Here is a 56,592-nt window from a genome sequence, read left to right as displayed (position 1 = left end):
ACCCTGCAGCTTGAGCGCTATGGTTTTTCGGTGCCCAAGGAGCAGGGCCAGACAGCCGAGGGCCTGGTGCTGTTTTCGTCGCGCATCATGGTCGGCCGCCGCTTTGTGCTGCCCGCCCTCATCGAGGCGACAGAGCCCCTGTTGCGCGCCAGCGGCATCCGCCTGCTGTGGGCCAGCTGCGACAAAAAGCACCTGCTGGGCTACCTGCAACTGGGCTTTCGCAGCATCGACAAAGTGCAGTTCAACCAGCAGCCCGAGTTTCTGCTGCAGCGCTCCATCGTGGCTTGATGGGGGCATGGCCTACGGCAGGGGCCGGCGCCACATGGCCGTCACCACCGGGCAGCCCGGCACCGGCACATAAGTTTCAAGGGCCTCAAAACCCAGGCGGCTGTACAGCCCCAGGTTGCGCGGGTGCGTGTTCTCCAGAAACACCGGCAGCCCCTGTGCATCGCACTGCTGCAGCGTGTGGCTGATCAGCTGGTGCCCCAGGCCCTGCCCCTGTTGCCCGGGCAACACCCCTACCGCGAACAGGTACAGGTGCGGCCGCGCCGGTCGCCGGGCCTGCAGCGCCTGGTCTAACTGCCAGGCGCGCCAACTGTGGCGCGGGTGGGCCCGCCCCAGCAGCCTCAAGCCCAGGCCCAGCGTGGCCGCCAGCGGCAGCTGCTTGTGCCCTCCCGGCGGCAACCACAGCGCCGCGGCCTGCCCATCCCCCAACAGCGTGCAATGCCCGCGCGGCAGGTACACCTGGGCGATCAGCGCCGCAAACGTGTCGACCACCAAGGCCGCCGAGCCCATGGCCCACAGCGACACGGGGTCGTCGGCGAAGGCGCTGCCGATGATGTGGGCCAGGGCGGGCCGGTCGTCGGGGGTGGCGGGGCGGATGGGGCAGGGGGGTGGCATGGCCTGTGGCATGGGGGCAGCCGGGCGCGAGGGGAGTGCATTGGGCCCCGGCCGGTGTTTCAGATTCTTGGGGGCCAGGCCGCGCTGGCGCAGGCCCTTGGGGGGCGGTGGCTGGCCGTTGGTCGGGCTGCTAGGCCATGCTGATGCCGTGAGAGCTTGCGTGACCCCGCAAGCCGTTTGGCGCCCTTGGTGCAAAATCCGCGCACATCCAATGCAACCCAGCAGGAGTGGCCATGACCGCGATGTTGATGGTTCTGAAATTTGCCGTGGTCACCGTGCTGGTGGCCTCGCTGCTTGAGGCCGTGGTCTTGTCACTGTGGAAAGGACGGGGCCCCTACGACTGGAAGGCCGCCGGCATCTCGCTGATCGATTTTCTGGTGCGCGAGTACTTTTTGCGCTGGGCCTTGCCGCTCAGCTTCTGGTTTGGCGCCATGCAGTGGATCTGGGCGCACCGGCTCTTCACCCTGCCCATGGACCATTGGACCGGCTGGGCCGCCTGCTTCATCGGCCAAGAGTTTTGCTACTACTGGTACCACCGCTCCGCCCACCGCATCCGCTGGTTCTGGTGCACCCACGCCATTCACCATTCTTCGAACCAGCTCAACCTGTCGGCGGCCTACCGTTTTGGCTGGACAGGCAAACTCACTGGCACCCTGCTGTTCTTCATGCTCGCCCCCTGGCTGGGCATGCCCCCCAGGGTGATCCTGGTGATGCTGTCCTTGAACCTGCTCTACCAGTTCTGGATACACGCCACCTGGATCCCGCGTCTGGGCCCGCTGGAATGGATTCTGAACACCCCCTCGGCCCACCGCGTGCACCACGCTTCCAACCTGATCTACCTTGATGGCAACTATGGTGGCGTTCTGATCGTGTTTGACCGCCTGTTTGGCACCTACATTCCCGAGCAGCAGGGCGTACCGATCCGCTACGGCCTGGTCAAACCCAGCACGGGCTACAACCTGTTCAAGATCGAGTTTGAGCATTGGCTGTCGCTGTGGCGCGATGTGAAAGCCGCCCCTTCGGCCCGTGCCCTGCTGGGCTACCTGCTGCGGCCCCCGGGCTGGAGGCCGGGCGGCGCTGGGGAGACCACGGAAGAGCTTCGTCAGGCAGCCCAGGCCCAAGGCCCTGCGGCCGAACCCGCTGTGCAGGCTGTGGCCTCGCAGACTGGCAAGCCGGCGGCAGCGGCGTGAGCCGAGGCCATGGCCGCCAACTAGCGCGGAAGCCCTTCGCCATCGTTCTGCACGGCCCCACCAGCGCGGGCAAATCGAGCATCGCTGCGGCCCTGCAAGACAGTGCCCTGGTCCCCTCGTTTCATGTGAGCCTGGACGCCTTTGTCACCATGTCAAGGCGCCGCGACATGCGCAGTGCCCAAGAGCAGGCGCTGGCCTACCGCATCCACTGCGAGAACCTGCGCGCCACGCTTCGCCGCCTTGCCGACTCCGAGTTTGAAATCATCCTGGACACCGTGCTGCGCGATGAGGCCGAGCTGCAGGCCTGCCTTGACGTTTTGTCAGCCCGCCCGCTGTGCCTGGTGGGGGTCCAGGCTCCTCTGGCCACGCTGGAGCAGCGCGAGCGACTTCGTGATGACCGCGCGACGGGCATGGCGCGGGAGCAATTCGGGCATCCGGCGTTTGTTCGTGGCTACGATCTGGTGGTGGATACGTCGACGGGGTCGGCTGCGGAGCTTGCTGCCGAGATTCGGCGGCTTTTGGGATGAACCGGGCCGCCCATACAGCGGTCTGTGCGACCCGCCTTTTTAGCGCTTCCAAGAGCGGCCCTCGCGGCTCAAAGTGACGCCTCTCCGCCGCACCGGGTGACGTTCGGCAAATGAGGGCACTGTCTTTTCGGGCCTTTCATCCTCATCCCGTTCTCTCACCCCTCGGCACCCATCGGGGACGGTGGCTTGGCGATGAAGGCCTGCTTTTCATGGCGATCAAAGCCCGCTGACTCATAGAAGCGCAGCGTGGCGGGGTCTTTGCGGCCGGTCATCAGCATGACCTTGTAACAGCCCGCCGACCAGGCCTGTGCGAGCGCATGTCGGAGGATCGCCTGACCGTGACCTTGACCTCGATGTTCGGTATGGGTGACGACGTTCTCGATCACGCCATAGGGTCTGCAGCCCCGGGTGAGGTTGGGAATGAGGGTGAGGTTGCAACTCGCGATCAACTGCTCATTCAGGTAGCCTCCAAAGTACCGATACCGAGGGTGGCTCAGCAACTCGTGCCACACGCTTTGCACGATGTTGGTTTCAGGCAATGGGTCGTCTGTGGTGTGCAGGTGTTTGTACAGTGCCAGCAGGTCGTTCAATTCGCTGGCGTCAATCAGTCGGATCTTCATGTGTTGTGCTCCTGGTGTCTGAAGCCGTCCCGGTTCGGGCCACTTGAGCCGATTTTGTGGGGTCCCCACCCTAGCGCAAGCCGGGCACAAGGCGCCCTTTCAATGGGGCCCAGGCCAGATACCCCCATGTGCTCGCCCCCTGCGATTTCACTTGGCCAATACCCCGCCACCCACCGCCCCAGGCCACCCGGCGCGCGCTGATCCCTGCCAGGCCTCCAGCTCCCGCACCGGCACGGGACGGCTGAACAGGTAGCCCTGAAATTGCTGGCAGCCGTTGTCCACCAGAAAGGCGTGTTGCTCTGGGGTTTCGACGCCTTCGGCGATGACCTGCAGGTTCATGGTGCTGCCCAGGGCCAGCACCATGCGCACGATGGCGGCGCTGTTGGCTTCGGTCAGCACGTCGGCCACAAAGGATTGGTCGATCTTGAGTTTGTTCAGCGGCAGGCGTTTGAGGTAGTTCAGGGACGAGTAGCCGGTGCCAAAGTCGTCCAGCGAAAACGTGACACCGTGGCTGGCCAGGGTGAGCATTTTGGTCTTGATGTCGTCGATGTCTTCGACCAGCATGGTTTCGGTCAGCTCCAGTTCCAGTCGGCTGGGGCTGAAGTGGTGGTGCTGCAGCAGTTCCAGCAGTTTGGGCACAAAGTCGGCCTGGCGAAACTGGCGCTGGCTGATGTTCACGGCCAGGCACCACGCGCTGCGCTCGGGGTGTTCCGACCAGGCCTGCAGTTGGGTGCAGGCGGTCTCCAGCACCCATTGGCCGATGGGCACGATCAGGCCGGTCTGTTCGGCCAGGTCGATGAACTGGCCAGGCATGACCAGGCCGCGCGTGGGGTGGCGCCAGCGCAGCAGGGCCTCGGCGCCCAGCACCCGGCCCGAGGTGTCCAGTTGGGGCTGATAGTGCAGCTCGAACTGGTGCTGCACCAGGGCCTGCACCAGGTCGGCCTCCAGCTCGGATCGCTCGGTGGCGTCGGTCAGCAGCACGTTGACCAGCAGGGTGAGCATGGTGGTGGCGGCCAGGGTCTGCAGCCAGGTGCCGGGCACGCGGATGTCGTCGGGCAGGGCGTAGCCAGGCACGAAGTTGGCGGTGGTGGCGGCCAGCACCACAAAGGTGCTGAGGCAGAGCAGGGCCACGCCGTAGCGCAGGCGCGGGTCGTCGTCGCGAAAAGCCACCAGCGCGGCCACACCCAGGCCCAGCAGGTACAGGTGGGTGGATCGCGGGGCCAGGGCACTGGGTGGGTCCAGCAGCACGGCATTGCCGATGACGATGATCAGCAGGCTGCCAAAGATGACCAGGTTGGCGGCCTGGCGCCGGTTCAGGCAGGTCAGGGTCAGGCTGATCAGCCCGAAGAAGAAGAGCATGGCGTCCATGCCCACCACCAGCCACAGGTTCTTGGAGACGAAGAACGCGCCCCACACCAGGCCCATGGTCATCATCATGACGCTGGTCAGCAGGCGCACGCGCCGCTCTCGCCGGTGGTACAGCAGCCCCAGTTCGGGGGCCACCCACAGGTGACGCAGATTGCGCATGAGACGTGCGGCGGCGTTCGGCATCGTTTCCTTCAACCTCCCTTGTTTATTCTGGCAGCAACCGTGGGGCTTGTCTTGCTCTCAGGCAAGACTGGAATGCTGAGCGGGTCTTGGTCTGGGGCGGCCTGTTAATATTTTTGCCCCCGCTTTGCCTGGGCTTCACCCCAAGGGGGTGGGCTTGGCGTCTACAGTCGGGGCCTCCGGTCGCGGGCCGGAGGCGGTTTGTCTGGGTTGTCGATGCAGAGTGTTCTTTCTCTTTTGGCCTTGTTGCTGTTGGTGGCCTGTTCGGGCGTGATGGCGCGCTTCTGGCCGCGGCTGCCACAGCCGCTGCTGCAGCTGTTGATGGGGGCGATGGCGGCCTGGCCGGCCTCGGGCCTGCGGGTGGAGCTGGACCCCGCCACGTTCATGTTGCTGCTGGTGCCGCCGATGTTGTTTGCCGATGGTTGGCAGATGCCCAAGCGCGAGTTCGGCGCCAACATGTGGCCGATCCTGCTGCTGGCGGTGGGGCTGGTGCTGGTCACGGTGTTGGGGGTGGGGCATGTGATCCACTGGCTGCTGCCGGCCATGCCGCTGTCGGTGGCTTTTGTGCTGGCGGCGGTGTTGTCGCCCACTGATGCCTTGGCCGTGTCGGCGGTGGCGCATCGGCTGCCGATGCCGCCGCGGTTGCAGACCATTCTCGAGGGCGAGTCGCTGATGAACGACGCTTCGGCCCTGGTGGCGGTCAAGTTTGCGGTGGCAGCCACGCTCACCCAGCAGTTCTCGCTGGGGCGTGCCCTGCTCGACATGGTGTGGATGTCGGGCGGCGGGGTGCTGGTGGGGCTGGTGTTCGCGCGGGTGTTTGCCGCCTTGCACGACCGTTTTCTTTTCTGGCGCGAGGGGGCCGAGGCTGCCCCGCCCGTGCTGGTGATTCTGCTGATGCCCTTCGGCCCCTACCTGCTGGCCGAGCATTTCGGCCTGTCGGGGGTACTGGCCGCGGTGGCCGCCGGCATGGCGGCCAGCCAGTTCGATGTGCGCAGCACGCGCTTCAATGCCTTTCATGTGCAGGCCCAGGGCACCTGGGAGGTGATCCGCTTTGCCTTCACCGGCCTGGTGTTCGTGCTGCTGGGCCAGCAATTGCCCGAGCTGCTGCAAAACCTGCAAGAGCCGCTGCAAGACCTGAAAGAGGCAGGTGCCCCGGTGCACCACGGGCATGCGTTGGGGCCGTTGCTGGTGAGCACGGCCGGCATCGCCCTGGCCTTGCTGGCGGTGCGGTTTGTCAGCCTGGCCGTGGGCGCGGCCCTGCCGGCCTGGTTGCCCAGGCGCTGGCGCCGGGGCACGGTGCGACCGGTGCCGCTGAGCTGGGTGGGGGTGGCTTCGCTGGGCGGCATCCGCGGCGGGATCACGCTGGCAGCGGTGCTGGGTTTGCCGGTCTTGCTCTCCGATGGCACGCCGTTTCCGGCGCGCGAGCTGCTGATTTTTCAGGCGACGATGATCATCGTGATCTCGCTGCTGGGGGGCAGCATCGGCTTGCCCTGGCTGTTGCGGCGCCTGGGCACGGCCAGCGGGCCGGGCAGCCTGCGGCGCAACCGCGAGCTGCGCTGGGCGCGCAAGCGTGCCTCGCGGGCCGCTTTGCTGGCCCTGCGCTCACCGGCGGTCGATGCGGAGGTCGACCGCGTGGCCGACGCGGCGCAAGGCCCTGCCCGCGAGGCCGCCGACGAGGTGCGCCAGCGCGTGCAGCACCTGTACCACCACCGCCTCAATGAAGCGGTGGGCGATGAAGAGTCACGCCTGGTGTCGCAAGGTGTGCTGGCCCTCGAAAAGCACCTGCGCCTGATGGCGCTGCAGGTCGAGCGCGAAGAGCTGGCCGGCCTGCGCGAGCGGCACCAGATCAACGACGAGACCTACCGTGTGCTGATGCGCGAGATCGACCTGGTCGAACTGGTGCTGCGCGGCGCCATTCACTGACGCAACGCGGGCTCGGCGGCCAGCAGGGTGTCGAGCGTGATCAGGGCCTGATCGAGGGCGTAGTCGCCCAGTTGCCGATCCATCTGCTCGGCCGCCTGGGGGTGCAGGGTGCGCAGCTCGTCCGCCAGCGCGGCGTAGGCCGTGGTGGCGCGCACGTCGTCGGTGCGCAGCAGCTCGCGCAGGCTCTGCAGGGGCGCAGCCAGGCTGGCCGGATCGATCGCCGGCCGGGGGGCTCCAGGTGTGGTGGCGGGGGCCGCCAGAGCCCGCAGCCAGGGGGCCAGGGTGTTGAGCTGGGTGGCCAGTTGATTGAGTTCTGCCGGCTCGGTGGGGCAGCCCGGCTGCTTGATCCGGTGCTCCAGGGCTTCAGCGGTGTGCTGCACCGCACTCAGGCCCAGGGTGCCGGCCAGGCCCTTGAGGGTATGGGCCGTGCGCTGGGCGCCTTCTGTGTTGCCGGCCTGCAGCAAGGCCTGCACCGATTGGGCATCGGCACCGTGCTCCAGGCCAAAGCGGTGCAGCAATGCCATCAGCCGCTGCGGGCGGCCCAGCACGTTGCGCAGGGCCTGGCTCAGCGACAGGCCGGGCACGGCGAGCAGGGCAGGGGGCAGGTCGGGCGGCAGGGCCTCGGCTGGGTGGGCTTCAGGCGTGGTGGCGGGTGCCGTGCCGACGGGCTCGGCGGTCGACGGCGCAGGGGTGTCCGCGAGCTTGGGGGGCAGCCATTGCAGCAGGGTGCGGTACAGGCCTTCGGGGTCGACCGGTTTGGCGATGTGGTCGTTCATGCCGGCGGCCTGGCAGGCCTGCCGGTCTTCCTCGAACGCATTGGCGGTCATGGCCAGGATGGGCGTGAGGGCATGGCCGGGCAATTGCCGGATGGCACGGGTGGCCTGAAGGCCATCCAGGTGCGGCATCTGCAGGTCCATCAGGATTAGGTCGTAGGCGGTTTCGCGGGCGCGCTCCAGGGCTTCCTGGCCGTCCTGGGCCAAGTCCACCTGCAGGCCGGCATGGCTCAGCAGGTCCAGGGCCACCTCCTGGTTCAGGGCGTTGTCTTCGGCCAGCAGCAGGCGGGCCTGGCGGTACCGGGCCAGGGCCTGTTCCACGTCGCTGCGGCCCGCCGTCAGGGCCGGGGGGCGGGTGGGGGCGGGCGCGCTGGCCTGGGCTGCGGCGGTGCGCCCCGCGGCCTCGCGTGGGCTGGCGTGCTGGGCCTGGCCAAACGGCGCCTCGATCCAGAAGGTGCTGCCCTGGCCCAAAGTGCTGTCCACGCCCACGGTGCCGCCCATCATGTCGGCCAGGCGGCGCGAGATCACCAGGCCCAGGCCGGTGCCGCCAAAGCGACGTGTGGTGGACACGTCGGCCTGTGCAAACGGCTGGAACAGGCGCTGCTGCTGCTCGGGGCTGAGGCCGATGCCGGTGTCGCGCACTTCAAAGCGCACCCACAGGCGCGGGCCTTCCTCGCGCAGCACACGCCCGTGCAGCAGCACGCGGCCCTGCTGGGTGAACTTGATGGCGTTGCTGGTGAAGTTCAGCAGCACCTGGCCCAGTCGCAGGCCATCGCCGTGCAACTGGGCGGGCAGGGTGGCCATGTCGGTCTGCAGGGCCAGGCCTTTGTCGGCGGCGCTGTCGCCCAGCAGGTTGCACAGGTTGCCGATCACATGGGCCACCTCGAAATCGGTCGGGTCCAGCGACATGCGGCCGGCCTCGATCTTCGAGAAGTCCAGGATGTCGTTGATGATGCCCAGCAGGTGGTGGGCGGCGTCGTTCACCTTGTCGAGCCGGCTGCGTTGTTGCGGGCTCACGTTGTCGCGCTGGATCAGGTGGGTGATGCCGATGATGGCGTTCATCGGCGTGCGGATCTCGTGGCTCATGTTGGCCAGGAAGGCGCTCTTGGTCCGGTTGGCGGCTTCGGCGGCCTCTTTGGCTGCGGCCAGTTCGGCGGTGCGCTCGGCCACCATGTCCTGCAACTGGTTCTGGAAGCGCAGCAGGGCGCGCTGGTCTTCCTTCTGGCGGGTGATGTCGGTCCAGATGGCCGAGATGTAGCGCCGGCCCTGGATCTCGATGATGCGCGAGCTGATGGCCAGGTCGAGCAGGCTGCCGTCCTTGCGGCTGCGCTGTACCTCGTCGTGTGCGGCGCCTGCCTCCTGCACGGCGCGCAGGCGCTCCTGCAACTGCCCCCGGCCCTGGGCGGGGGTCACGTCGTAGATCGTCAGGTGGCCGAACTCCTGGCGGGTGTAGCCCAGCAGGGTGCAGGCCGCTTCGTTGAACTCGACGAAGGCCAGGGTCTCCAGTTCGATCAGCACGATGCCGTTGTCCGACTGGCTCATCACGGCTGCGTACATCTGCTCGCGTTGGCGCAGGGCTTCGCCAGCCTGGCGCACCACCGTCATGTCCTGTGCCATGCCGTCGGCCCAGATCACCCGGCCGGAATCGTCCCGGTTCAATTCGGCGCGCTCGCGGATCCAGCGGGTGACGCCCTGCAGCACCACCCGGTGCTCGATGTCGTAACGCTTGCCCTTGAGGGCCGCGTGCCAGGCCTGGCGCACGGCGTCGCGGTCTTCCGGGTGCACCATCTCCATGAAGCTGGCGGCGGTGATGGGGGTGCCTTTGTCCACCCAGAACAACTCGTAGGTTTCGTCAGACCAGCGGATGCTGCCGTCGCGCATGTGCAACGTCCAGCTGCCGATGCGGGCCAACTGCTGGGTGCGGCGCAGCGTGGCCTCGCTGTCGCGCAGCGCGTGTTCGGCCGAGCGCGCGGCGGTGATGTCGCGCGCCACGCCCAGCACGCCCAACAGGGCACCGTCCTGGTCGTACAGCGGGGCCTTGACGGTCTGCACCAGCTCGCGGTGCTGGTCGCTGGCAAAGGTCAGCCATTCTTCGTTGCTCACGGGATGGCCCGCCAGCACGGCCTGCAGGTCGTTCTGGCGGAACAGGTCGGCCAGGTCGCGCGTCACAAAGTCGTAGTCGGTCTTGCCCAGCAGTTCGGCCTCGGGGTGGCCCATCAGGTCTTCGAAGCGCCGGTTGCATTGCAGAAACACGCCCTCGGCGTTCTTCAACCAGACCAGGTCGGGCATGCCGCGCACCAGGCTCTTGAGGCGGTGGCGTTCGGCGTCCAGGGCCAACTGGGTCTGTTGGCGCGCCTCCAGGGTGCGCACAAAGTTGACCACCGCCTGGGCCAGGTCGCGCACCATGCTGTTGCGCGTGCGGGTCAGGGCCTCGACATGCGACAGGGTGCCCAGGTCCAGGGGCATGGCCGCCTCACCCGCGGGCGATGGGGCGGATCGGGCCGCCTGGCTGAGCTGACCCAGTGCCCCGGCCAGCAGATCGAGCGGGCGCGTCAGCCACCACGAGAGCAACAGCCAGAGCAGGCACACCAGCAACAGACTGGCCGCGGCCAGGCTGGCGGCGGTGTAGACAAAGTCGTGCCGCTGGCCGGCCATGGCGGCCAGCCGGCTGTCGACCTCTTCGGTCAGTTGCGCGGTGAGCTGGGTGGCGTGCCCAACGTAGTGCAGGTAGTGGTTCAAGGCCTCGGCCGCGCGGATCTGACCGAGGTGCGGTGAGCCTGACAGCAGCTCGGTGGCCATCATCATGTAGGCCCGGTACTGTTCGTAGGCCTCCAGGGTTTCGGCGCTCAGGGGGCGCAGGCCCTCGCCCAGGCTGTTCAGGGCCTGGGTCATCTGGTCGCGCTGCTGGTCTTGTGTCGCCAGTTCGTCCACCAGTCGCGTGTTGGCCTGGCGGGCTTGTTCCACTGTCAAACGGCCGGTCTGCGCCTGCTCCAGCAATTGGCTCAGTCGTTGGTGCAGGCCCAGCATCTGGTGCCCCAGCAGGGTGCTGTGGGTCATGGCGGTGGTCACGGCCCGCACCTCGACCTGGCGCTGGTCCTGCTGATCCACGAGGCGTTGCAAGGCCATCAGGTTGACGGCCACGGCCACGCAGGCCGCCAGCACCATGGGCACGAAGAACAACAGCAACAGGCTGGCCCGCTTTTTCATCAGCAGGGGGTCAGGCAGGTAGTCAGGCAGGGTGACCATGGCTTGGCGGTGCTTGGCGGTGCTTGGCAGGGCGGAGGGCGTCCGGGCCGGATGGGGCGTGTCAGCCCAGGGCGTGCCGAGGCGGGGTGTCGGCGTAGCGCACGGCCACCTCGACAAAGCGGGGCTGCAGGGACAGGAAGGCATCCACCACTTCGGGGTCGAAGTGCCGCCCGCGGCCTTCGGCGATGATCTGGACCACCTTGTCGATGGGAAAGGGTTCTTTGTAGTGGCGCTTGCAGGTCAGGGCGTCGAACACGTCGGCCAGGGCCATCAGGCGGGCCGACACCGGGATGTTGTCCCCCGCCAGGCCTCTGGGGTAGCCGCTGCCGTCCCATTTCTCGTGGTGGCCCAGGGCGATCTGCTGGGCAATCTGCAGAAACTCGAGTGCCGGGCCAGGGCTGCGTGACAGGTCGGGGCCATGGCCCGCCTGCACGCGCAGGATGGCCTCGTGCAGTGCGTCGGCCCCAATCTGGCTGTGCGTCTTCATCACCTCGAACTCCTCGGGGCTCAGCCGCCCGGGCTTGAGCAGGATGTGGTCCGCGATGCCCACCTTGCCAATGTCGTGCAGCGGCGCGGCTTTGGCGATCAGTCGGTCGTTGGGGGCGCGCAGGGCCTGGGCGAAGCGGGGGTGATCGCGCAGGTGCTCGATCAGCAACTCCACATAGGCCTGGGTGCGGTGCAGGTGGTTGCCGGTTTCGTTGTCGCGCTTTTCGGCCAGCAGGGCCAGCGCGTTGAGGCTCACGTCCTTGATCAGTTCGTTTTCCTCGGTGCGTTGTTGCACCTGCTGTTCCAGGTTCTCGTTTTGCTGGCGCAGGCTGTCGCGGGCCTGCTTGAGTTCGAGGTGGGTGTGCACACGGGCCAGCAGGATGGCGGCGCGGATCGGTTTGGCCACGTAGTCAACGGCACCCTGGCTCAGGCCGCGCTCTTCGTCGTCGTCGCCCGACATGGCAGTGACGAAGATCACCGGGATGTCGCGTGTGGCCGGGTCGGCCTGCAGGCGCTCCAGCACGCTGTAGCCGTCCAGGCCGGGCATCATGATGTCGAGCAGGATCAGGTCGGGGCGAGGAGGGGTGTGCACCGCGGCCAGCGCGCGCTGGCCCGAATTGGCCACGCGAACTCGGTACAAGGGGCTCAGCAACTCGCCCATCACGGCCAGGTTGGCGCTGGTGTCGTCCACCACCAGGATGGTGCTGCGGGCGTCGTCAGCGGTTGCGGTCTGGGCTGGGTCCATGGTGCGGGGCGGGTAACAGGCGCGGCCATCCTGAAGGGCTCAGGCGGGCGTTGCCTCATTTGTGATCATTTTTCGTCGGATCGGGGTGGGCCGATTGATGTACCTCAGGACTTGCGCGCAAATGGGGCCGTGCCGGCCATGCCGCCGGCTGGGGTGTGAATTCGGCCTGGATGAACGCGTGCGACGGTGCCGACTCTGATGTAACCACCTGTTAATTTAACAGACGATCGGGTTTTGGTGATTTTCAGGCCACCAGGGGGTCGGCATCCAGGGCCTCCAACTGGTCGTGCAGCAGGTGGGTCTGGCCATGCCAGTAGTCGCTGCTGCCAAACCACGGAAAGTTGATCGGAAAAGTGGGGTCGTCCCAGCGGCTGGCCAGCCAGGCGCTGTAGTGGATCAGGCGCAGCGTGCGCAGGGGCTCGATCAGGCTGAGCTGGCGGCGGTCGAATTCGCACACCTGCTCGTAGCCGTCGATCAGGCTGCCGAGCTGGCGGTTCTGCTGCGCCCGGTCGCCCGACAGCAGCATCCACAGGTCTTGCACGGCCGGGCCGGTGCGGGCATCGTCCAGGTCCACGAAGTGCGGGCCGCCGCCTTCGGATTCGGTGGGGGTCCAAAGGATGTTGCCGGGGTGGCAGTCGCCGTGCAGGCGGATCAGCTCGATCTGCCGGCCGTCAAAGCGCCCGTCGGGCAGCACCAGGGGGTGGGCCGCGATGCGCGCCAGCGCCTGCTCGCAGGCCTGGCGCCACGGGCCTTCAGCGTCGGCCGGCAACACCCGGCCTTGCAACAGGCCCTCTACTGCGGCGCGGCCAAAGGTGTGCAGATTCAAGGCCGGGCGAAGCTGGAACGGGCGCTGGGCGCCCACCTGGTGCAGCCGGGCCAGAAAGCGGCCGGTCCACTCCAGCACCTCGCCGTCGTCCAGCTCGGGCTGGCGCCCGCCACGCCGGGGCGACACCGAGAACGCAAAGCCCTCGTGCTGGTGCAGGGTGCGGCCCTGCAGGGTCAGCGGCCCCACGGCGGGCACCTCGGCGGCCTGCAGATCGGCCGAGAAGGCGTGCTCTTCGAGGATCTGGCCCTCGCTCCAGCGGCCCGGGCGGTAGAACTTCACCACCACCACGCGATGGCCCTGCACCGGGTCTTCAAGCTGCACCTGGTAGACGCGGTTCTCGTACGAGGACAAGGCCATCAGGCGGCCGTCGCCGTACAGGCCGATGCCGGCCAAGGCGTCCAGCACGGTGTCGGGCATCAGGCGGGCGTAGGGGTGCAGGGCGTTGTCGGCGGCGGGGCTGCGGGGCATGGAGTCTTCAGGCATGGCGCCATTGTCCTCCGCCCTGCGGCTTGTGCGGCCGGGCGATCACCCGAGAGGGCCGGCTTGACGAGGGTCAAGGCGTATGCCTGGCCCTGGCGCACACAATGCAGGCATGGTCACACGCAGGCGTCGTCACGTTCGTTTCATCAGTCGCAGGGGCTTGCTCTATTCGCTGTTGCTGGCGTTTCTGATGATGACCCTGGGGGGCTTGGGCTTCTGGATCGTCGAGCCCGGGGTGCACACCTTCTGGGACGGCCTGTGGCTGGCCTTCACCACCGCGGCCACGGTGGGCTATGGCGACATCGTGCCCACCACCCACTGGTCCAAGGCGTTTGCGGTGGCGGTGGTGCTGCTCGGGTTGGCGGTGCTGTCGCTGGTCACCGCCTCGGTGGCGGCCATGCTGGTCGAGGTGGACGAGCGTGAGATGGATGACGCCGTGCTCAAGGAGATCCGCCACCTGCGCGCCGACCTGCATGCGATGCAGGCCGAACTGAAGGCGCTGCGTCAGGAGACCCGGGCCGACCCGGGCTGATCCCTTTACTCGGGCTCGATGCCCGCCGCCTTGATGATGCGGCCCCACTTCTGTGATTCGACGGCCTGGAACTTGCGCTGCTCCTCAGGTGTGTTCAGGTAGGTCTCGGTGCCGGTGGGCTGGTAGAACGCGGCCTGGGCGCTGCTGTGGGCGGCCTTGTGCAGCAGCTCATTGAGCTTGGCCACCACCGGGGCCGGGGTACCGGCCGGGGCGTAAGCGGCAAACCAGTAAGTGGCCTCGTAGCCCTTCACGCCGGCTTCTTCGATGGTGGGCACCTCGGGCGCCAGGGCACTGCGCTGGCGCGGGGTCACGCCCAGGGCGCGCAGCTTGCCGGCCTTTACCTGGGGCAGGCCGGTGGCCATGTCGGTGAACATCACGTCGATCTGGCCGCCCAGCAGGTCGGTCACGGCCGGTGGGTTGCTGCGGTACGGAATGGCCAGGATGTAGGTGCCGGTGAGTTGCTTGAACATCTCACCCGCAATGCGGCTCGACGAGCTGCCCGCGCCGAACGACAGCTTGCCGGGCTGGGCCTTGGCCAGCTTGATGAACTCGCCCACGCTGCGCGCCGGGTAGTCGGGGCGCACCACCATCAACTGGCCGCCGCGGCCCAGGGCGGTGACGGGCTCGAAGTCTTTCACCGGGTCGTAGGGCAGCTTCTTGTACAGGTGCTCATTGGCGGCGTGGGTGGTGTTGGTGGCGATCAGCACGGTGTAGCCGTCGGGCTTGGCCTTGGCCACCAGTTGCGCGCCGATGAAGGCATTGGCGCCGGGGCGGTTGTCCACGATCACCGGGGTCTTGGTGTCGGCCGTGATGGCGTTGGCCAGGGCGCGGGCCAACTGGTCGGTGGCACTGCCGGCGGTGAAGGGCACCACGAAGGTGATGGCCTTGTCGGGGAACCCATCGGCCAGCACGGGGCCGGCCAGGGTGACGAAGGCGGTGGCCAGCGCGGATTGCAGCAGGGTGCGGCGGGGGATGCTCATCAAAAGTCTCCTTGTCGTTGTGGGGGGCGCTCAGGCCTCGGGGGCTTGTATCGGCAGGGTCAGCAGCAGGCCCGACAGGCTTTTGCCGTGGGCATCCAGATTGAGTGCGTCGTTCACGCCGCCCTCGAGGATGTCATGCAGCACAAAGTTCATGGCCTGCAGTTTGGGCAGCAGGTACCTCGTCACCCGCGTGGGCCGGCGGCTGGCAAACAGCGCGGCCACGCGGGCCTCGGTCACCTGTTCGACCAGCAGCGGCCAGTGCTTCGCCTGGTAGGCGATCACGCTGATGCTGGAGGTGTTGCCTTTGTCGCCGGTGCGCCCATGGGCCAGCCGGGCCAGGGGCACAGTGGCGGTGTGGGGCGTCATGGCGTGGGAGGCTGGGTCGGTTGCAATGGGGGCGGATTGTGTCACAGCAGGCTCCAGTGTTCCTTGATCCAGGCCCGGGGCACGAACCACGACTCGCTGGCCAGGCGAGGCGTGATGGCGCTGCGCACGCCGCCACCGCCGGCAGGGCCGCAGGTGTACAGGGCCAGCACTTCGCGGGTCAGCAGCTCGGCCTCGCCGCGCTGGCTGGCGCGGGCGGCCACGCGCAGACGCATGTCCTGCATCAGGCCCGCGGGGGCCAGCTCGGCCTGGCTGTCTGCCCAGGTGCCGGCGTCGTCGGCAAACAGGCTGGCCACGCCGATCAGGTCGCAGCGCACCGGTTGCAGGCCCGGGGCCAGTTCGGCCAGGCGGCTGCGCACCACCTGGGCGGCCAGCCGGGCGCGGGCCACGGCATTGGGGCCGGCATAGGAGATCTCGCCTTCGGCCAGCCAGCCCCCTTCGAAGCAGGCGGTGGTCTTGAGGGTGGCGGGGCGGGCATGACCGCGCACGCCACTCACTTGCACCCGGTCGGGCCCCAGGGGCTGCAGCGTGACCTCGCTGAGGTCAGCCACCACATCGGGTGTCAGGTAGGCGGCAGGGTCGTGGATCTCGTACAGCAGTTGCTCTTTGACTGTGCGCTCGTCCACGCAGCCCCCGGTGGCGTCGGCCTTGCCCACCACAAAGCGGCCGTCGGCCTGCACCTCCAGGATCGGAAAGCCCACGTGGGCCAGGTCGGGCACATCTTTCAGGCCCGGGTCGGCAAAGTAGCCGCCGCACACCTGGGCGCCGCACTCCAGCAGGTGGCCCGCGATGGTGCCGGCGGCCAGCCGGTCCCAGTCGTCCTCGGCCCAGCCGAAGTGCGCGAGCAGCGGGCCCAGTGCCAGGGCCGGGTCGGCCACGCGGCCGGTCACCACCACCTGGGCGCCGGCGCGCAGGCAGGCCGCGATGCCCTGGGCCCCCAGGTAGGCGTTGGCGCTGACGGGGGCATCGCTGCGCGGCCCACGCACCTGGGCCAGTTGATCGGGGCTCAGTTGGGCCAGCACGTCGTCGCCTTCAACCACCCCCACGCGCAGCGCACCCAGGCCCAGTTCGATCGCCAGCGCCTGCAGGCAGGCCGCCGCCCCGCGCGGGTTGGCCGCGCCGAAGTTGCCCACGATGGGAATGCCGTGCCGCACGCAGTCGGCCAACACGGGCCGAATGAACCGCTCCAGCGTGGGCTCGAAGCCCGCGGTCGGGTTCTGGCGGCGCTGCAACTGGGCCAGGGCCAGGGTGCGTTCGGCCAGGGTTTCGAACATCAGCACCGCGGGGCCGCCGCGGGCAACCAGGGTGCGCACCACGGGCACGGCCGCATCCCAGCGGTCGCCCGAGAAGCCGGCGCCGCAGCCGATCAGCAAAGAGGGTGGGAGAGAGGACATGGCCCGCAGTGTGGTGGGCTCAAGTGCATTTGTAAAATGGATTGATTGAATGGATTGATCCATGAAACCACTGAATCCGATCCGCTGGTCTTCGGCCGACCTGGAGGCCTTTGGCGCCTTGGTGCAGACCCGCCATTTCACGCGGGCAGCCGAGCGTTGCCACCTGTCGCAAAGCGCCTTCAGCCAGAAGATCCGCCGGCTTGAGGCCGCGGTGGGCGCGCGCCTGTTCGAGCGGTCCACCCGCCAGGTCAGCCTGACGCCGGAGGGCGAGCTGCTGGCGCAAGAGGTGCTGCGCCTGGAGCAGGAGCTGCAGCAGGCCTTGGGCCGGCTGCAGGCGCTGGCCGGTCTGCAGGCCGGGCGGGTGGCCGTGGCGGCCCTGCCTTCGATGGCCGCGGTGTGGCTGCCCGGGCTGGTGGCCGAGTGGCGTCAGCGCCACCCTCAGGTGCAGCTCACGGTGCACGACACCCTGGCCCAGGGGGCTACCACGCTGTTGCGCGAGGGGCGGGTGGACTTTGCCCTGACGGCGGGGGGTGACCTGCGCGAGTTCGACATCGAACTGCTGCGCACCGAGCCATATTGGCTGGTCTGCCCGGCGGGGCACCGTCTGGCCGAGCGGGGGGGCATGGGGGCCGGCTGGGACGACCTGGCCGGCGAAGAGTTGATCCACCTGGCCCGCAGCAGCAGCGTGCGCCAGCAGATCGAGCGCCTGAACCTGAGCCCGGGCTGGCGCACCAGCGTGCTGGAGGTGGAGCACCTGGCCACGCTGGCAGCCTTGGTGCGTGCCGGCTTGGGCCTGAGCCTGGTGCCGGAGCTGACGCTGTTTCATTTTCGCGATGCGGGCCTGGTGGCGCTGCCCTTCCAGGAGCCCGCCCTGGCCCGCCCGCTGGTGCTGGCGCGGCGCAAGGGGCAGGCGCTGTCGGTGGCGGCGCAGGCTTTGCGCGGCCTGTTGCTGGCGCGTCTGGCCGGTGACAACCCGGGTCTGGCCTGATCCGGCCCGGGGGCGGCCTCTGCTATCGTCGGGCGCCATGAAGCATCTGGCCTTTCGCTGGCTCACCGTGCGGGCGGGGCTGCAGCGTTTCTTTCGCATTTCCGAGTGGCAATGGATGTTGGGCTGGGCCGTGGTGGCCGGCGTGCTGGGGGCCTTGGCCACCGAGTCCTTCCGCTGGGCCCTGTTGCGCCTGGACCACCACCTGCTGGGGCAGAGCGGCAGCCTGGTCGCGTTGGCGCGCAGTCTGCCGGCCTGGGAGCGGGTGCTGGTGCCCGCGCTGGGCGGCCTGCTGGCCGGGGCCCTGCTGGTGCTGGCGCGCCGCGCCGCCAACCCGCAGGCCCACAGCGACTACATGGAGGCCACGGTCCTGGGGGATGGGCGCATCCCGCTGAAGTCCAGCCTGTTGCGCAGCGCTTCGTCCTTGCTGAGCATTGCCAGTGGGGGCTCGATCGGGCGCGAGGGCTCGATGGTGCAACTGGCGGCACTGAGCGCCTCGCTGCTCGGGCAAGGCCTGCGTTTTCCGGTGCCGCGCCTGCGCCTGCTGGTGGCTTGCGGCGCGGCCGCCGGCATCACCGCCGCCTACAGCGCCCCCATCGCGGGCACATTTTTCGTGGCCGAGATCGTGTTGGGGTCCATGGCCATGGAGAGCCTGGGGCCGATCATGGTGGCGGCTGTGGTGGCCAACATCGTGATGCGCCAGATGCCCGGCTACCAGCCGCCCTATGCCATGCCGCCCTTCCCGGCGGTGGCCGGGGGCGAGGTGCTGTTGTTTGCCCTGATGGGCCTGCTGCTGGGGGCCGGCGCGGCGCTTTTCCTGCGCCTGCTGGGCCAGTCGCGCGCCCTGTTCGGGCGCTTGCCCTTGCCCTTGCCGCTGCGGCTGGCCCTGGGCGGCCTGGTGGTGGGCCTGATCTCGGTGCCTTTGCCCGAGGTGTGGGGCAACGGCTACAGCGTGGTCAATTCGGTGCTGCACTCAGACTGGCCCTGGGCCTTGTTGCTGATGCTGCTGGTGGCCAAGGTGGTGGCCACCTTGTGCACGGTGGGTTCAGGCGCGGTGGGCGGGGTGTTCACGCCGGCCATCTTTTTCGGCTGCATCGTCGGTGCGCTGTTCGGGCAGGGGGCGCAGGCCCTGTGGCCGCAGGCCGCCTCGGCGCCACTGGCCTACGCGATGGTGGGCATGGGCGCATTTCTGGCCGGGGCCACGCAGGCGCCCTTGATGGCCATCCTGATGATCTTTGAGATGACGCTGAGCTACCAGGTAATGCTGCCGTTGATGGTGGCCAGCGTGATCGCTTATTTTGTGGCCCGATCGGCCCATGCCGGCGCCATGTACGACATCACCAGCCGCCGCCAGGTGTGGCAGGCCGAGCAGCAGCGCCTGCGCGCCCTGGGGGTGCGCGAGCTGATCGAGCCGGCGCAGACCGTGGTGGGCCTGGGCGCCGACCTGGACGAGATGAGCCGGCTGTTTCTGCACTATCCGGTGAAGTACCTGTACGTGGTGGACGAGGCGCAGCACTTTCAAGGCGTGGTGCCTTTGAAGCGCCTCAGCCCCGCCGAGCGCCTGCCCGACCTGGAACGCCTGCGGGCCGGTGATCTGATCAGCGCGGAGCTGCTGCCGCTGACCGCCGGCATGGGCCTGTCCGAGGCCTTGCAGCGCTTCATGGACCACCGCGGTGAGCGACTGCCGGTGATCGAGTCCGCTGACGACCCTCGGTTGTTGGGGGTGGTCAACAAGAGCGCGTTGCTGGCCACCTACGCCCGCCTCAGCGGATGAGGCTGGGAGGCCGGGCCAGGCCCGTCGCGACTTATCATGCTGTCACCGATATTTGCTTATTTCTGTAAGGATGGTTGCCATGCATAAGTTCTCGCGCAAAACGCTTCTGGCCGCCCTGGCGACCGCCTTCTGCGGCATCGCGCAGGCAGGGGGCGTGGATGAGGTGGTGAAGGCCGGTGTGCTCAAGGCCTGCACCCCGGGTGACTACAAACCTTTCAGTTTCGCCCTGCCCGATGGCAGCTACGAAGGCTTGGACGTGGATCTGGTGCAATCGCTGGCGGCTTCGCTGGGGGTCAAGGCCCAGTTCGTCAAGACCACCTGGGCCAAGATGATGGATGACTTCACCGGCGGTGCCTGCGACATCGCGGTGGGCGGCATCTCGGTGACGCTGGAGCGCCAGAAGCGGGCCTGGTTCAGCGCGCCCTACATGGTCAACGGCAAGACGCCGCTGGTGCGTTGCGCCGATGTGGCGCGCTTTCAGACCGTGGCGGCCATCGATCAGCCTGGCGTCAAGGTGGTGGCCAACCCGGGCGGCAGCAACGAGCGCTTTGCCCGCGCCAACTTCAAGACCGCCCAGCTCACCATCCACCCCGAGAACCTGACCATCTTCAACGAGGTGCTCAGTGGCCGCGCCGATGTGTTCGTGACCGAGTCGGCCGAAACCCTGGTGCAGCAGAAGCTGCACCCCGGCCTGTGCGCCGTGAACCCCGACAAGCCCCTGCAGTACGGCGAGATGGCCTACCTGTTGCCGCGCGGCGACACGCTCACCAAGGCCTATGTGGACCAATGGCTGCACTTGATCCAGGCTCAGGGCGACTACCAGCGCATGGCGGCCAAGTGGCTGAATTGAGCCCGCAACACGGCAAGGGCTGCGGACCCAGGTAAAACGCCACCGCCGGGCTGACGGACAGCCGGGCGGTGGCGTTTTGCTTCAGTCGGCTGCGGCGGTGCTTCAGACCACGGTCAGGGTCACGTCGATGTTGCCACGGGTGGCGTTCGAGTAGGGGCACACGCCGTGGGCCTTGGCCACCAGGTCTTCGGCCACGGCGCGCTCGATGCCGGGCAAGGTGATGGTCAGGTGCGCTTCGATGCCGAAACCGGCCGGGATCGGGCCGATGCCGACCTTGGCCTGGATGGTGGCGCTGGCCGGGATGGCGATCTTGGCGGCGCCGGCCACGTGCTTGAGGGCGCCCATGAAGCAGGCCGAGTAGCCGGCGGCAAACAGTTGCTCAGGGTTGGTGGCACCGCCGGCACCGCCCAGTTCCTTCGGGGGGCTGAGCTTCACGTTCAGCAGGCCGTCCGAGCTGACGGCGTGGCCGTCGCGGCCACCGGTGGAGGTGACGTCGGCGGTGTACAGAACTTTGTCGAGGTGGGTGGTCATGGTGCTGCTCCTGTGAAATGTCTGCCAGGCAGACGGGTGGGGGTTGGTTGACGAAAACAGAAAAATGAATCGGGACTCAGCCGCCGGCCAGGTGGCCGCGCAGGGTCTTGAGCTGGTCGGTCAGCGCCATCAGTTCGGGCAGGCTGCACTGGCTTTGCTGCAGCACACAGGCCGGAATGCGTTCGGCGGTATCACGCAGGGCGCGGCCAGCCGGTGTCAGGGTGATGCGCACCCGGCGCTCGTCCTGAACATCGCGCAAGCGGCCCAGCAGCCCCGCACCTTCCAGGCGCTTGAGCAGCGGGGTCAGGGTGCCCGAGTCGAGGAAAAGGCGCTCACCCAGGGCCGACACGGTCAGGCCATCCTGCTCCCACAGCACCAGCATCACCAGGTATTGCGGGTAGGTGAGGCCGATCTCGTCGAGCAGGGGCTTGTACAGCTTGGTCATGGCCAGCGAGGCCGAATACAGCGCAAAGCAGACCTGGTTGTCCAGCCGCAGCAGGGCGGGGCTGGGGGTGTCGGGTTGTGCGTTGGTGTCCATGGGTTGAATTATTGCTGGCAATTAAATTGTGCGCAATTTAATTGATTAAAACCCTGCAGGTCGCAGGGAATCCCGGGGTCAGCGACCCGTGAAGCGGGCTGGGCGCTTGTCGATGAAGGACTGCACGCCTTCGCGGGCGTCGTCGCTGCGCGACAGCCGCTGCTGGGTGTCGATGAAGTCGTGCATGGCGACCAGGGGCCCGTGTTCGATGGCCTTGAGCACGTTCTGGCGCGTGGCGACCACGGCCAGGGGGGCCTGCTCGGCGATGGCCTGTGCCAGCGCCAGTGCCGTGGCCAACGCTTGCCCGGCGGGCACCACTTTTTGAACGAAGTTCAGGCGCAGGGCCTCGGCGGCCCCGAACTCGTCACCGGTCAGCAGGTGCAGCAGGGCATTGCCCAGGCCGGCGCGCTCGGCCATGCGCAGGGTGGCGCCGCCGGTGGCCATGATGCCGCGCTTGACTTCGAGCTGGGAGAAGCGGCAGTCGTCGGCTGCCACCACGATGTCGGCGGCCAGCATCAGCTCGATGCCCAGGGTGTAGGTGATGCCTTGCACGGCCACCACCATGGGCTTGGTGCGTCGGCGGTAGCCCGGCATGCCCAGGTCCACCGGGTCGACCAGACCCAGGGGCACGGCTTTTTCGCCGCGTTGCATCAAGGGGGCAATGGTGGGCAGATCCAGCCCGGCGGTGAAGTGGTCGCCAAAGGCGTGCAGCACGCCCACGCGCAGGGCGGGGTCGTCGTCGAGTTGGGTGTAGGCCAGCCCCAGTTCGCGGTACATCTTGGGCGTGAAGCCGTTGCGCTTGTTGGGCCGGTTGATGCCGATCAGCAGCACGCTGCCGCGCACTTCGGTGTCGATGCTGCCTTCGGGGTGAAGGGGCGTGGGGGTGGGGGGATGGTCGTGGGGCTGGAAAGGGGTGTTCATGCCCCCATGCTAGGGGGCCGGGTGTGGCGCCGGCGTTCACCGGCGCGACACTCCAACCCTGGGGAGAACCCGGGGTTGGCGTTGGCTCAGCGCGGTGTTCAGTAGGTGTAAACGCCGCGGCCGGTCTTGCGGCCCAGGTGGCCGGCGGCGACCATTTCCTTGAGCAGCGGGCAAGCACGGTACTTGCTGTCGCCAAACTCTTCGAGGTAGACCTGCATCACGGCCAGGCACACGTCCAGGCCGATCATGTCGGCCAGGGCCAGCGGGCCGATGGGCTGGTTGCAGCCCAGCTTCATGCCGGCGTCGATGTCTTCGGGGGTGGCGATGCCTTCGGCCAGCACGAAGAAGGCCTCGTTGATCATGGGGACCAGGATGCGGTTGACCACAAAGCCGGGAGAGTTCTTGACCGTGATCGGGCTCTTGCCCAGGGCTTCGGACAAGGCCTTCACGGCATCGTGGGTGGCGTCGCTGGTCTGCAGGCCACGGATGATTTCGACCAGGGCCATCATGGGCACCGGGTTGAAGAAATGCATGCCGATGAAGCGGTCGGGCCGGCTGGTGGCGGCGGCCAGCTGGGTGATGGAGATGGACGAGGTGTTGGAGGCCAGGATCACCTCGGGCGCCACCAGGGCATCGATCTGCTTGAGGATCTTGACCTTGAGCTCGTGGTTCTCGGTGGCGGCTTCGATCACGATCTGGGCCTTTTTCAGGTCTTCGTACGAGGTGCTGCCCTGGATGCGGGCCAGGGCGGCCTCCTTGTCGGCCGCGCTGATCTTTTCTTTCTTGATCAGGCGGTCCAGCGAACTGGCCACGGTGGCGATGCCTTTTTGCACGGCGGCGTCCGAGATGTCCACCATCACCACTTGCAGGCCCGACACGGCGCAAGCCTGCGCAATGCCGTTGCCCATGGTGCCCGCGCCAATGATGCCGACAGTTTGAATGCTCATAGTGAATGTTCCTTCAAGTAAAAACGGTTGCCAAGATGGTATCCAGATTCGATCACCCACCTTGGTAAGGCGCGTGACAGTTGTGCGGCCGCCCTGTGCCAGCCTTGATCTGGCGCAGAAATCCGGGGCCCTGCTGCCAAAAGGTCCCGAGCATCCGGTGACACAGATGGCGGTGGATTGACGGGTTGTTGCTCAGGTTCACAGGGGCAGGGCTTGATGCGATGATGGGCGCGATTGGCAGAACCGATGGTTTTGAGGGAGCAATCCGACAGGGAATTCGATCCGTGGTGTACTCCACGCGGTGCGAATCGGCCCGTCTGAGGTTCTGCCGACGCCGTTGATAACCCAAGATGCTCAAGTACCTGAAATCCCTGCTCCACGGCACCGCGGCCATCGCCCGCGCCGAACTGGCCCTGCTGCGCCGCTATCCGCGGGTTTGGCTGGCCATTCTGGCGGTGGGCGTGGTGCCTGCCCTGTACTCGCTGATCTACCTCACCAGCGTGTGGGACCCCAGTGGTCACACGGCCGAGTTGCCCGTGGGCATCGTCAACCACGACCTGGGCCTGCATTACCGCGGGCACGATGCCAATGTGGGCAGCCACCTGACCGATACCTTGCTGGACCGCAAGGCCTTTGGCTTTCGCATGTACGAATCGCTGGAAGATGCCCGCGAGGCCGTGCGCCGTGGCGACTTGGCCTTTGCGCTGCTGATCCCGCCCAATTTCAGTGCCAATGCGGTGCCGGGCACGGCCCGCGGGGCCGGCCAGATGGTGATCTACACCTCGGAGGGCAACAACTACAGCTCGGCCAACCTGGCGCGGCGCTTTGCCTCGGAGCTGGACCACCAGGTCAACGAGATGCTCAACGAGCAGCGCTGGTCCATGGTGCTGGACACGGCCTCGGCGTCCGAAGACCGCCTGACCCAGTTGCGCAACGCCCTGAGCCAGTTGCGCGAGGGGGCAGACACCCTGGCCAAGGGCAGCCACCAGTACCGTGACGCCGCCCACCAGGTGGGCGAGGGCTTCAAGGAAGTCAACGGCGGTATCCGAACCATCGAGTCTCACTGGCCGGCCAGCAACGATCTGCGCGCCCTCAAATCCGGTGCGCAGCAGTTGAGTGCCGGCCAGCGCGAGCTCGGCAGCGGGCTGGCCCAGATCGGCAACGGGCTGGAGCAACTGGAGGGCGGTGCCGGCCAGTTGTTCACTGGCGCCCGCAAGATGCAGACCGAAACCGAGGGCCTGTGGCTGGTGGGCGATCGCATCGCCGCCGGGGCCGGCCAATTGGCTGAAGGGGCCGACAAGCTGCAGCAAGGCTTGAAGCAGGCCCGAGCAGCGAACAAGCAGGCTGTGGCCGGCAACCGCCAATTGATCAGTGGCCAGACCCAGTTGGAGACCGGCGTGGGCCAGCTCACCGACGGAGTGCAGGCCTTGGGCGATGGCGTGCACAAGCTGGCCAGCAAGCTGCCTGCCGACCGCCAACTGGACGAGTTCACCGCAGGCGGCGTGCAACTGGCCGATGGCGCGGCCCGGCTGCTCACGGGCATCAAAACCATTGAAGCGGCCATCCCGTCCTCGCTGGCCAAGCTGGAGGGCAATGCCTCGGGTCTGGCCGAATCGGTGGCCCTGCGGGTGGAGGTGGCTGCGCCGGTGCCCAACAACGGCACGGCCTTCATCCCCAACATGGTGTCGGTGGCCTTGTGGATCGGCGCCGTGATGGCGGGGTACCTGTTCAACATGAGCCTGGTGCTGCGGGTGCATGGGCATGTGCCGCGCCTGGCCAAGACCCTGGGCAAGATGACCGTGCCGGTGCTGGTGGTGCTGGTGCAGGTGTTGCTGGTCGAGATCACGCTGCTGTTCGTGCTGTCGGTGCAGACGCCGCGGGTGGCCGCCCTGGGGCTGACCATGGTGCTGGCCTCGGTGGTGTTTCTGGCGGTGTTGTCGGCCATGGTGCATGTGTTTGGTGAATTCGGCCGGATCCTGACCGTGCTGCTGCTCACGCTGCAACTGTCGGCCGGCGGCGGGGTGTTGCCGGTTGAGTTGTCGGCGGGTTTCTTCCGGGCCGTGCATGCGTGGCTGCCCTTCAGTTGGGTGGTGCAGGCCTTCCGCACCGTGTTGTTCGGGGCGTTTGACAACCGCTGGGGCCATGCCTGTGGCATGGTGGCCCTGGCGGGGGTGGTGGCCACCGCGTTGATCGCGTTGTTTGGCCGCTGGGTGCATGTGGAGCCCGACCTTTATCAGCCAGCGGTCAAGGTCTGAGGACGGGTGGGGGCCTTCGGCGAAGGCCCTTGTGGACCAATGTGGCAGGTCCTGTCAGGCGCCCGCCTGACCGGGGCCGACCCGTGGCAGGCCGACATCGGCCTGCTTGTTCCTCCCGACCGCGCCTCCCGACCGAGAAAGGCACCCTATGAACATCACCTCCAATGGCATCCACATCGAAGTGGAAGACCAGGGCCCGCACGACGCGCCCGCCGTCTTGTTGATCATGGGCCTGGGCATGCAGCTGATTGCCTGGCCTCCGTACTTTGTACAACCCTTGCTGGACGCCGGCTACCGTGTGATCCGCTTTGACAACCGCGATGTCGGCCTGTCGCAGCATTTTGACGAGCTGGGCCCGCCCAACCTGCCCTGGGCGCTGGCACGGCTGCCCTTGGGCCTGCCGGTCAAGCCGCCTTACACCGTGCACGACATGGCGCTGGATGCCCTGGGCGTGCTCGATGCACTGGGCGTGCGCAAGGCGCATGTGGTGGGCGTCAGCATGGGCGGCATGATCGCCCAGCGCGTGGCCTTGGCCGCCCCTCAGCGCCTGCTCAGCCTGACCAGCATCATGAGCAGCAGCGGTGCGGCCGGTCTGCCCCAGGCGGCCCCCGAGGTGTTGGGCGCCCTGGTGAACCCGCCACCCGCCGATCCTGCCAAGGCCCTGGATCACTTCATCAAGCTTTACCAGCTGATCGGCAGCCCGGCCTTCCCGGCCGACGTGGCGCAGATGCGTGAGCGCATTCTGGCGGGCGTGCAGCGTGCCTTTCACCCGGTGGGCACGGCGCGGCAAATGTTGGCTGTGGTGTGCGACAGCGGCCGAGCCGAAGAGCTTCGGACCCTCCGCACGCCCACCCTGGTGCTGCATGGCAAGCAAGACCCGCTGGTGCCCTACGCCTGTGGTGAGGACACGCGCCGCCGCATCCGGGGCGCCCAGATGGTCGGCATCGAGGGCATGGGCCACGACCTGCCCCCGGGGGCCGTGGCCCTGCTGCTGGAAGCCTTGCTGCCGCATCTGAAAAGTCATTGAAGCGTTCGCTGAACCCTGTGCATTGCGACAGGTCATGAAAGGGGCTGAAGCCCACGGGCCACCGCCCTGAAGCGGCCCGTGGCCGCTTCTTTCATGCTGGGTGTGCGGTGGCTGCTCGCCACCAGGGGCAGACCGCACCGCACGGCCCTTTCATTGGACCTTTCTTTAAATCCGGTTGTCTGTCTTGAGCAGATGAGTGGCCGATCGGTTCGGGGGCCCCGCGGGGATGGCGGGCCGCTGTGAGGGGTCAGAGGGGCTTGCCCCTGTCTGCAACAGGCTTTTGGTCACTCGGATGAAGCATGTTGGGCTGTCGCACCGCTCTGCCGCAGTGGGGCGACAGCCTTTGAGTTCGGGGCGTCTCAGCAGACCACAAAGCGGTGTTCGATGGTCATATCAAGTACCACCCATCGACAGACCGTTCGCTGTGAGCGAGTTCGGGGAAACCCAGGCGAGCCTGAGTGCTTCGCTTCCTAAAGTGGCTCACTTCAGGGAAGCGAACCGAATGAAGACAACGACCCACTTCGTCCCCGAGCCGTGCGACGAAAGCCCCTCTGTCACGGCCACAACAGATTCAGTGTCTGGCGCTGATCTCTACGCACAGCACCTGCATCGATTCGAGGCCGCACAGCGTGCCTGCCGCGAGCGGGGCCACTGGAGCGCCTTTGTGGATCACCCCGAGCTTTACCCCGCGGCCGACGAGGCGCGGCGTTCCGGCTGGGCCTTGCACCAGGGCCAGTTGGGGCAGCGCTTCGAGTTGACCCAACCCGGCACCAACGCCTGGCTGGGCGAGGAGACCTCGCCCTACACCGGGCAGTCCCTCGCCATCACCTACCCGCAAGCTGATGCCGAGGCCCTGTTCAAGGCCGCCAAGGCCGCCATGCCGCGCTGGGCCCATGCCGAGGTCGACACCCGCGTGGGGGTGTTGATGGAGGTGGTCGATGTGCTCTACCGCCAGCATCTGTTCGAACTGGCCTATGCCGTGATGCACACCGCAGGGCAAAGCTTCAACATGGCGTTCACCGGCTCGGGTGTGAATGCACTGGACCGGGCCATCGAAGCCCTGGTCCATGCCCACCAGGCCTTGCAGGCCGTGCCATCGCGGGCCCGTTGGGCCCGCCCCTTCGGTGCCGGTGAGATCTGCCTTGAAAAAACCTACCGGCGGGTACCACGGGGCGTGGCCCTGTGCTTTGCCTGCGCCACCTTTCCCACCTGGAACGCCTGGCCTTCGATGATGGCCAGCCTGGCCACCGGCAACGCCGTGATCGTCAAGCCCCATCCGGGCTGCGTGCTGCCGATGGCGATCTCGGTGCGCGTGTTCCGTCGGGTGCTGCAGGCCGCCGGCTTCGATCCCAACCTGGTGACCCTGTGTCTCGACAGCGTGGAGCAACCGCAAGGCAAGTACCTGGTGCAGCATCCGGCGACGGCCATCGTCGATTTCACCGGCAGTGCCCGCTTCGGCCAGTGGGTGGAGCGGCACGCCGGGCAAGCCCTGGTGTTCACGGAAACCTCCGGCTGCAACACCGTGGTGTTGGCCGAAGCCGACGATCTGGACGCGGTGTTGCGCAGCCTGGCCACCAGCCTGTGCCTGTTCAGTGCGCAGATGTGCACCAGCCCGCAGAACATCTACCTGCCACGTGACGGTGTGCTCACGCCCCAGGGGCGCGTACCGGTCCAGACCGTGGGCGAGCGGCTGGTGCACTTCATCGATCAGATCGCCGGTGACCCGCGGCGCGCCGCCATGATGCTGGCCACCCTGCAGTCGGCGCAGACGCAGGGCCTGCTCGAAGAGCTCAGCCGGGAGGGGGCTCGTCGCGGTCAGGTGTTGCGGCAAGCCACGCCTTACGTTCACCCCGAGTTCCCGCAGGCCCGCACCGCATCGCCGCTGCTGATTTGCGTGAACCGCTCTGAGCGAGGCCTGTACGGCGAGGAGCGCTTCGGGCCCGTGGCCTTTCTGATCGTGTGCGAAGACGCCGAGGCGGCCCTGCAGCAGGCCTGTTCCGATGTCTCCGAGTTTGGCGGCCTCACGGCCTTTGTCTACGCGAAGGATCCGGGCTTCATTGCCCGGGCCGAAGAGGCTTATGCCCTGGCTGGCGCTCAGCTCACGATCAACCTCACCGGCCCGATGCCGCTCAACTTTGCTGCCGCCTACAGCGACTACCACGTGACGGGGCTCAACCCGGCCGGCAACGCCTGCCTGACCGACCTGGCCTTTGTGAGCGCGCGCTTTCGCATTGCCCAGGCTCGGCGACCTGCGTCTGCCCTGGCTTTGTCAGGAGATCCATCGTGAAGATCGGCATGAAGCCATTCTTGCGTGTGGCCTCGGCCGCCACCCTGGCCTTCAGTGCCGCAGCCCATGCCCAGGCCGAGGGAACCCTGTCCCTGGGCGGACAGATCAAAGTTGGCGTCCAGAGCTTGCACTACAGCGGCGGACAAGGGCCGGCCCAGCCGGGCCCCTTCTCGCAGCACAAAACAATCCTGAGCGACAACTCGTCCTGGTTCTATTTGCGCGGCGAGGAACCGCTGGACGCGCAGACCTCGGTGTTCTTTCACATGGAGCGAGGCTTTCTTCTCAGCAGTGGCGAGATGGGGACCGAGCTTTCGCCAGCGCGTTCCCATGCGGTGGGCTTCAAGAACTCGCAATGGGGCCGATTGCTGGTCGGACGTTGGTCTACCTACCATTCCGCCGACGCTGCGCTGAGCCACAACGGCATCTACGACGCCGGCCCCTATGCCAGCGGGACCCTGAACATGCTGGGTTCGATTGGTCGCAGTCTCTCCTATTTTGCGGGCGGCATCCTGTCGAATCTGGTGCGCTACGACTCGCCACGCTGGTCCCACATCGGCTTCAGTGCGACCTACGGCTTCGATGCTCCGAACCCCCAGCGCCCCAGGAACCACACGCTCAACTTCAACCCCACCTACAACGATGGGCAACTGGTGTTGTACTGGAACACGCTGTACCGTGCCCGCCAGCCGGGAGAGGGGGAATGGCAGCACCTGAGCCACGACCAACATGCCAACCGCCTTGGGGTGGCCTACCAGTTCGACAACGGGTTCAAGGTGGCTTGGTTGTGGGATCGCAACCGGGTGGCCGGCCCATCGATCCCCGAGCGCTCATTGAGTCGAGACGCCTGGGCGATACCGGTGATCTACCGCGAGGGCCCACATCTCTGGCATGTGACCTATGGTGAGGCCCGTCCCTACCAGGCGGATGGTCAGACCCGACCCGACACCGGTGCCCGCATGTTCACGGTGGGCTACGAGTACGCGCTGTCCAAGCGCAGTGCGCTGGCGCTGAGCTATTCCACCGTCAGCAACCAGGCCCATGCGGCCTACGACTTCTGGTACCCCACCAACACCCTGCCCCTGCCCTCCGGCATGGAGGGCTTTCGCTCGCAATCGATCTACGCGGGCATCAAGCACACCTTCTGAGCGCACCAGCAACCCCCATCGACCAAGGAGAACCCATGAACATGAATGACATTCCCGTCCTCCAGGGCGGCTTTGCCCCCATCGACCAGGAACACTCGGTGGAACTGACGGACATCGAAGGCGAGATCCCCAAGGACCTGTCGGGCATGCACGTGCGCAACGGCCCCAACCGCCGTTTTGAGGCCCCAGGCCGCTACCACTGGTTTGACGGTGACGGCATGCTGCATGCGGTGCGGTTCGAAGGCGGCAAGGCCCATTACATGAACCGTTGGGTGCAGACCGATGGCCTCCAGGAGGAACTGGCGGCAGGGCAGGCCCTGTGGCAGGGCATCAAGGACCCACCGCGCAAGGGCCGGCCCGACATGCCGATCAAGAACACCTCCAACACCGACGTGAAGTTCTACGCCGGCAAGCTGATCTCGATGTGGTACCTGGGCGGGGCGGTGTACCAGGTCAACCCCCAGGACTTGTCGACCGTGGGGCGCCTGGAGTTCGATCCACGTTTGAAAGGCGTGCCCATTTCAGCGCACTCCAAGGTGGATGAGACCACGGGCGAGTTCCTGTTCTTTGCCTATGGCAAAGAGGCCCCTTACATGCACTACGGGGTGATGGATCGGCATCACCAGTTGACCACCTTCATGCCCATCGAACTGCCCGGGCCGCGCCTGCCGCATGACATGGCGATCACGCCGAACTACACCATCCTGCACGACTTTCCGCTGTTCTATGACATGGACGCCTTTGCGGCAGGCCGGCACAAACTGAAGTTCCATCACCACCTGCCTTCTCGCTTTGCCGTCGTGCCCCGGCATGGCACACCTGAGCAGATCCGCTGGTTCGAGGCCAGCCCGACCTACATGTACCACGTCTCCAACGCCTGGGAAGAGGCCGACGGCCAGGGCGGCACCGAGATCGTCATGACGGGCACGCCCTTCCGTCTGCCCCGCGACGCCCATGGCGAGATCGATGTGGCGGGCTTCCCCAAGATGCTGGCGCACCTGGAGCACGATTTCATGTTCTACGAGTGGCGCTTCAACCTGCGCACTGGGCAGACCCGCGAACGCATCATTGACGACATCATCAACCAGGAGTTCCCGGTCATCAATTCGGCCATGCAGGGCCTCAAGACACGCTATTCCTGGAACGTGCTCATGGCCCGCCTGCGCCGACCCGAGGAGCCCCGCTTTGCCGGCTTGGTGCGCTATGACCTGGAGCGCAATGTCTGCACCACCTACCACGAGGGCACGGGCCGGTGGTTCAGCGAGGCACCGTTTGCACCCGCAGACAACCCGCAGGCCGAAGACGATGGCTACCTGGTGGGCTTCATGTGGGATGACGACCGACAGGCCTCGTTCGTGGTGGTCTTTGACGGCCGCGACATCAGCCAGGGCCCGGTCGCCCGCATCCGCCTGCCGCACCGCGTACCCCATGGCTTTCATGCCACCTGGGTCAGCGCTGAACGCCTGCGGCGCGGCTATTGATCAACCCCCATTTCAACAGGAGCGAACATGATCTTGGTCCAAGCTGAAAAGATCGCCAAGTGCGTCGAGCAGGGCTGGTGGGGCGACCAGACGCTGTGGGATCTTTTTGAAATACAGCGCCGCGAGCGGCCCGATGCCGAGGCCGTGGTCGATGCCTTCAACCGCAACGACTTCATGGATGGCGCACCGAGGCGCCTCAGCTGGGTGCAGCTGGGGCTGGAGGTTGACTGCTTCTGCCGTCTGCTGATCGATGAAGGTCTGCAGCGTGACGACGTGGTGCTGGTGCAGCTGCCCAATTGCGTCGAGCAGCATGTGGTCTACCTGGCCTGCGCCCGCCTGGGGCTGATCATCACCCCGGTGCCGGTGCAGTACCGCGAGCATGAGCTGTCGCAGATCATGCGCACCAGCGGTGCCCGCAGCGTGGTGACCTGCGCCCGCATCGGGCGGGGTGCCAGCGCCCATCGGGCCGCCGCTTTCTTTGATGAGTGGCTGCGGCTCGCGCATCCGGGCACCCGCCTTCTGGCCTGGGGGCCTGACCTGCCTGCCGGCCTCCGTGACATCGGGCCCGCCCTGGCGGTGCCACTCTCCCCGGGTGATCTGGCACGGGTTGAGCAGCGCGCGGCCGACGCGGGCGTGACCGCCAACGATGTGTTCAGCCTCTGCTGGACCTCGGGCACCGAGGCCGCGCCCAAAGCGGTGCCGCGCAGCCACAACGAGTGGCTGGGGCTGTTGCCCGGGGTGATCGAGGTGGCCGAGTTGCGGCCCCACATCCGCATCCTCAACCCCTTCCCCATGATCAACATGGCGGGCCTGGCCACCGCGTTCTGCACGGCGCTTCGGCTCGGGGCGACGATCGTGCAGCACCATCCGTTCAACCTGGAGGTGTTCCTGCAACAGATCCGGGACGAGGCCATCGATTACACCGTGGCACCACCCGCGGTACTCAACATGCTGCTGCAAAACGAGGCCTTGTTGAGCGGGATTGACTTCAAGCGCTTGCGGCGCATCGGGTCAGGGTCGGCCCCTTTGTCCGAGTGGATGGTCAGCACTTTTGCCGAGCGCTACGGCGTTCAGATCATCAACTACTTCGGATCCAACGAGGGCGCCTCGCTGGGCGGTGGCGCGCTCGACATGCCCGACCCGCGGCAGCGGGCCCTGTACTTCCCGCGCGCCGGTGCCGCTCGCCGCGGGGTGCTGACTCGCCTGGTCGATCTGGACACCGAGCGCGACATCACGGAGCCCGGCCAGGTCGGGGAGTTGCGCTACGACGGGCCCACCGTGTTCAGTGGCTACTTCAATGCGCCTGAGTTGACCGCCAAGGCCTTTGATGCACAGGGCTTTTACAAGTCTGGCGACCTGTTCGAGATCGCTGGGGACCAGGGGCAGTTCTACCGTTATGTGGGCCGCAGCAAAGACCTGGTGATCCGCGGCGGGGTCAACATCTCGTCTGAAGAGATCGAAGGGCTGCTGCAGGCCTGCCCGGGGGTCAAGGAGGTGGCTGTCATCGGTGTGCCCTGTGAGACCCTGGGAGAGCGGGTCTGTGCCTGTGTGGCACCCGCGTCGGGGCAGGTCATCACGCTGGAGGTGCTGACCGACTACCTGCGCTCGCAACGCATCGCGGTCTACAAGCTCCCTGAGCATCTGATGCTGATGCCCGAACTGCCCCGCAACCCGGTGGGTAAGTTGCTCAAGCGCGAGTTGCGCCAGCGCTTTGCGACCTGAGGCCACCGCCATGGCACAGACACCTGGGGCCCGCCTGCCTTCCCGTCGCCAGTCCTTGGGCTGGCTCTCGGCCCTTCCGGGTCTGGGCCTGCCTGCATGGGCGCAACCGCCATCGAGCGCGGCCCCATCTGCGACAGATCCGCGATTGTTGCGGGTCGTGGTGCCGTTTCCGGCGGGCAACCTCATTGACACGGCATTGCGCCAGGTGGCCGAGGTCTTTCGGGAGTCGGGTGGCGACAGGCTGTTGATCGACAACCGGCCGGGTGGGCTGGGGGGCATTGCGGCCCAGCATGTGGCCCAGGCCGCAGCGGATGGCGGCACCTTGCTGCTGTCAACGCCGGGCATCTTGAGCATCAATCCGCACACGGTGCGCAAGTTGCCCTACGACAGTGAAAAGAGCTTTCGCTCTGTCACGACGCTGCTGTCGAGTTCTCTGGTGCTTGCGGTCTCGTCGCGGGTGCCGGCCCGGCAGCTGACCGAGTTCGCAAGCTGGGCACGGGCTCACCCGCGCGACGCAACCTACGCCTCTTTCACGGCGGGCAATACCTCGCACTTCGCCGGCGTGATCCTGAATCAGCGGCTGGGCCTGACCCTGGTCCACGTGCCCTACAACGGCACGCCTCAGGCGGTCCAGAACCTGGTCGGAGGGCAAGTCGACGCGGCCTTTCTGCCCTTGCTGGCGGTGCTGCCCCATCTGGCTTCGGGGCGACTGCGGGTGCTGGCGGTGACGCGGCCCGACCGGTCGCCTCTGCTGCCTGAGGTGCCGACCTTCAGAGAGTTGGGCTACCCCGAACTCGAGATCGGCATCTGGGCCGCCATCTCGGCGCCAGCGGCCACACCCGACGCCATGATCGATCAACTCAATGCCCGCTTCGTTGGCGCACTGCGCTCGCCCCAACTCCGAGAACGGTGGGCCTCGCTTGATCTCACGCCCCTGCCCAGCACCCCTGAGGACATGAGCCGCTTTCTGCGAGCGGAGTCCTCGCGCTGGAAAGCCGCGGTGCAGGCCTCTGGTTTCACCCATGAACCGTGATGGTGTGAGCCGTCACGGCGCATGACCCCCTCAACCCTTTGTTTTGAAAGCCGCTGTGAAACCTGTCTTGTTGCTGATTCCGGGCATGCTGAACACCCCCGACATCTGGGCCGATGTCCTGCCTTGGCTGCCCCCCGACCTGGACCTGCGTCTTGCCGAGGTGGCCAGCCAGGCTAGCCTGGCCCAGATGGCAGAACAGGCCTGGTCGTTGCTGCATGACCTGCACCCCGATCAGCCCCTGGTGGTCTGCGGCTACTCGATGGGGGCCTGGGTCGCCTACGAGATGCTGCAGCAGCGCCCTGGGCGGGTGTTCGGTCTGGTTCTGTTGGGGGCCTCGGCCCAAGCGGACACGCCCGAGTTGCTGCAGGCCCGCGAGAAGGCGGTGGCGGCCATCGCGCGCGACTTCGACAAGGTGGTGGCCGGCCTCAGCCGCTATGCCAGCCACCCGCGCTTTCATGGGCAGGAAGCCTGGATGGCGCGCGCACGCGAGCAACTGCGCGCCATTGGACCTGAGGCCGCGGCGCGGCAGCACCGTCTGCTGATGCGACGCAGCGATGCGAGCGCCGTTTTGCGCGGGCTGCGCATGCCCGTTCAGGTGGTGTGCGGCGACGCCGATCAGGTCACGCCCCCCGGCTTGTCGCGTGAATTGGCCGCCTTGATTCCGGGTGCCGAGTTGTCTTGGTTGCCGGAGGTGGGGCACCTGAGCCCGTATGAAGCGCCCCAGGGCGTGGCGGCTGCCGTGCAGGCTTTGCTGTTGCGGGTACGGCAGTTTGATCCCACCCAGGCGCAGCTGGCCGCCGGAACGGAGGCGCTGTGATGACCCGATGGCCTTCGGCGTGGCGGCTGCCCGTGGTGGTGGCCCCGATGTTTCTGGTGTCCGGCCCCGAGATGGTGCTGGCAGCCTGCCGCAGCGGTGTGGTGGGGGCCTTCCCCACCCCCAATGCGCGCCCCATTGCCCAGTTGGGCGAGTGGATGCAGCAGATCACCGAGGGGCTGGCGCGGGCGCGCGATGAGCCGCAACCGCATCCCCTGGGCCCTTGGTGCGCCAACCTGGTGACCCATTCATCGAACAGCCGACTGACGCAGGACCTGGAGCTGGTCGCCCGTTTCAAGCCACCGCTGGTGGTCACGGCCCTGGGCAGCCCCGCGCCGGCCATGGCCGTGGTCAAGCGATATGGTGGCTTGGTACTGGCCGATGTGGTCAACCTGCAACTGGCCCGCAAGGCGGTGGCTGCGGGCGCGGATGGCCTGGCTTGCATCTGCAGCGGGGCGGGGGGGCACACAGGCTTCCTGAACCCGTTTGCCTTTGTCAGTGCGGTGCGCGAGTTTTTTGACGGCTTGCTGGTGGTGGGTGGGGCCATCAGCGACGGCCGGGGTGTGGCGGGCGCCCTGGCGGCGGGTGCCGACGCGGTGTACATGGGAACCCGCTTCATCGCTGTCCGTGAAAGCCTGGCCGCCCCCGACTACAAGCGGATGCTGGTCGATGCCCAGCTTGACGACCTTCTCGTCAGTGACGCGATCACCGGCACCCCTGCCAGCTGGCTCAAGCCCTCCTTGCGGGCGCAAGGCCTGGACCCCGATCGCTTGCCGCCGGCCCCCGAGCGTCATTACGACAGCCAAGACAGCGGCAGCCGCCGATGGCGCGATGTCTGGGCCGCCGGCCAGGGTGTGGGGAGCATCCGGGCCATCCAGCCGCTGTCCGAGGTGGTGGACCAGATCGAGCACGAATACCGACAAGCCTGCGAGCGCTTTCTTCAACGACAGCCAAGGAGTCCGTCATGACCGAAGCCATCTACATCCTCGGCGGCTATCAAACCGACTTTGCGCGAACCTGGTCGCGCCAGGGGCAGGATCTTTCTGACATGGTGCGTGAAGGCACGCTGGGTGCGCTGCAGAGCAGTGGCGTGGCGGCCGAGCACATCGGCAGCATCCATGTGGGCAACGCCTTTGCCGAACTGCAGCGGCAACAAGGGCACCTGGGTGCCATGGTGGCCCAGGTGGTGCCCGAGCTCTGGGGGGTGCCTGCGATGCGCCATGAGGGCGCCTGTGCCTCGTCCTCTTTGGCGGTGCTGGCCGCGATGGCCGAGATCGAGGCCGGCCGCTATGACTGCGTGCTGGTGCTGGGCGTCGAGGAACTCAAGAACCTGCCCGGTGACCAGGCTTCGCGCAACCAGAATGCGGCCTCCTGGCAAGGGCGGGAGGACATCGAGTGTCGCTTCATGTGGCCGGCGGCCTTTGGCCTGGTGGCCCAGACCTACGCCCAGCGCTACGGGCTGGATCGCCAGTACCTGAACCGCATTGCCGAGTTGAATTACGGGCATGCGCGTCTCAATCCGCTGGCCCAGACCCGGCGTTGGCAGTTTGATCCGCTGAGCTTCACCGATGACGATCAGGCCAACCCGGTGATCGAGCCCGGCAGCCGGCGCCAGGACTGTGCCCAGATCACCGACGGCGCTTGCGCGCTGGTGCTGGCCTCAGGGCGCTTCCTGAAGGCGCAGGGCCGCTCTTGTGCGGGCCTGGCCCGCATCAGTGGCTGGGGCCACCGCAATGCCGGGCTGCGCCTGCGCGACAAGCTTGAGCGCAGCCAGGGCCAGCCCTATGTGTTCGGGCATGTCCGGCAAACCGTCGAAGACGCCTGGCGCCGCGCCGGCATCGAAGGCATCGACGCCGTGCATGGGGTGGAGACGCACGACTGCTTCACCAGCACCGAGTACATGGCCATCGATCACCTGGGCCTCACACCGCCGGGCCAGAGCTGGCAGGCGATTGCGGACGGCAGCATCGAGCGCGGCGGACGCTGCCCTGTCAACCTCAGCGGGGGCCTGATTGGCGCGGGCCACCCGGTGGGGGCCACCGGCGCACGCATGCTGCTGGACGCGGCGCGCCAGGTCACCGGCCTGGCCGGGGCCTGTCAGATCGAGGGCGCCTGGCGCCTGCAGACACTCAACATTGGCGGGTCGCTGGGCACGGTGGTGAGCTTTGTGGTGGAGGTGGACTGACATGGCTGCAGTTGAACCCTTTGACAACGCCCGGGCTGCGGGGGCCGGCGCCATCAACGCAGAGCACTGGAAGGTGCTGAGCCTTTCCACGCTGGGGGGCGCGTTGGAGTTCTATGAGTTTGTGGTCTTTCTGCACATGAGCCCCGTGATCAGCAAGCTGTTCTCGGCCTCGGATGTCGCGCCCTGGCTGGCCCAGCTGCAGGTGCTGGGCATCTACGCGGTGGGCTACCTGGTGCGGCCCCTGGGCGGAACCGTGCTGGCCGCTCTGGGGGACCGCATCGGCCGCAAGCGCCTGTTCGGCATCACCTTGCTGCTGATGGCCCTGGGCACCTTGGGCATCGGGGTGTTGCCCACCTACGCCCAGATCGGTGCCGCCGCGCCCATCCTCCTGCTGCTTTGCCGCACCGGCCAGGGCCTGGCCATGGGCGGTGAATTCCCGGCGGCCGCCTCGTATGTGATGGAGACGGTGCCGGAGAACCGCATCACTTTTGCCATCGGCCTGTTGACCGTCGGCTTCGGCCTGGGGTCGTTGCTGGCGGTGGGCATGATCCTGCTGCTGTCCAGCCAACTGCCGCAGGCCGACTACCTGGCCTGGGGTTGGCGCCTGCCCTTTTTGGCGGGTGGGCTGTTTGGCCTGCTCTCGGTCTACTTGCGGCGCAGTGTCAAAGAGTCGCCGGTGTTCTTGCAGATGGCCCAGGCTGCGCAGTCGGCACAGCGGCTGCCGTTCTCGGCGCTGTTCACGCGTTATCGCCGCGAGTTGCTGGTGGCCACCGGGCTGGCGCTGGTCTCGGGAGGGCTGATCCAGACCGTGCAGCTGTACCCGGTGGCGTACTTCCAGGTCGAGATGCAGTGGCCTCGGGCCTTGATGAGTTCCGCCCAGATGGGGCTGACAGCCAGCGCCATGGTGGTCACGCTGCTGACCACCGCGGCCGCCGACCGTTTTGGCAGCGCGCGCGTCATCACCGTCTTCGCCGTGCTCAACATCGTGGGCATCGCCGGGTTCTATGCCCTGGTCACACCGTCGACGGTGTTCTGGGGCTGGTCTGCCATTGGGGCACTCAATGCCGGCTTGATTCCGGTGGTCCTGGCCCCCATGGCCAGGGTGTTTCCGGCGCCCTTGCGCATCACCGGAATTGCCTCAAGCTACAACCTGGCCCAGGCCATCGCGGGCGGGGCGCTGCCGGTCTTGATGGGCAGCCTGTCGCACCACTGGCCCAGCGCGATGTGGGGCGTGCCTGCCGTGCTGTGCCTCGCCGCCATCGTCTGCGCGCCCATGGCGCAAGCGTTGCAAAAGCCGGTGACCCCTGCATGAGGTGCTGAGCGATGCGGCTTCGCCAGTGGCGTAGCGGTGCCCCTGCTGCTGCTGCTGCTGCTGCTGCCCGGGGCCCAGGTGCCCCGGCGCGCGGTTCATGCCTTTGTCTCCAGGGCCTGGTGCGGAGTGTGTGCGGTGAGCGGTCGTGTTTTGGTGATGAGTGGCGTTTCCAATCGCAAGTTGATGCTGCAGATGTGGCCTGGTGCACCGGCCGCTCGGGTGTGGGCCTGAGCCGCCTTAAATTGCCCGGGTTCAGCCTGTTTCGTGTTGGCGCTGACCTTGGCAAGGCCCCGATGGCACGCCACGCCGACAACCCAGATTCCGGACCGGGTGCGACCTCGGCCCCACCCCCACCGCACCGTGGTATTCGCTCATGAAGCCTTTGTTAGCCCTGCTGCTGCGTGGCCATGCCACGCGCAAGCACCGTTTGATGACCCTGCTGGGTCTGCTGGTGGCGCTGGAGTTTTTTGAGAACGTGATGTTTGTGTTCTCGTCCGCCCACGTGATGGGGGGCTTGGCGGCGGCGCCGGCCGAGTTCGTCGGGGCGCAGGCCGCGTATGCCATTGGCAGTCTGCTGGCCATCGTGCTGCAGCAGCGCCTGGTGCAGCACTGGGGCTATCGGCGCGTGCTGACCGTGTCCTTGGGCCTGTTTGCCTTGGGTTTGCTGGGGTGCTCGACCAGTGGCAGCTTGCAGCAGTTGGCGCTGGCTCGGGCCGTGCAGGGGCTGGGTGGCGGGGCGTTCTTCACTGCGGCCCGGGTCTTGGTGCTGCTGTTGTTTGCGCCGGTGGACCGGCCTCAGGCCATGCGGCGCTTCATGGTGCTGATGCTGTCGGCCAGTGCCCTGGCCCCTGGGTGCGCTGCCAGCCTGATCGAACGCTGGGGCTGGGCCTCGGTGTTTGTGGCGGTGGTGCCGGCGGTGTTGGGGGTGGCCCTGGGCCTGTGGCGTTGGTTGCCCGATCCGGTGGGTCGCCAGCATGAAGGGCTGCCCGGCGACCAGGCCTCGTGGCGGAGCATGGCGGGGCCCTTGCTGTGCTTTGCCTTGGCGGCCCTGTGTCTGCAGTGGGGCTTTTCGGAGGCCCGGCTCGATGTGCTGGCCCACCCGCTGCGCTTGATCTTGCTGGGCCTGACCGGCGCAGGCTTGTTGCTTGGGTTTTTGTGGCATCAATGGCGGCACCCCACGCCTTTGCTGCACCTGCGCCAGCTCAACAGCCCGGTGTACCTGGTGGGGCTGGGCCTGTACTTTGTGCATTATTTTCTGTCCAACTTTGCGGCCTATCTGTTCCCGATTTATGCCGAGCGGGGCCTGGGTCTGCCCTTGCGCACCACGGGGGCCCTCAACAGCCTGGCCGGGGTGACCAGCCTGGTGGTGGCCTGGGCCTACATCTGCTGGGCGGGCCGGCTGCCGCACAAAAGACCGCTGATGCTGGCGGGCCTGCTGGCGCTCGCCTTGTGCGCCTGGGGCCTGGCCGGCCAGCCGGCCGGGGCGCCTGTGGGCGCTTTGCTGCCCGCCTTGTTGTTGAAGGGCGTTTTCGGGGTGTTGCTGGTCTTGCCTGTGGCGGGGTTGACCTTCCGGGAGCTGGGCGACAAAGGCTTTGCCCATGGCTACCAGGGCAAGAACCTGATGCGCCAGATGGCCAGTTCAGGGGCCAGCGCCGTGGCCGCCGTGATGCTGCAGAACCGCCAGTTTGCGCTGCACGATGAGCTGTTGGTCGGGCTGAGCCCGGAGCGTCCCGGCGTGAGCGCGTGGTTGTCCGGCATGACCGGCGCCTTGCAAGCCCGTGGCTTCAGCCCCGAACAGGCCCACCTGGGGGCCTTGGCCCAGTTGTCGGCCTTGCTCGACAACCAGGCCCTGCTGCTGGCCTGCGAAGACCTGTACCGGCTGTTGGCCGCCATGGCCTTGGTGGCGGCCCTGCTGGTGGCCTGGCAACGGCGCTTGCAGTGACCGGCAAGCCAGCGCGCTGCGTGGGTCAGCCCCTGAAGCGCTTGCGCGTCAGCGCCAGGGCCAGCCAGAAGGCGGCCACGGTGTAGCCGAGCAGCACGGCGCCGTGGCGCAGCGCGTGTTCGGGCCAGCGGTCCATGAACAAGGGGCGCACCAGCTCCACCGCATTGGTCAGCGGTAGCCAGTCGGAGGCCAGGCGCACCAGCTCGGGCAGTTGCTCGCGCGGAAAGAAGATGCCCGACAGAAACATCATCGGCGTCAGCACCAGGGTGAAGTAGTAGGTGAAGAAGTCGTAGCCTTTGGCCAGGGCGTTGAAGATCAGCGCGATGCTCGAGAACATGGCCCCCACGCCCAGCAGCACGCCCCAGGCCAGCAGCAGCTTGGGGCTGTGGCTGATGCCCAGGGCCAGCATCACGCCCATGATGGCCGTGACGGTGAACAAGGCCTTGAAGGCGGCCCACAGCATCTCGGCCAGCACCACGTCATCGAGGCCCACGGGGGCGTTCATGATGCCGTCCCAGGTCTTTTGCACGTGCATGCGCGAAAACGCCGAGTACAGGGCCTCGAACGAGGCGGCGTTCATGGCGCTCATGCAGATCGAGCCGCTGGCCAGGAACAGGATGTAAGGCACCTGGGTGTCGCCGTCGGGGGCGTGCACCGTGATCTGCCCCACCAGCGCCCCCATGCCGTAGCCGAAGGCCACCAGCCACATCAGCGGCTCGGCAATGTTGCCCACCAGGCTGGGGATGGCGAGCTTGCGCCACACCAGCAGGTTGCGCAGGAACACCGGCCACCAGCGGGTGGACAGGCTGGGTGCCCGCCACACCGAAGGCGGGGGTGGGTGGCTGGGGGAGGCTGGATCGGCGGTGGGGCGGGTCATGGTCGGTGGGGGCGTCATCAGGTTCTGGGGGGCGAATGGCGGCGTGAAAGCGCTCGAAGCGGCGTTCAGCCGTCCTGCCGGATCTGCCGGCCGGTGAGCTTGAGGAACAGGTCTTCCAGGTTGGCCGGGCGATGCAGGGTACGCAGGGCGGGCTCGGTGGCCAGGGCGGCCAGCAGGGGCTGGGCCTGGTGGGTGTAGAAAAACACCGTCTCGCCGCTGACCTCGGTGCGGCTGGCCAATGCGGCCAGCGGGCCCTGGGCCACCGCGGTGGCGCCGGCGCCATACACCTCGACCACCTCGGGTTCCAGGTGCTCGGCGATCAACTGGCGTGGCGCGCCTTCGGCGATCTTGCGGCCATGGTCCAGCACCAGCAGGCGGTGGCACAGGCGCTCGGCTTCGTCCATGAAGTGGGTGGTCAGCAGGATCGACTTGCCCTGTTGCATCAGGCGCTGCAGGCGCTCCCACATCAGGTGGCGGGCCTGCGGGTCGAGCCCGGTGGTGGGTTCGTCCAGGATCAGCAGGCGCGGGTTGTTGACCAGGGCGCGGGCCAGGCTCAGGCGCCGCTTCATGCCGCCCGACAGCTCGCCGGGCTTGGCATCGGCCTTGTGGGCCAGGGCGGCGAACTCGAGCAGTTGCGGCCCGCGCTCCAGCATCGTGCGCCGCGGGATGCCAAAGTAGCGCCCATAGACGATCAGGTTCTCCAGGCAGCTGAAATCGGGGTCCAGGGTGTCGAACTGGGTCACCACGCCGAGCTGGGCCTTGATGGCCAGGGCCTGCGCCGGCATGGCCAGACCGAAGGCGCGGATGCCCCCGGCCTCGGGCGTGGCCTGGCCCAGGCACATGCGGATGGTGGTGGTCTTGCCGGCGCCGTTGGGCCCGATCACGCCCAGGCACTCGCCGGGCGCAATGGCAAAGGACAACTGGTCGACCACCGTGGTGTCGCCATAGCGTTTTTGAAGGCCTTGGGCCTCGAACAGGGGCTCTTGCATGGGGGCATTGTGGCCCAGGCAGGGCGCAATGGCGTGTCTGCGCCGTGACCCGTCCCCGGGGCTGAATAAAATGGCAGGTTACGTTCCATCAACTTCCAGGGGCCCCCTTGTCCGACCGTCTCGCGGTGCTGCCGCAGTACCTGATTCCCAAGCTGGCCCTGACCCGGTTTGCCGGCTTTGTCGCCCGCGCCCGGGCTGGCGCCCTGACGCACTGGATCATCCGTCGCTTTGTGGCCCGCTACGGCGTGGACTTGTCCGAGGCTCAGCAGAGCCAGGCCAGCGATTACACCAGCTTCAATGAGTTCTTCACCCGGCCCTTGCGCGAGGGGGCTCGCCCCCAGGCCGATGCGGCCTACGTGTGCCCGGTCGATGGCGCCATCAGCCAGTTCGGGCGCATCGAGCGTGACCAGATCTTCCAGGCCAAGGGGCATTCCTACAGCACCCAGACCCTGGTGGGTGGCAATGCCGCGCTGGCGCGCCATTTCGACGACGGCGAGTTCGCCACGCTCTACCTGAGCCCGCGCGACTACCACCGCATCCACATGCCCTGCACCGGGCGGCTGCTGCGCATGATCCACGTGCCCGGCGATCTGTTCTCGGTCAATCCCACCACGGCCCGTGGCGTGCCCGGCCTGTTCGCCCGCAACGAGCGCGTGGTTTGCGTGTTCGAGGACGAGGCCCGCCGCCCCTTCGTGCTCACCCTGGTGGGCGCCACCATCGTGGGCAGCATGGCCACGGTGTGGCACGGCGTGGTCAACCCGCCGCGCCCGGGCACGGTGCGCGAGTGGCGTTACGACACGCAAGAGGTGGTGATCGCCAAGGGCGCTGAGATGGGCCGCTTCCTGCTGGGCTCCACCGTGGTGATGTTGTTCCCCAAGAACACGCTGTCGTTCAACCCCGATTGGGCCCCGGCCCGCGCCATCCGCATGGGTGAGGCCATGGGCCAAAGCGCGCCCCAACCCGATTGACGCCCCCCTGTTTCTGTTTTTCAACCCCTTGACCTACCGGCGCACTGCGCCCCAGAACCATGACCACTCTCGGCACCCCCCTGTCGGCCTCGGCCACCAAAGTCATGCTGCTCGGCTCCGGCGAGCTTGGCAAAGAAGTCCTGATCGCGCTGCAGCGCCTGGGCGTCGAGACCATTGCTGTGGACCGCTACGAGAACGCCCCGGGCCAGCAGGTGGCCCACCACGCGCGCACCATCACCATGAGTGATCCGGCCCAGCTCAAGGCCCTGATCGAAGCCGAGCGCCCGCACCTGGTGGTGCCGGAGATCGAAGCCATCGCCACCCCCATGCTGGAAGAGCTGGAGGCCGCCGGTGTGGTGCGCGTGATCCCCACCGCCCGTGCCGCCCGCCTGACCATGGACCGCGAGGGCATCCGCCGCCTGGCCGGTGAAACCCTGGGTCTGCCCACCAGCCCCTACCAATTCTGCGACTCGCTGGCCGAGTTGCAGGCGGCCATCGATGGCACGGATGGCCAACCGGGTATTGGTTACCCCTGCATCGTCAAGCCCGTGATGAGCAGCTCGGGCAAGGGCCAGAGCAAGATCGACGGCCCGGCCGACGTGCAAAAGGCCTGGGACTACGCCATGGCCGGTGGCCGCGTGAGCCACGGCCGCGTGATCGTCGAAGGCTTCATCGACTTCGACTACGAAATCACCCAGCTCACCGTGCGCTCGGTGGGCGCCGACGGCCAGATCGTCACCAGCTTCTGCGACCCCATCGGCCACGTGCAGGTCAGCGGCGACTACGTGGAAAGCTGGCAACCCCACCCCATGCACCCGGCCGCACTCGAAAAATCGCGCCAGATCGCCCAGGCCGTCACCGACAACCTCGGCGGCCAGGGCCTGTTCGGCGTGGAACTGTTCGTCAAGGGCGAGCAGGTCTGGTTCAGCGAGGTCAGCCCGCGCCCGCACGACACCGGCCTGGTCACCCTGTGCACCCAGCACCAGAGCGAGTTCGAACTGCACGCCCGGGCCATCCTGGGCCTGCCGGTGGACACCAGCCTGCGCAACCCCGGCGCCAGTGCCGTGATCTACGGCGGCGTCGAGGCCCAGGGCATCGTGTTCGATGGCGTGGACGAGGCCCTGGCCATCCCCGGCACCGACCTGCGCCTGTTCGGCAAGCCCGAGAGCTTCGTCAAGCGCCGCATGGGCGTGGCCCTGGCGCGCGGCACCGACACCGACCAGGCCCGCGCCACCGCCAAGCTGGCCGCCTCCAAGGTCAAGCCGCGGGTGGGCTGAGCGGGCGAGGCGGGGCTGAGCGAGGTTGGGCACCATGGCGATGAACGAAGCACAGATCCGTCAGGCGCTGATCGAGCGGCTGCGTCGCCAGCCGCAAGGAGCGTCGGCCAGCCTCATCTCCGAACTGTGCATCGATCGCTTCGAGCGCCGCGTTGACCTGGTTCAGGTCGGGGCCCGCCTGGCGGCTTTCGAAATCAAGAGCGACCGGGACCGGTTGACTCGGCTGCCGGGGCAGCTCGACAGCTATTGCCGTTTTTTTGAGCGCGTCACAGTGGTGTGCACCTTGCGGCACCTGACGGCGGTGCAGGCTCAGACCGCGGCTACGGTCGGGCTCTGGACGGTGGACGCCGAGCGGGGTTTCAAGGTAGTGCGCCCATCCTGCTTGTTGCGGGGGCCGCGGCTCGAAGGCTGGTTGAGCTTTCTGCCCGTGTCCGAGTTGCGTCGCCTGTTGCGATCCCATGATCGACCTGCGCGCGGAACCCGTGAGGACTTGCTCGTCCAGGCCATGACCCTGTCCACGGCGGTGGTGCGGGCTCAGGTACTGGCCAGCCTGCGGGCCCGTGAAGCACGATTGGCACCATGGCGGGCTCAGCAAGGTGCCATGACCGATGTCCTACCGCGGGGCGCGGTGCCGCTCACTCCAGAGGCCCGTCTGCAGGCCTTTCTCAGCCGCGTCGCGATGCCAGAGCGAGCCCTGGCCAGGCGGGTTCCACAGCCTTACTCATCCTCGTCTGTTTGATCCTCAGCTTGCAGCAGTCGCTGTGACAAAGCCAACTGCCGGGCCAGATGGAGATTGACCCGAACAGCGATCCACGACACAGGCGCGACACCGTACGGATGGCCCTGAGCCGCTTGCAGAATCATGTCTTCGCCCCAAAGCCCACGTGTGCCCAGACTGAGATCCGAGGCCATGATGGCCTGGGCTGCAGAGATATAGCCCTGGCGGGAGTGGTCTTTCGGGCTGCGAGCGAACTCCCAGCTCAATTCCCCTGGATAGTCAACGCGGGCAGCCCAGCGCATAGCGCTCGATTCGTCGTAGACCACAGAGTGGATCGATCCGTGGTCGCCGTAGGCTGCTACGGCATGGCCACCGATGCGGGCGTGCAATTCACGCTCCAGAATGTCGATGGTTCCTGCGTTTTGGCTGGGGTTGGCAAATGGCAGGACTGAGGCCGGAAAACTGGTGGAGCTGACCACGATCAACAGGTCCGGAAACGCTGATCGGAGCTGGTTGATCGTGAGCAGTGTGGCTTGAACGTACGTGGGCAGCGCCGCGCGGATGAATTGGGCATCGATGAAGACAATCGCGCGTGTTGGATCGTCCATGGCGCTGAGGGCCTGGATGACCAACGGGGGATGATGCTCGAAGTCCGTCATTCGGAACGCCAACTGGCCAGCCTGCTGTTCCAGCCCACGTGCCTGTTGCAGCCAATCACGCAATGAGGCCTCTGGGTGGTTTTGAAGTACCGGCAGGACTTGGGGCCAATCCTTGACGAAGTCTCGCCAAGCCTTAAATCCCTGGCGCGGGCTGCGCAAGCGCTGCTGAAGATCGGGAAGGTGGGTGAGGTCCTGGGTCAGATCCAGGCAGTAGGGCGCTCCGGCCATGACTTGTGCTGCTTTCTCGGCACCCTTGGCGAAGTCGGTGGCTTTGGGCCACCGCCCCAAGGTCAGCAGGGGAAGCATGGCCTGTTTTTGTTCCGAGTGCAGTTGATCAAGGCCCTTGAGCTCTGCCTGCCGTGTCCGGAGCATCGGGAAGTAGGGGTAACGGTCCAGTGGGATCATCGAATTCCTCCGTGAATTCGACGATTGTTGGGTGCTGCCTCGAACCCTGCCCGGCCTCTCGATGGTCGGCCGGACCATTCCGATGACAGCTGTTTTCTGGTGTTACTCAGGCCCCCTCACCCCAGCTTGCGATAAAGCGTCTGCCGGCTGATGCCCAGTTGGCGGGCCGCGGCCGAGAGGTTGCCGCGGGCGTTCTGGATCGCCTGCTGCACGGCGGCGCGGGAGATGTCGGCCAGTTTCTGGTCGGGGCCCATCGTGGGGGCGGTCGTTGTTGATGTCGGGGTGGATGCCGGCACCGCCCGGGGGCCGGCGGCGGGGCGCAGCAGGGCCAGCATGTCGTCGGGCAGGTGGGGCCAGTCGACCGTGGTTTCGCCGGCATCGAGCAGGGCGATGGCGGTGCGCAGCACGCTGGCGTACTGGCGCAGGTTGCCGGGCCAGGGGTAGGCGGCCAGGGCGCGCAGCAGGTCGGGGGCGATGCTCAGCGGCGGTTCGCCGCCCAGTTCATTCAGCAGCTTGCGGGTCAGGGCCTCAAAGTCGCTGCGCTGGCGCAGCGGCGGCAGGATCAGGGTCAGGCCGTTGAGGCGGTAGTACAGGTCGGCCCGGAAGCGGCCGGCCTCGGCCGCCTCGCGCAGGGGCTGGTGGGTGGCGCAGATCAGGGCGAAATCGACGGCCACCGGGGCGCCGCCCCCCAGCGGCGTGACCTGGCGCTCTTGCAGCACGCGCAGCAGGCGGGTCTGCAGGGCCAGCGGCATGTCGCCGATCTCATCGAGGAACAGGGTGCCGCCGTCGGCCTCGCGCAGGCGCCCCAGGCTGCCTTCCTTGCGTGCGCCGGTGAAGGCGCCGGGGCTGTAGCCGAACAGCTCGGATTCGATCAGGTGCTCGGGCAGGGCCGCGCAGTTGATGGCCACAAACGGGCGGTGGCGGCGCGGCGAACTGTCGTGCACGGCGCGGGCGAACAGCTCTTTGCCCACGCCCGATTCGCCATGCAGCAACAGGGGGATGGGTTTGCCGCACACGCGGCGGGCTTTGTCGGCGACGGCTCGCCAGGCGCTGTCACCGGTGTCGAGGGCGGCCAGGGCATCCTGCTCGCGGGGGGCCACGTCGACCGGGTTGCGCCGGGGGGCCGGCGCACGCACGACCACGCGTTGGCCGGGCTGGGTGCGCAACTGGGCGTGCAGCACCGAGCCGTCCTTGCGGTGCAGCACCAGGGGGCTGTCGTGCTGGCTGGCGGCACGGGCCAGCAAGGTGTCGATGCGGGTGTCCAGCACGCGGGCGATCGGGGTGGCCCCGATGTCCTGGCGGCTCAGGCCCAGCCAGGCCAGGGCCTGCCGGTTGGCGCCCATGATCCAGCCGTCCTCGGACAGCGCGACCACGCCCTCGGCCAGGGTGCCGATGCCGTGGGCCTGGGGGTGCAGGTGCAGACAGGTGCTTTGGCGGCAGGTGGTGGCGAACAGGCGGTTTTCGATCATGCGCGCCGCCGTGTTGACCAGGCCCAGTGTGTGCGGGTGGTGGCTGCGCTGGTCGCCCGAGATGTCGAGGATGCCCAGCAGTTCGCCGGTGGCCGAGACGATGGGCGAGGCCGCGCAGGTCAGGAAATCGTTGCGCTCCAGGTAGTGCTCAGGGCCGTGGATTTCGATGCCGCAGGCTTCGGCCAGGGCCGTGCCGATGGCGTTGGTGCCGCGCTGGCTTTCGTGCCAGCAGGCGCCGGCCTGCAGGGCCACGCGTTCGGCCTTGCCCAGGAAATCGGCATCGCCCAGGGTGTGCATGAGGGTCCCGTGGCGATCGGCCAGCACCACCATGCTGTGGCTGTGGCGCACCTGTTCGAACAGGTACTCCATCACCGGCTGCGAGTGGTTGATGAGGTCGATGTTGCAGGCCAGCGACTGGCGCAGCTCGCTGCCGCTCAGGTGGTCCACATGGTGCATGCCGCTGGCCGGGGTGAGTCCGGCGGCGAGGCTGCGCTGCCAGGAGCGGGCCACGCGCTCGTCCACCGCCTCCAGCGGCAGGGGGCCACCTTGTTGCAGGCGCAGCCGGGCCTCGCGCAGCACAGGGCCGGGAACGGGGTACGGGGTCGCCATGGTCATGTGTCTCCTGGGCGCTCGCAGCGCGCTCTGGGGCAGAGTTTAGGCGGTGTGACCCTCGGTGTGACACCGGCAGGGTTTGCGCGGGCCGGGTGTTCCATTTTTGGACAGGTGTCTTGCAATGCAACGTCCGCGGGCTGTCCGCCGGTGTCGCCATTTGACGCGTGACAAGGCGGCTCGCGCCGTTTTCAAGGGCTTCGGGTTTGTCCTTAATTGTTGAAAAAAATCCTTGCCAATCAATGGCTTGCGGCGCAGGCCGGCGGGCATTTCCAGGGCCTTGGCCCAGGCTGGGTACGCGGTGGCACAGGTCTTGAGAAGCAGTGACGTCCGCCAGGCATGGGCCGGCGACTTTTCTGACAACAGCTGGAGACACGCATGATTTACGCCGCACCCGGCGCCGCTGGCGCCAAGATCGTCTACAAACCCCGTTACGACAACTTCATCGGTGGCCAATGGGTGCCGCCGGTCAAGGGTCAGTACTTTGACGTGGTCACCCCGATCTCGGGCACCGTCTACACCCAGGCCGCCCGCTCGGGTGCCGAAGACATCGAACTGGCCCTGGACGCTGCCCACGCGGCTGCCGACAAGTGGGGCAAGACGCCCGCCGCCGACCGCGCCAACATCCTGCTCAAGATCGCCGACCGTCTCGAAGCCAACCTCGAGCTGCTGGCCTACGCCGAGACCGTGGACAACGGCAAGCCGATCCGCGAAACCCTGAACGCCGACATTCCGCTGACCGTCGACCACTTCCGCTACTTTGCAGGCTGCGTGCGGGCCCAGGAAGGCGCCCTGAGCGAGATCGACGAGAACACCGTGGCCTATCACCTGCACGAGCCCCTGGGCGTCGTCGGCCAGATCATTCCCTGGAATTTCCCGATCCTGATGGCCGCCTGGAAGCTGGCTCCGGCCCTGGGTGCCGGCAACTGCGTGGTGCTCAAGCCCGCCGAATCCACCCCCATCAGCCTGCTGGTGTTGGTCGAGCTGATCGCCGACCTGCTGCCCCCGGGCGTGCTCAACATCGTCAACGGTTTCGGCCGCGAAGCCGGCATGCCGCTGGCCAGCAGCCGCCGCATCGCCAAGATCGCCTTCACCGGCAGCACCAGCACCGGCCGCGTGATTGCGCAGGCCGCCGCCAACAACCTGATCCCGGCCACCCTGGAGCTGGGCGGCAAGTCGCCCAACGTCTTCTTTGCCGACGTGATGGACCAGGACGACTCCTTCCTCGACAAGGCGATCGAAGGCCTGGTGCTGTTTGCCTTCAACCAGGGCGAGGTCTGCACCTGCCCCTCGCGCGCCCTGATCCAGGAATCGATCTACGAGAAGTTCATGGAGCGTGTGCTCAAGCGCGTGGCCGCCATCGTGCAGGGCAACCCGCTGGACACCGACACCATGATCGGTGCACAGGCCAGCAAGGAGCAGCTCACCAAGATCCTGTCGTACCTGGATCTGGGCAAGCAAGAAGGCGCTGAAGTGCTGGCCGGTGGTGCCCAGTCGCATCAGTCGGGTGACCTGGCCGGTGGCTACTACGTGCAGCCCACGCTGTTCAAGGGCCACAACAAGATGCGCATCTTCCAGGAAGAAATCTTTGGCCCGGTGCTGGCCATCACCACCTTCAAGGACGAAGCCGAAGCCCTGGCCATTGCCAACGACACCCTGTACGGCCTGGGCGCCGGCGTGTGGAGCCGCAATGGCAACGTGGCCTACCGCATGGGCCGCGCCATCAAGGCCGGCCGTGTGTGGACCAACTGCTACCACGCCTACCCGGCCCACGCGGCCTTCGGCGGCTACAAGGAATCGGGCATTGGCCGGGAAACCCACAAGATGATGCTGGACCACTACCAGCAGACCAAGAACCTGTTGGTCAGCTACAGCGAGAACAAGCTGGGCTTCTTCTGATCCGGCAGACGCTGGATTGAAACTTCTCTCTCTTTGACGCGCCCCGTCGCCCGGCCCTGGCCGGGTGCCCGGGCGCTTTTTGCCTTTTGCCTTTTGCTTTTTGATCCGGAGGTGTTCCATGGTCGACAAAGTGATCGCCACGCCCGCGGCGCTGGCGCTGATCGCGCAACTGCGCGCCGAGCACGGCAGCTTCTTCTTTCACCAATCGGGCGGCTGCTGTGACAACAGTGCGGCCAATGCCTACCTGCCCGGCGAGCTGACCATTGGCGCGGGCGATGTGTACCTGGGCGACATCGGAGGCATCCCGTTCTACATCGGGGCCAATCAGTACGAGTACTGGAAGCACACCCAACTCATCATCGACGTGATCGACGGCACGGGGGGCACCTTCTCGCTGGAGGGCCCCACGGGCCAGGCGTTTTTGACGCGCTCGCGCGTGTTCACCGACGCCGAGGCCGCCGAACTGGGGCTGTGAGCCCGAGGGCTCAAGTGGCCTCGCGCACCCAGCCCTGCACCCAGCCCTGCAGCAGCACACCCGCCACCAGAGCGCACAGCGCAGCGCCCTGGGCCAGGGCCTCAAAGCCGTGGTGGGTCAGCACCCAGCCCCCGCCGAATGAGCCCAGGCTGACCGCCAGGTAGGTGGTGCAGCTCAGGCAGGCCATGGCCAGTCCGCGCGCTCGTTCGGAGACCTGGGTGACCAGCGTGGCGGTGCCGGTCTGTGCCAGGCCTTGCAGCACCCCCCAGCACAGCATGGTGACCGCCAGGGTGGCTGGGTGGGCGGTGGCAGGGGCCAGGCCCAGCAGCAGGCAGGCCAGCAGCAGCAGGGCCCCGCGCAGCACCTGTGTCTTGCCAAAGCGATCAAGCACGCCGGCATTGAGCGTGCTGGCCATGAGGCCCAACCCATAGCAGGCCACGAAGAGGGCGAAGCCTCCGCTGCCCAACTGCAGCTGGGATTGCACTGTCACCCCTAGAAAGGTGTAGACGCCGTAGAAGCTCAGCATGTCGAAAAAGTTCAGGGCCAGCAGCGGCAGCGCTGCTCGGTCCAGCCGCGGGCGCCGGGCCGGCGCGTGCCCCGGTGCCGATGGCGGGCCTGAACGGACCGCGCATGGCGCCCCTTGGGTGGGCGAGGACGGCGGCGATAAGGGCTGAGGCAAGGGCTGAGGCAAGGGCGCGGCCGGCATGCGGCCTACCCGCCAGGCGGCCACGGCCGCCAGCAGCGCCACCGCGACAAAGGCCAGTCGCCAGCCCCACAGCTGGGCGATCAGCCCCCCGACCGGGATGCCCAGGGTCAGGGCCAGCGACCAGCCTGCCATCACCCGGCCCATGGCCCGGGCCCGATCGGCAAAGGCGGTGCAGTCGCCCACATAGGCGTAGCAGGCCGGCAGGAAGGCTCCCGCCGCCGCGCCGCACAGGGCTCGCGCGGCCACCAGCGTGACCAGGCTGTTGGCCAGTGCGCACAGCAGGCCCGCCAGCACGAACAAGCCCAGGGCGGCCCGCAACAGGGTCAGGCGGGGTATCCGGTCGCCCCAAAGGCCCACGATGGGGGCGGCGCCCGCCAGCGCCAGACCATAGGCCGAGACGGCCCAGCCGGCCTGTGCCGGGCTGGCATCAAAGGTGTGGGCCAGATCCCCCAGCACGGGCGAGATGACCAGCCCTTCGACGCCGATGGCGGTCACTCCCAAGGTCAAGCCCAGCAAGGCCCAGGGCTGCAAGGGGGCCGGTGCCCCCTGGGCCTGACGGATGGCGGCGGTGCTGTTGCCGCTCATGGCCTGGCCTCCGCCATGCCGGGGCTTGAGCGCGAGCCCAAGGGCGGATGGGGCACAAAGCAGATCCAGGGCATGGCCAGGTTCGGACGCAGTTCGCGCACCACCTCCAGGCCGAAGTGGGTCGCGCACAAGGCGTTGGTGATGCAGGCCGAGGGCTGGGGGGCGGCCAGCAGCAGACGGCAGGCCTCGGCGTTCGAGTCAGCCTGCCGGGCTTGCACCCAGCACAGGCCCAGTTCGGGCAACAAGGGCGTGACTGCCGCATGGTGGATCAACTGCTGCAGCCGAGGCGCGATCGGCCCGGTGCAGGTGGCCAGCACCAGGGCGGGAATGGGCATGATGAACACCTGGCTGGCCAGCAGGGCCTCGTCCATGATGAAGGTGTTGAGCCGGGGGTAGGCGGCCGGTACCAGCAGGGCGTCGGCCCGCCCGGTGCGCAGCAGCTCACGGGCGGCCTCGAAGGAGCTGCAGCCGACAGTCTCGCGGGCGCCACCCCAGCGGCGGGCCACGTGCATGCTGCAGGTCAGCTCGGCGCTGTCGTCGCCCAGGGTGGCCAGCCGCTGGTGGAGCGGCCTGGTTCTGGGCGGCCCACTCCCGGCTGTGGTGGCAGGCAGCGCGGCTGGCAAGCCGGCCGCGTTGCTTGCCGGTGGGGGCCGGTGCTGCGGGGCATGGGCCCTGGCAGCGGAGGAAGGTCGGGTGTGCATGGGGTGTCTCCCTGGGCTTGGGTGCCCTGGCCCACCGTGGGCCGGGCGGCTGGGCGAGTGTTGCAAGCACCGTTGGCCCGGGTCTTGAACATTCTTGCCAGACTGCCGGCCGGGCGCAGGCGCCCAGGTCAGCGGCATGGCCCATCAAAGGCCCGGCGGTTCAATGCCCGCACGGTCGATGCCCAGATCGTTCAACGGCCTGGCATTCAACGGCCTGGCAGTTCAACACTTTGAAAGTGCCGGGGGTAGTGGCCCGGTGTCACGCCGCGGAACTTCTTCAGTTCACGCGTCAGATGGGCCTGGTCCGCATAGCCGCAGTGCGCTGCCACCTGGCCCGCCGGCATCGCTTGAAGCAGCAGGTCCTCGGCCTGCTGCAGCCGCATCTGGTTGCGGAAGAACACCGCCCGCATGCCGAAGGTGTGCCGGAACGCCCGGCTGAAGGCGGTCGGGCTCAGTTGCAGGCCCTGGGCCCCCAGGGCCAGGGTGGGTTGGCTTTGGGTGGCTTCCAGCCAGGCGCGCAACTCGGGTCGTTGCAGTGGGTGGGGGGGCCGGTGGCTGTGCTGTGCCCAGCCTGAGCCGGAGCCCAGCACGGTGCGGGCCATGTGCACGGCGGCGCCCAGGTCCTGCCGGTCCAGCGCCTGGGCCAAGGGCATGGCCAGGGGGTGGGCCGGCAGCACGGGGTCGCCCCGCCAGGCCAACCCGGCTGGTGCCGTGGCGGGTGCCGCAGCTGGGGTGCAGTGCCCAGGCATGGGCTCGGGCCAAAGAGGCACCGACCTCAGGGCGGACTCGGCCAGGTACAGGGCCTGGTATCGGGCGCCTTCGCTGCTCAGCGCCTGGTGGATCTCGAAGGGGGCGATCACCACCAGATCGCCCCGGTGTGCGGTGTAGGCCTGCCCGGCGCACTGAAAGTGGCAGGCCCCCTGGGTGATGGCCGCCACAAAGAACTGCTCGTGGAAATGGGGCTCGAAGCGGTGGGCACCGATGTCCCAGCGCAAGGTCCGGGCGTGGCGGTGCGGTGCGGGGCGGCGGTGGCGAGGCTGGGGGGTGGGCTGTCGGGCATGGCGGTGTCCTGGGGCGTCATCGCAGCCTAGCAAAGGACGGGCTGGCTGTGCTGGCGACTGGTCGGCGCCAGCGGGCCTCAAGGCAGCAGGTTGGGCAGCTGCTGGTCAAACTGGCTGCGCTGCTCAGGACGCAGCAACTCATCGAGTTGCCGGGCCGAGGCCACCAAGGCGTCCAACAGCACCTGACGACGGTGTGCGTCGTTGGCGCGGCGCTCCAGCGATTGCAGGGCAGTTTCCTCGGTGCTGGCGTAGCGACCTCGGTACACATCGGCCGCCCAGTCGCTGGCCTTGCGCTGGAAGCTGTTCCAGGCGGCGTTCTGGGCGCCTTCCAGTTGCAGGCGCAGGCGCAGTGCAACCAGTTGGTCAGCCAACTGATTCAGGCGGGCGGAGGGCGTTACAAAGCCCTCGCCACGGGCGCTGGCAGCGGCTTCGCTGCCCGGCCCGGCGCCGTGGCGACCACCGGCCCCCATGCCTCCCCCCATGCCGCCCATCTGGGCGTGTGCGGTGGCGCAGGCCAGGCACAGTGTCAGGCCAAGAGAGATCAGGGGGCGGGTCTGCAAAGGAGTGTTCATGGGCTTCATCACACCCGCCCGAGCGGGTCAGAAATGGGCCCGGCGGCGGTGCGCACAAGCCTAGTCGTGGCGTGTGTCTACCACGTCAAGCGCCGGTTGGTGTTGCGCAAAAAGACTGGGGCCCAGGGGGCTCGTGTTCAACCCGCTTTGGGTCGAGGTGCCGCCTTGGGGGCCGGTTCAGGCAGGGCCAGCGCCGTGGTGCGCACCAGGTCGACCAGCCATTCGCGCTCGTCCCAGTGGTCAGGGTCGATGTGGAAGTAGGGCTTGCCGCCAGGGTAGGGGGGCTTTTCGTCGGCGCTTTTGAGCAGCGGGCGCGCTGCCTCGGTGGGTTTGAGGAACAGCTGGTCATCGCAGACCAGGCCCACCGGCTTGCCGGCCAGGTAAAGGCAGTATTCGCCGAACATCTTGCGCACCGAAACCGGGCCCGCCGCGGCGAGCTGGTCCAGCAGGTGGTCGATGGTGCTTTGTCTTGTCCCCATGGTGTCCTCCGTGAATGGCCGGATGGGCGCATTGTGACCGCTTTGTCGCGCCCGCAAAACCCCTGATCCTGTGGCGCTTGCGCCAGCGCAAGAAGGCAGCTTCAGGTTCGCAGGGCCCCTGCGGGCAGCCTCATCACTGGAACGCCACCTCGGCAAAACTGCGCAGTTTGCGGCTGTGCAGGCGAGCCATGCCTTCGGCGCGCAGGATCTCCAGGGCGCGGATGCCGATGCGCAGGTGCTGGTCCACCCGCTCGCGGTAGAAGTGGTTGGCCATGCCTGGCAACTTGATCTCGCCGTGCAGCGGCTTGTCGCTCACGCACAGCAAGGTGCCGTAGGGCACGCGAAAACGGAAGCCATTGGCCGCGATGGTGGCGCTTTCCATGTCCAGCGCCACGGCGCGGCTCTGGCTGAAGCGGCGCTGCGGCTGGTTGTCGGGCAGCAGCTCCCAGTTGCGGTTATCGGTGCTGGCCACGGTGCCGGTGCGCATGAAGCGCTTCAGGTCGGGGCCGGCCACCTGGGTGACGTCGCTGACCGCGGCCTCCAGCGCCAACTGGATTTCGGCCAAGGCCGGGATCGGCACCCACAGCGGCAGTTCTTCGTCCAGCACGTGATCCTCGCGCACGTAGCCGTGCGCCAGCACGTAGTCGCCCAGTTGCTGGCTGTTGCGCAGTCCGGCGCAGTGGCCCAGCATGATCCAGGCGTGCGGGCGCAGCACGGCGATGTGGTCGGTGATGTTCTTGGCATTGGCCGGGCCCACGCCGATGTTGACCATGGTGATGCCACTGTGGTCGGCCCGCACCAGGTGGTAGGCCGGCATCTGCGGCAGGCGCGGCGGTGGCGCCCCCAGCTCGTCGCCGGGTTCGGCCCCCAGGCCCACCCGGCGTGTCACCACGTTGCCGGGTTCGATGAAGGCGATGTACTCGCTGCCGGGGTTCTTCATCTCTTCGTGGCCCAGGCGCACGAACTCGTCGATGTAGAACTGGTAGTTGGTGAACAGCACGAAGTTCTGGAACGCGCGTGGCGAGGTACCGGTGTAGTGGCGCAGCCGGTGCAGCGAGTAATCCACCCGCGGCGCGGTGAACAGCGACAAGGGCAGGGCCTCGCCGGGCTTGGGTGTCCAGGTGCCGTTGGCAATGCCGTCGTCCATGGCGGCCAGATCGGGCAGATCGAACACGTCGCGCATCAACTGGCGGCGCTCGGCGCTCATCTGGCCCTCGACGTGGTCATGCTCGCTGAACGAGAAGTGCACCGGGATGGGCTGGTTGCTGGTGCCCACCTCCAGCTCGACGCCGTGGTTCTGCAGCAGCAGGGTGAACTGCTCCAGGTAGTACTCGTGGTAAAGGTCGGGCCGGGTCAGGGTGGTTTCAAAGTGACCAGGGCCGGCCACAAAGCCATAGGCCAGGTGGGCAATCTCGGGGTTCTGCATGCTGCGCGACACGGTTTCGGTGTGGATGCGCACAAAGGGGTAGCAGGCCCGCACATGGCCCGGCAGGGTTTCGCCCTGCACGAAGCGCTGCATGCTGTCGCGCAGGTGGGCGATCTGCTGGTCGTAGATGGTATGCACCTGTTGCAACGCCGATTCGGCGCTGAGATGGCGGGTCGGGGCGATGAAGGGAGGTAAATACGGCATGAGTGCATTGTGCCGTTGGGTTGTGACGGGTTTGGGCTTGGTGGGGGATTTTCATCATGCGATGATTTTTTGGGGCTGTGGCGCCGCTGCGCTCTGGTCGTTCTGTTCTTTGTTTCAGGGCGGAGGCCGGGGGTTCGTCCCGGCGGCCGAGGCACTTTTCTTTGCTTCGCCAAAGCAAAGTACCCAAAAGAAAGGCGACCCGAAGTCAGG

Annotated in this window: 49 protein-coding genes (1 of these 49 only partly in view); 26 read left to right on the top strand and 23 right to left on the bottom strand. The window is 67.3% G+C overall.

The features are described from left to right. Positions 1 to 288 carry the 3' portion of a GNAT family N-acetyltransferase gene (locus AC3WUT_RS27360; RefSeq protein WP_492350218.1) on the top strand. Its footprint begins 255 nt before the window's first position, so only the last 288 of its 543 coding nucleotides appear in the window; its start codon lies off the left edge, out of view; its stop codon occupies positions 286 to 288. A gap of 12 nt (positions 289 to 300) precedes the next feature. Here the strand turns inward: AC3WUT_RS27360 and AC3WUT_RS27355 are convergent, their stop codons facing one another. Then, positions 301 to 900, bottom strand: coding sequence for a GNAT family N-acetyltransferase (locus tag AC3WUT_RS27355; RefSeq protein ID WP_492350217.1), 600 nt, complete (start codon positions 898 to 900; stop codon positions 301 to 303). A 233-nt stretch (positions 901 to 1,133) separates the two neighbouring features. Between AC3WUT_RS27355 and AC3WUT_RS27350 the strand changes: the two genes are divergently transcribed. Both AC3WUT_RS27350 and AC3WUT_RS27345 read left to right on the top strand, forming a co-directional pair. After that, positions 1,134 to 2,090 carry a sterol desaturase family protein gene (locus AC3WUT_RS27350; protein WP_492350216.1) on the top strand — a complete coding sequence of 319 codons (957 nt, stop codon included), beginning with the start codon at positions 1,134 to 1,136 and terminating at the stop codon, positions 2,088 to 2,090. After that, positions 2,087 to 2,617, top strand: coding sequence for a phosphotransferase-like protein (locus AC3WUT_RS27345; RefSeq protein ID WP_492350215.1), 531 nt, complete (start codon positions 2,087 to 2,089; stop codon positions 2,615 to 2,617). Before AC3WUT_RS27350 ends, AC3WUT_RS27345 begins: the two co-directional genes overlap by 4 nt. 155 nt (positions 2,618 to 2,772) lie before the next feature. Here the strand turns inward: AC3WUT_RS27345 and AC3WUT_RS27340 are convergent, their stop codons facing one another. Further along, positions 2,773 to 3,237, bottom strand: coding sequence for a GNAT family N-acetyltransferase (locus AC3WUT_RS27340; protein ID WP_492350214.1), 465 nt, complete (start codon positions 3,235 to 3,237; stop codon positions 2,773 to 2,775). A 147-nt stretch (positions 3,238 to 3,384) separates the two neighbouring features. Further along, on the bottom strand, positions 3,385 to 4,788 hold the full coding sequence (locus AC3WUT_RS27335) for a putative bifunctional diguanylate cyclase/phosphodiesterase (protein WP_492350213.1): 1,404 nt from the start codon (positions 4,786 to 4,788) through the stop codon (positions 3,385 to 3,387). A gap of 213 nt (positions 4,789 to 5,001) precedes the next feature. On the opposite strand from AC3WUT_RS27335, the gene AC3WUT_RS27330 reads away from it, so the two are divergent. Further along, entirely contained in the window at positions 5,002 to 6,708 is a 1,707-nt protein-coding gene (locus AC3WUT_RS27330; protein ID WP_492350212.1) for a Na+/H+ antiporter, read from the top strand. On the opposite strand, the gene AC3WUT_RS27325 is transcribed toward AC3WUT_RS27330, so the two are convergent. From AC3WUT_RS27325 to AC3WUT_RS27315, 3 genes are all read right to left on the bottom strand, one after another. Further along, complete coding sequence (locus tag AC3WUT_RS27325; protein WP_492350211.1) at positions 6,702 to 10,727, bottom strand: PAS domain S-box protein; 4,026 nt, start codon at positions 10,725 to 10,727, stop codon at positions 6,702 to 6,704. The two genes, AC3WUT_RS27330 and AC3WUT_RS27325, sit on opposite strands and share 7 nt — an antisense overlap. 61 nt (positions 10,728 to 10,788) lie before the next feature. Further along, complete coding sequence (locus tag AC3WUT_RS27320) at positions 10,789 to 11,958, bottom strand: response regulator (protein WP_492350210.1); 1,170 nt, start codon at positions 11,956 to 11,958, stop codon at positions 10,789 to 10,791. Between the two features lie 244 nt (positions 11,959 to 12,202). Next, complete coding sequence (locus AC3WUT_RS27315) at positions 12,203 to 13,267, bottom strand: serine/threonine protein kinase (protein WP_492350209.1); 1,065 nt, start codon at positions 13,265 to 13,267, stop codon at positions 12,203 to 12,205. 157 nt (positions 13,268 to 13,424) lie between these two features. Here AC3WUT_RS27315 and AC3WUT_RS27310 point away from each other — a divergent pair, with 157 nt between their 5' ends. Beyond that, the gene (locus AC3WUT_RS27310; RefSeq protein WP_492350208.1) at positions 13,425 to 13,796 is read left to right on the top strand and encodes a potassium channel family protein; all 372 of its coding nucleotides are present in this window, start codon (positions 13,425 to 13,427) and stop codon (positions 13,794 to 13,796) included. Positions 13,797 to 13,801: 5 nt separating this feature from the next. Here the strand turns inward: AC3WUT_RS27310 and AC3WUT_RS27305 are convergent, their stop codons facing one another. Genes AC3WUT_RS27305 through AC3WUT_RS27295 form a run of 3 tightly spaced genes read right to left on the bottom strand, consistent with a single transcriptional unit; the run spans position 13,802 to position 16,554 of the window. Beyond that, a complete protein-coding gene (locus AC3WUT_RS27305; protein WP_492350207.1) occupies positions 13,802 to 14,776 on the bottom strand; it encodes a Bug family tripartite tricarboxylate transporter substrate binding protein in 975 nt (324 codons plus the stop codon). Between the two features lie 30 nt (positions 14,777 to 14,806). Continuing rightward, positions 14,807 to 15,142 carry an AtuA-related protein gene (locus AC3WUT_RS27300; RefSeq protein ID WP_492350206.1) on the bottom strand — a complete coding sequence of 112 codons (336 nt, stop codon included), beginning with the start codon at positions 15,140 to 15,142 and terminating at the stop codon, positions 14,807 to 14,809. A 41-nt stretch (positions 15,143 to 15,183) separates the two neighbouring features. After that, the gene (locus AC3WUT_RS27295; protein WP_492350205.1) at positions 15,184 to 16,554 is read right to left on the bottom strand and encodes an acyclic terpene utilization AtuA family protein; all 1,371 of its coding nucleotides are present in this window, start codon (positions 16,552 to 16,554) and stop codon (positions 15,184 to 15,186) included. A gap of 61 nt (positions 16,555 to 16,615) precedes the next feature. On the opposite strand from AC3WUT_RS27295, the gene AC3WUT_RS27290 reads away from it, so the two are divergent. From AC3WUT_RS27290 to AC3WUT_RS27280, 3 genes are all read left to right on the top strand, one after another. Next, entirely contained in the window at positions 16,616 to 17,542 is a 927-nt protein-coding gene (locus AC3WUT_RS27290) for a LysR family transcriptional regulator (RefSeq protein ID WP_492350204.1), read from the top strand. Between the two features lie 37 nt (positions 17,543 to 17,579). Then, positions 17,580 to 19,313, top strand: coding sequence for a ClcB-like voltage-gated chloride channel protein (locus AC3WUT_RS27285; RefSeq protein WP_492350203.1), 1,734 nt, complete (start codon positions 17,580 to 17,582; stop codon positions 19,311 to 19,313). Between the two features lie 79 nt (positions 19,314 to 19,392). Then, on the top strand, positions 19,393 to 20,163 hold the full coding sequence (locus AC3WUT_RS27280) for a transporter substrate-binding domain-containing protein (protein ID WP_492350202.1): 771 nt from the start codon (positions 19,393 to 19,395) through the stop codon (positions 20,161 to 20,163). A gap of 102 nt (positions 20,164 to 20,265) precedes the next feature. Here the strand turns inward: AC3WUT_RS27280 and AC3WUT_RS27275 are convergent, their stop codons facing one another. The 4 genes from AC3WUT_RS27275 to AC3WUT_RS27260 form a co-directional block, all read right to left on the bottom strand. Next, positions 20,266 to 20,694, bottom strand: coding sequence for an organic hydroperoxide resistance protein (locus AC3WUT_RS27275; RefSeq protein WP_492350201.1), 429 nt, complete (start codon positions 20,692 to 20,694; stop codon positions 20,266 to 20,268). A 76-nt stretch (positions 20,695 to 20,770) separates the two neighbouring features. Further along, entirely contained in the window at positions 20,771 to 21,232 is a 462-nt protein-coding gene (locus AC3WUT_RS27270; RefSeq protein WP_492350200.1) for a MarR family winged helix-turn-helix transcriptional regulator, read from the bottom strand. A gap of 78 nt (positions 21,233 to 21,310) precedes the next feature. Continuing rightward, positions 21,311 to 22,153, bottom strand: coding sequence for a crotonase/enoyl-CoA hydratase family protein (locus AC3WUT_RS27265; protein ID WP_492350199.1), 843 nt, complete (start codon positions 22,151 to 22,153; stop codon positions 21,311 to 21,313). 98 nt (positions 22,154 to 22,251) lie between these two features. Continuing rightward, positions 22,252 to 23,100, bottom strand: coding sequence for a 3-hydroxybutyryl-CoA dehydrogenase (locus AC3WUT_RS27260; protein ID WP_492350198.1), 849 nt, complete (start codon positions 23,098 to 23,100; stop codon positions 22,252 to 22,254). 350 nt (positions 23,101 to 23,450) lie between these two features. Between AC3WUT_RS27260 and AC3WUT_RS27255 the strand changes: the two genes are divergently transcribed. From AC3WUT_RS27255 to AC3WUT_RS27200, 12 genes are all read left to right on the top strand, one after another. Next, positions 23,451 to 25,355: a YhgE/Pip family protein gene (locus AC3WUT_RS27255; RefSeq protein WP_492350197.1), complete on the top strand. Its 1,905-nt coding sequence runs from the start codon at positions 23,451 to 23,453 to the stop codon at positions 25,353 to 25,355. Between the two features lie 148 nt (positions 25,356 to 25,503). Further along, entirely contained in the window at positions 25,504 to 26,382 is an 879-nt protein-coding gene (locus AC3WUT_RS27250; RefSeq protein ID WP_492350196.1) for an alpha/beta fold hydrolase, read from the top strand. Positions 26,383 to 26,956: 574 nt separating this feature from the next. Next, complete coding sequence (locus AC3WUT_RS27245) at positions 26,957 to 28,669, top strand: aldehyde dehydrogenase family protein (protein WP_492350195.1); 1,713 nt, start codon at positions 26,957 to 26,959, stop codon at positions 28,667 to 28,669. 8 nt (positions 28,670 to 28,677) lie between these two features. After that, positions 28,678 to 29,814 carry a porin gene (locus AC3WUT_RS27240; protein ID WP_492350194.1) on the top strand — a complete coding sequence of 379 codons (1,137 nt, stop codon included), beginning with the start codon at positions 28,678 to 28,680 and terminating at the stop codon, positions 29,812 to 29,814. A gap of 41 nt (positions 29,815 to 29,855) precedes the next feature. Further along, positions 29,856 to 31,295, top strand: a complete 1,440-nt coding sequence (locus AC3WUT_RS27235) for a carotenoid oxygenase family protein (RefSeq protein WP_492350193.1) — start codon at positions 29,856 to 29,858, stop codon at positions 31,293 to 31,295. 27 nt (positions 31,296 to 31,322) lie between these two features. Continuing rightward, complete coding sequence (locus AC3WUT_RS27230) at positions 31,323 to 33,017, top strand: class I adenylate-forming enzyme family protein (RefSeq protein ID WP_492350192.1); 1,695 nt, start codon at positions 31,323 to 31,325, stop codon at positions 33,015 to 33,017. A 10-nt stretch (positions 33,018 to 33,027) separates the two neighbouring features. Further along, on the top strand, positions 33,028 to 34,050 hold the full coding sequence (locus tag AC3WUT_RS27225) for a Bug family tripartite tricarboxylate transporter substrate binding protein (RefSeq protein ID WP_492350191.1): 1,023 nt from the start codon (positions 33,028 to 33,030) through the stop codon (positions 34,048 to 34,050). Positions 34,051 to 34,105: 55 nt separating this feature from the next. Beyond that, a complete protein-coding gene (locus tag AC3WUT_RS27220; RefSeq protein ID WP_492350190.1) occupies positions 34,106 to 34,867 on the top strand; it encodes an alpha/beta fold hydrolase in 762 nt (253 codons plus the stop codon). Continuing rightward, on the top strand, positions 34,867 to 35,832 hold the full coding sequence (locus tag AC3WUT_RS27215; RefSeq protein WP_492350189.1) for an NAD(P)H-dependent flavin oxidoreductase: 966 nt from the start codon (positions 34,867 to 34,869) through the stop codon (positions 35,830 to 35,832). Before AC3WUT_RS27220 ends, AC3WUT_RS27215 begins: the two co-directional genes overlap by 1 nt. Next, positions 35,829 to 37,049: an acetyl-CoA acetyltransferase gene (locus AC3WUT_RS27210; RefSeq protein WP_492350188.1), complete on the top strand. Its 1,221-nt coding sequence runs from the start codon at positions 35,829 to 35,831 to the stop codon at positions 37,047 to 37,049. The genes AC3WUT_RS27215 and AC3WUT_RS27210 overlap by 4 nt, the downstream gene beginning before the upstream one ends. Before the next feature lies 1 nt (position 37,050). After that, entirely contained in the window at positions 37,051 to 38,361 is a 1,311-nt protein-coding gene (locus tag AC3WUT_RS27205; protein ID WP_492350187.1) for an MFS transporter, read from the top strand. A gap of 373 nt (positions 38,362 to 38,734) precedes the next feature. After that, positions 38,735 to 40,303, top strand: coding sequence for an MFS transporter (locus AC3WUT_RS27200; RefSeq protein WP_492350186.1), 1,569 nt, complete (start codon positions 38,735 to 38,737; stop codon positions 40,301 to 40,303). A gap of 25 nt (positions 40,304 to 40,328) precedes the next feature. On the opposite strand, the gene AC3WUT_RS27195 is transcribed toward AC3WUT_RS27200, so the two are convergent. Then, positions 40,329 to 41,180 (bottom strand): ABC transporter permease, encoded by an 852-nt coding sequence (locus AC3WUT_RS27195; RefSeq protein WP_492350185.1) that lies wholly within the window; start codon positions 41,178 to 41,180, stop codon positions 40,329 to 40,331. Positions 41,181 to 41,245: 65 nt separating this feature from the next. Next, a complete protein-coding gene (locus tag AC3WUT_RS27190) occupies positions 41,246 to 42,169 on the bottom strand; it encodes an ATP-binding cassette domain-containing protein (protein WP_492350184.1) in 924 nt (307 codons plus the stop codon). 107 nt (positions 42,170 to 42,276) lie between these two features. Between AC3WUT_RS27190 and asd the strand changes: the two genes are divergently transcribed. Genes asd through AC3WUT_RS27175 form a run of 3 tightly spaced genes read left to right on the top strand, consistent with a single transcriptional unit; the run spans position 42,277 to position 45,153 of the window. Beyond that, on the top strand, positions 42,277 to 43,137 hold the full coding sequence (gene asd, locus AC3WUT_RS27185; RefSeq protein WP_492350183.1) for an archaetidylserine decarboxylase: 861 nt from the start codon (positions 42,277 to 42,279) through the stop codon (positions 43,135 to 43,137). Between the two features lie 59 nt (positions 43,138 to 43,196). Continuing rightward, positions 43,197 to 44,414: a formate-dependent phosphoribosylglycinamide formyltransferase gene (gene purT, locus AC3WUT_RS27180; RefSeq protein WP_492350182.1), complete on the top strand. Its 1,218-nt coding sequence runs from the start codon at positions 43,197 to 43,199 to the stop codon at positions 44,412 to 44,414. Between the two features lie 34 nt (positions 44,415 to 44,448). After that, positions 44,449 to 45,153 carry a sce7726 family protein gene (locus AC3WUT_RS27175; RefSeq protein WP_492350181.1) on the top strand — a complete coding sequence of 235 codons (705 nt, stop codon included), beginning with the start codon at positions 44,449 to 44,451 and terminating at the stop codon, positions 45,151 to 45,153. Here AC3WUT_RS27175 and AC3WUT_RS27170 read toward each other — a convergent pair. Further along, entirely contained in the window at positions 45,132 to 46,196 is a 1,065-nt protein-coding gene (locus AC3WUT_RS27170) for a beta family protein (protein WP_492350180.1), read from the bottom strand. The genes AC3WUT_RS27175 and AC3WUT_RS27170 overlap by 22 nt on opposite strands. A gap of 116 nt (positions 46,197 to 46,312) precedes the next feature. Continuing rightward, complete coding sequence (locus AC3WUT_RS27165) at positions 46,313 to 48,274, bottom strand: sigma-54-dependent Fis family transcriptional regulator (RefSeq protein ID WP_492350179.1); 1,962 nt, start codon at positions 48,272 to 48,274, stop codon at positions 46,313 to 46,315. 378 nt (positions 48,275 to 48,652) lie between these two features. Between AC3WUT_RS27165 and adh the strand changes: the two genes are divergently transcribed. Together adh and AC3WUT_RS27155 are read left to right on the top strand one after the other, a co-directional pair. Beyond that, positions 48,653 to 50,173: an aldehyde dehydrogenase gene (gene adh / locus AC3WUT_RS27160; RefSeq protein WP_492350178.1), complete on the top strand. Its 1,521-nt coding sequence runs from the start codon at positions 48,653 to 48,655 to the stop codon at positions 50,171 to 50,173. A 118-nt stretch (positions 50,174 to 50,291) separates the two neighbouring features. Further along, positions 50,292 to 50,648, top strand: a complete 357-nt coding sequence (locus tag AC3WUT_RS27155) for a DUF779 domain-containing protein (RefSeq protein WP_492350177.1) — start codon at positions 50,292 to 50,294, stop codon at positions 50,646 to 50,648. A 10-nt stretch (positions 50,649 to 50,658) separates the two neighbouring features. On the opposite strand, the gene AC3WUT_RS27150 is transcribed toward AC3WUT_RS27155, so the two are convergent. From AC3WUT_RS27150 to AC3WUT_RS27125, 6 genes are all read right to left on the bottom strand, one after another. Next, positions 50,659 to 51,939, bottom strand: a complete 1,281-nt coding sequence (locus tag AC3WUT_RS27150) for an MFS transporter (RefSeq protein ID WP_492350176.1) — start codon at positions 51,937 to 51,939, stop codon at positions 50,659 to 50,661. Further along, a complete protein-coding gene (locus AC3WUT_RS27145; RefSeq protein WP_492350175.1) occupies positions 51,936 to 52,640 on the bottom strand; it encodes a hypothetical protein in 705 nt (234 codons plus the stop codon). Before AC3WUT_RS27145 ends, AC3WUT_RS27150 begins: the two co-directional genes overlap by 4 nt. Positions 52,641 to 52,846: 206 nt before the next feature. After that, the gene (locus AC3WUT_RS27140) at positions 52,847 to 53,635 is read right to left on the bottom strand and encodes a helix-turn-helix domain-containing protein (RefSeq protein ID WP_492350174.1); all 789 of its coding nucleotides are present in this window, start codon (positions 53,633 to 53,635) and stop codon (positions 52,847 to 52,849) included. A gap of 143 nt (positions 53,636 to 53,778) precedes the next feature. Beyond that, positions 53,779 to 54,273, bottom strand: a complete 495-nt coding sequence (locus tag AC3WUT_RS27135) for a hypothetical protein (protein ID WP_492350173.1) — start codon at positions 54,271 to 54,273, stop codon at positions 53,779 to 53,781. A gap of 137 nt (positions 54,274 to 54,410) precedes the next feature. Beyond that, the gene (locus AC3WUT_RS27130; RefSeq protein ID WP_492350172.1) at positions 54,411 to 54,752 is read right to left on the bottom strand and encodes a TfoX/Sxy family protein; all 342 of its coding nucleotides are present in this window, start codon (positions 54,750 to 54,752) and stop codon (positions 54,411 to 54,413) included. A 133-nt stretch (positions 54,753 to 54,885) separates the two neighbouring features. Continuing rightward, positions 54,886 to 56,382, bottom strand: a complete 1,497-nt coding sequence (locus AC3WUT_RS27125; protein WP_492350171.1) for an AMP nucleosidase — start codon at positions 56,380 to 56,382, stop codon at positions 54,886 to 54,888. On the opposite strand from AC3WUT_RS27125, the gene AC3WUT_RS27120 reads away from it, so the two are divergent. Then, positions 56,381 to 56,592: hypothetical protein (locus AC3WUT_RS27120; RefSeq protein WP_492350170.1), on the top strand; the 212-nt coding region annotated here is incomplete at its 3' end. The genes AC3WUT_RS27125 and AC3WUT_RS27120 overlap by 2 nt on opposite strands.

This window comes from Curvibacter sp. EU05-FHT14A10, assembly GCF_058791075.1.
The sequence above is the reverse complement of the archived record's forward strand: the minus strand, read 5'-3'. Positions and strand labels throughout refer to the sequence as shown.

Coding starts and splice junctions, on each gene's coding strand:
- AC3WUT_RS27230 (WP_492350192.1), top strand. CDS start 31,323: ATGATCTTGGTCCAAGCTGAAAAGATCGCCAAGTGCGTCGAGCAGGGC.
- AC3WUT_RS27200 (WP_492350186.1), top strand. CDS start 38,735: ATGAAGCCTTTGTTAGCCCTGCTGCTGCGTGGCCATGCCACGCGCAAG.
- AC3WUT_RS27130 (WP_492350172.1), bottom strand. CDS start 54,752: ATGGGGACAAGACAAAGCACCATCGACCACCTGCTGGACCAGCTCGCC.
- AC3WUT_RS27355 (WP_492350217.1), bottom strand. CDS start 900: ATGCCACCCCCCTGCCCCATCCGCCCCGCCACCCCCGACGACCGGCCC.
- AC3WUT_RS27325 (WP_492350211.1), bottom strand. CDS start 10,727: ATGGTCACCCTGCCTGACTACCTGCCTGACCCCCTGCTGATGAAAAAG.
- AC3WUT_RS27285 (WP_492350203.1), top strand. CDS start 17,580: ATGAAGCATCTGGCCTTTCGCTGGCTCACCGTGCGGGCGGGGCTGCAG.
- AC3WUT_RS27335 (WP_492350213.1), bottom strand. CDS start 4,788: ATGCCGAACGCCGCCGCACGTCTCATGCGCAATCTGCGTCACCTGTGG.
- AC3WUT_RS27135 (WP_492350173.1), bottom strand. CDS start 54,273: ATGAACACTCCTTTGCAGACCCGCCCCCTGATCTCTCTTGGCCTGACA.
- AC3WUT_RS27320 (WP_492350210.1), bottom strand. CDS start 11,958: ATGGACCCAGCCCAGACCGCAACCGCTGACGACGCCCGCAGCACCATC.
- AC3WUT_RS27225 (WP_492350191.1), top strand. CDS start 33,028: ATGGCACAGACACCTGGGGCCCGCCTGCCTTCCCGTCGCCAGTCCTTG.
- AC3WUT_RS27330 (WP_492350212.1), top strand. CDS start 5,002: ATGCAGAGTGTTCTTTCTCTTTTGGCCTTGTTGCTGTTGGTGGCCTGT.
- AC3WUT_RS27300 (WP_492350206.1), bottom strand. CDS start 15,142: ATGACGCCCCACACCGCCACTGTGCCCCTGGCCCGGCTGGCCCATGGG.
- AC3WUT_RS27295 (WP_492350205.1), bottom strand. CDS start 16,554: ATGTCCTCTCTCCCACCCTCTTTGCTGATCGGCTGCGGCGCCGGCTTC.
- AC3WUT_RS27255 (WP_492350197.1), top strand. CDS start 23,451: ATGCTCAAGTACCTGAAATCCCTGCTCCACGGCACCGCGGCCATCGCC.
- AC3WUT_RS27145 (WP_492350175.1), bottom strand. CDS start 52,640: ATGCACACCCGACCTTCCTCCGCTGCCAGGGCCCATGCCCCGCAGCAC.
- AC3WUT_RS27190 (WP_492350184.1), bottom strand. CDS start 42,169: ATGCAAGAGCCCCTGTTCGAGGCCCAAGGCCTTCAAAAACGCTATGGC.
- AC3WUT_RS27350 (WP_492350216.1), top strand. CDS start 1,134: ATGACCGCGATGTTGATGGTTCTGAAATTTGCCGTGGTCACCGTGCTG.
- AC3WUT_RS27270 (WP_492350200.1), bottom strand. CDS start 21,232: ATGGACACCAACGCACAACCCGACACCCCCAGCCCCGCCCTGCTGCGG.
- AC3WUT_RS27205 (WP_492350187.1), top strand. CDS start 37,051: ATGGCTGCAGTTGAACCCTTTGACAACGCCCGGGCTGCGGGGGCCGGC.
- AC3WUT_RS27250 (WP_492350196.1), top strand. CDS start 25,504: ATGAACATCACCTCCAATGGCATCCACATCGAAGTGGAAGACCAGGGC.
- AC3WUT_RS27170 (WP_492350180.1), bottom strand. CDS start 46,196: ATGATCCCACTGGACCGTTACCCCTACTTCCCGATGCTCCGGACACGG.
- AC3WUT_RS27275 (WP_492350201.1), bottom strand. CDS start 20,694: ATGACCACCCACCTCGACAAAGTTCTGTACACCGCCGACGTCACCTCC.
- AC3WUT_RS27235 (WP_492350193.1), top strand. CDS start 29,856: ATGAATGACATTCCCGTCCTCCAGGGCGGCTTTGCCCCCATCGACCAG.
- AC3WUT_RS27150 (WP_492350176.1), bottom strand. CDS start 51,939: ATGAGCGGCAACAGCACCGCCGCCATCCGTCAGGCCCAGGGGGCACCG.
- AC3WUT_RS27155 (WP_492350177.1), top strand. CDS start 50,292: ATGGTCGACAAAGTGATCGCCACGCCCGCGGCGCTGGCGCTGATCGCG.
- AC3WUT_RS27215 (WP_492350189.1), top strand. CDS start 34,867: ATGACCCGATGGCCTTCGGCGTGGCGGCTGCCCGTGGTGGTGGCCCCG.
- AC3WUT_RS27240 (WP_492350194.1), top strand. CDS start 28,678: ATGAAGCCATTCTTGCGTGTGGCCTCGGCCGCCACCCTGGCCTTCAGT.
- AC3WUT_RS27260 (WP_492350198.1), bottom strand. CDS start 23,100: ATGAGCATTCAAACTGTCGGCATCATTGGCGCGGGCACCATGGGCAAC.
- AC3WUT_RS27210 (WP_492350188.1), top strand. CDS start 35,829: ATGACCGAAGCCATCTACATCCTCGGCGGCTATCAAACCGACTTTGCG.
- adh (WP_492350178.1), top strand. CDS start 48,653: ATGATTTACGCCGCACCCGGCGCCGCTGGCGCCAAGATCGTCTACAAA.
- AC3WUT_RS27125 (WP_492350171.1), bottom strand. CDS start 56,382: ATGCCGTATTTACCTCCCTTCATCGCCCCGACCCGCCATCTCAGCGCC.
- AC3WUT_RS27315 (WP_492350209.1), bottom strand. CDS start 13,267: ATGCCTGAAGACTCCATGCCCCGCAGCCCCGCCGCCGACAACGCCCTG.
- AC3WUT_RS27195 (WP_492350185.1), bottom strand. CDS start 41,180: ATGACCCGCCCCACCGCCGATCCAGCCTCCCCCAGCCACCCACCCCCG.
- AC3WUT_RS27340 (WP_492350214.1), bottom strand. CDS start 3,237: ATGAAGATCCGACTGATTGACGCCAGCGAATTGAACGACCTGCTGGCA.
- AC3WUT_RS27265 (WP_492350199.1), bottom strand. CDS start 22,153: ATGAACACCCCTTTCCAGCCCCACGACCATCCCCCCACCCCCACGCCC.
- AC3WUT_RS27280 (WP_492350202.1), top strand. CDS start 19,393: ATGCATAAGTTCTCGCGCAAAACGCTTCTGGCCGCCCTGGCGACCGCC.
- AC3WUT_RS27175 (WP_492350181.1), top strand. CDS start 44,449: ATGGCGATGAACGAAGCACAGATCCGTCAGGCGCTGATCGAGCGGCTG.
- AC3WUT_RS27305 (WP_492350207.1), bottom strand. CDS start 14,776: ATGAGCATCCCCCGCCGCACCCTGCTGCAATCCGCGCTGGCCACCGCC.
- AC3WUT_RS27290 (WP_492350204.1), top strand. CDS start 16,616: ATGAAACCACTGAATCCGATCCGCTGGTCTTCGGCCGACCTGGAGGCC.
- purT (WP_492350182.1), top strand. CDS start 43,197: ATGACCACTCTCGGCACCCCCCTGTCGGCCTCGGCCACCAAAGTCATG.
- AC3WUT_RS27165 (WP_492350179.1), bottom strand. CDS start 48,274: ATGGCGACCCCGTACCCCGTTCCCGGCCCTGTGCTGCGCGAGGCCCGG.